Source organism: Phytomonospora endophytica, from assembly GCF_014202425.1.
Lineage (GTDB): Bacteria > Actinomycetota > Actinomycetes > Mycobacteriales > Micromonosporaceae > Phytomonospora > Phytomonospora endophytica.
The window spans coordinates 1-57,671 of sequence record NZ_JACHGT010000009.1 but is presented as its reverse complement, the minus strand read 5'-3'; the positions used below and the strand labels follow the sequence as shown (position 1 = coordinate 57,671).

Annotated in this window: 45 protein-coding genes and 2 pseudogenes (1 of these 47 running past the window's edge); 29 read left to right on the top strand and 18 right to left on the bottom strand. The window is 71.0% G+C overall.

The window, feature by feature from the left end:
* Positions 1-45, top strand: the end of a protein-coding gene (locus HNR73_RS20975; protein ID WP_184789267.1) for an ABC transporter substrate-binding protein. Its footprint begins 921 nt before the window's first position; only the last 45 of its 966 coding nucleotides appear in the window; the start codon falls outside the window, past its left edge; its stop codon occupies positions 43-45.
* A gap of 1,194 nt (positions 46-1,239) precedes the next feature.
* Entirely contained in the window at positions 1,240-1,377 is a 138-nt protein-coding gene (locus HNR73_RS20970; RefSeq protein ID WP_184789266.1) for a hypothetical protein, read from the top strand.
* 52 nt (positions 1,378-1,429) lie between these two features.
* On the opposite strand, the gene HNR73_RS20965 is transcribed toward HNR73_RS20970, so the two are convergent.
* The gene (locus HNR73_RS20965; RefSeq protein ID WP_184789265.1) at positions 1,430-2,587 is read right to left on the bottom strand and encodes a glycosyltransferase family 4 protein; all 1,158 of its coding nucleotides are present in this window, start codon (positions 2,585-2,587) and stop codon (positions 1,430-1,432) included.
* 91 nt (positions 2,588-2,678) lie between these two features.
* Here HNR73_RS20965 and HNR73_RS20960 point away from each other — a divergent pair, with 91 nt between their 5' ends.
* The 5 genes from HNR73_RS20960 (at position 2,679) to HNR73_RS20940 (ending at position 9,250) form a co-directional block, all read left to right on the top strand.
* Entirely contained in the window at positions 2,679-3,410 is a 732-nt protein-coding gene (locus HNR73_RS20960; protein ID WP_239122048.1) for a TIGR03089 family protein, read from the top strand.
* Positions 3,411-3,587: 177 nt separating this feature from the next.
* A complete protein-coding gene (locus HNR73_RS20955; protein WP_184789264.1) occupies positions 3,588-5,381 on the top strand; it encodes an ABC transporter ATP-binding protein in 1,794 nt (597 codons plus the stop codon).
* A 2-nt stretch (positions 5,382-5,383) separates the two neighbouring features.
* On the top strand, positions 5,384-7,264 hold the full coding sequence (locus tag HNR73_RS20950; RefSeq protein ID WP_239122051.1) for an ABC transporter ATP-binding protein: 1,881 nt from the start codon (positions 5,384-5,386) through the stop codon (positions 7,262-7,264).
* Positions 7,265-7,457: 193 nt separating this feature from the next.
* A complete protein-coding gene (locus HNR73_RS20945) occupies positions 7,458-8,678 on the top strand; it encodes a hypothetical protein (protein ID WP_184789262.1) in 1,221 nt (406 codons plus the stop codon).
* The gene (locus HNR73_RS20940; RefSeq protein WP_184789261.1) at positions 8,675-9,250 is read left to right on the top strand and encodes a hypothetical protein; all 576 of its coding nucleotides are present in this window, start codon (positions 8,675-8,677) and stop codon (positions 9,248-9,250) included. Before HNR73_RS20945 ends, HNR73_RS20940 begins: the two co-directional genes overlap by 4 nt.
* Positions 9,251-9,368: 118 nt before the next feature.
* On the opposite strand, the gene HNR73_RS20935 is transcribed toward HNR73_RS20940, so the two are convergent.
* Positions 9,369-10,040: a TetR/AcrR family transcriptional regulator gene (locus tag HNR73_RS20935; RefSeq protein ID WP_184789260.1), complete on the bottom strand. Its 672-nt coding sequence runs from the start codon at positions 10,038-10,040 to the stop codon at positions 9,369-9,371.
* A gap of 66 nt (positions 10,041-10,106) precedes the next feature.
* Here HNR73_RS20935 and HNR73_RS20930 point away from each other — a divergent pair, with 66 nt between their 5' ends.
* Complete coding sequence (locus HNR73_RS20930; RefSeq protein WP_239122047.1) at positions 10,107-11,639, top strand: MFS transporter; 1,533 nt, start codon at positions 10,107-10,109, stop codon at positions 11,637-11,639.
* Here the strand turns inward: HNR73_RS20930 and HNR73_RS20925 are convergent.
* The 4 genes from HNR73_RS20925 to cofD all read right to left on the bottom strand — a co-directional run bounded on the left by HNR73_RS20925 (position 11,636) and on the right by cofD (position 24,834).
* Positions 11,636-16,816, bottom strand: coding sequence for a pentapeptide repeat-containing protein (locus tag HNR73_RS20925; protein WP_184789259.1), 5,181 nt, complete (start codon positions 16,814-16,816; stop codon positions 11,636-11,638). The two genes, HNR73_RS20930 and HNR73_RS20925, sit on opposite strands and share 4 nt — an antisense overlap.
* Positions 16,817-16,836: 20 nt before the next feature.
* On the bottom strand, positions 16,837-22,548 hold the full coding sequence (locus HNR73_RS20920) for a pentapeptide repeat-containing protein (RefSeq protein WP_221331053.1): 5,712 nt from the start codon (positions 22,546-22,548) through the stop codon (positions 16,837-16,839).
* Between the two features lie 67 nt (positions 22,549-22,615).
* On the bottom strand, positions 22,616-23,917 hold the full coding sequence (locus HNR73_RS20915) for a coenzyme F420-0:L-glutamate ligase (protein WP_203686011.1): 1,302 nt from the start codon (positions 23,915-23,917) through the stop codon (positions 22,616-22,618).
* Complete coding sequence (gene cofD, locus HNR73_RS20910; RefSeq protein ID WP_184789257.1) at positions 23,914-24,834, bottom strand: 2-phospho-L-lactate transferase; 921 nt, start codon at positions 24,832-24,834, stop codon at positions 23,914-23,916. The genes HNR73_RS20915 and cofD overlap by 4 nt, the downstream gene beginning before the upstream one ends.
* Before the next feature lie 95 nt (positions 24,835-24,929).
* Here cofD and HNR73_RS20905 point away from each other — a divergent pair, with 95 nt between their 5' ends.
* Positions 24,930-25,940, top strand: coding sequence for a hypothetical protein (locus HNR73_RS20905; RefSeq protein WP_184789256.1), 1,011 nt, complete (start codon positions 24,930-24,932; stop codon positions 25,938-25,940).
* An 817-nt stretch (positions 25,941-26,757) separates the two neighbouring features.
* Positions 26,758-27,009 (top strand): annotated as a pseudogene (locus HNR73_RS20900) (WhiB family transcriptional regulator); the annotation flags it as partial.
* Between the two features lie 141 nt (positions 27,010-27,150).
* Here HNR73_RS20900 and HNR73_RS20895 read toward each other — a convergent pair.
* A complete protein-coding gene (locus HNR73_RS20895) occupies positions 27,151-27,627 on the bottom strand; it encodes a metallopeptidase family protein (protein WP_184789254.1) in 477 nt (158 codons plus the stop codon).
* A gap of 108 nt (positions 27,628-27,735) precedes the next feature.
* Between HNR73_RS20895 and HNR73_RS20890 the strand changes: the two genes are divergently transcribed.
* From HNR73_RS20890 to ahcY, 8 genes are all read left to right on the top strand, one after another.
* Positions 27,736-28,161 (top strand): DUF3499 domain-containing protein, encoded by a 426-nt coding sequence (locus tag HNR73_RS20890; RefSeq protein WP_184789253.1) that lies wholly within the window; start codon positions 27,736-27,738, stop codon positions 28,159-28,161.
* Positions 28,162-28,295: 134 nt separating this feature from the next.
* Entirely contained in the window at positions 28,296-29,657 is a 1,362-nt protein-coding gene (locus HNR73_RS20885; RefSeq protein WP_184789252.1) for a phosphomannomutase/phosphoglucomutase, read from the top strand.
* Positions 29,658-29,685: 28 nt separating this feature from the next.
* Entirely contained in the window at positions 29,686-29,880 is a 195-nt protein-coding gene (locus HNR73_RS20880; protein WP_184789251.1) for a Trm112 family protein, read from the top strand.
* Positions 29,881-29,888: 8 nt separating this feature from the next.
* Positions 29,889-31,088: an SIS domain-containing protein gene (locus HNR73_RS20875; RefSeq protein WP_184789525.1), complete on the top strand. Its 1,200-nt coding sequence runs from the start codon at positions 29,889-29,891 to the stop codon at positions 31,086-31,088.
* Complete coding sequence (locus HNR73_RS20870; protein WP_184789250.1) at positions 31,085-32,032, top strand: cation diffusion facilitator family transporter; 948 nt, start codon at positions 31,085-31,087, stop codon at positions 32,030-32,032. Before HNR73_RS20875 ends, HNR73_RS20870 begins: the two co-directional genes overlap by 4 nt.
* Positions 32,033-32,073: 41 nt before the next feature.
* Complete coding sequence (gene manA / locus HNR73_RS20865; RefSeq protein WP_184789249.1) at positions 32,074-33,264, top strand: mannose-6-phosphate isomerase, class I; 1,191 nt, start codon at positions 32,074-32,076, stop codon at positions 33,262-33,264.
* Positions 33,265-34,423: 1,159 nt separating this feature from the next.
* Complete coding sequence (locus HNR73_RS20860) at positions 34,424-35,032, top strand: lytic polysaccharide monooxygenase auxiliary activity family 9 protein (RefSeq protein WP_184789248.1); 609 nt, start codon at positions 34,424-34,426, stop codon at positions 35,030-35,032.
* A 155-nt stretch (positions 35,033-35,187) separates the two neighbouring features.
* Positions 35,188-36,660 (top strand): adenosylhomocysteinase, encoded by a 1,473-nt coding sequence (ahcY, locus tag HNR73_RS20855; protein ID WP_184789247.1) that lies wholly within the window; start codon positions 35,188-35,190, stop codon positions 36,658-36,660.
* Between the two features lie 54 nt (positions 36,661-36,714).
* Here ahcY and HNR73_RS20850 read toward each other — a convergent pair whose 3' ends face one another.
* Together HNR73_RS20850 and HNR73_RS20845 are read right to left on the bottom strand one after the other, a co-directional pair.
* Positions 36,715-37,002 (bottom strand): hypothetical protein, encoded by a 288-nt coding sequence (locus tag HNR73_RS20850; protein WP_184789246.1) that lies wholly within the window; start codon positions 37,000-37,002, stop codon positions 36,715-36,717.
* Positions 37,003-37,118: 116 nt separating this feature from the next.
* On the bottom strand, positions 37,119-37,790 hold the full coding sequence (locus tag HNR73_RS20845) for a hypothetical protein (protein WP_184789245.1): 672 nt from the start codon (positions 37,788-37,790) through the stop codon (positions 37,119-37,121).
* Positions 37,791-37,932: 142 nt separating this feature from the next.
* Here HNR73_RS20845 and ychF point away from each other — a divergent pair, with 142 nt between their 5' ends.
* Both ychF and HNR73_RS20835 read left to right on the top strand, forming a co-directional pair.
* Positions 37,933-39,015, top strand: coding sequence for a redox-regulated ATPase YchF (gene ychF / locus HNR73_RS20840; protein WP_184789244.1), 1,083 nt, complete (start codon positions 37,933-37,935; stop codon positions 39,013-39,015).
* Positions 39,016-39,130: 115 nt separating this feature from the next.
* The gene (locus tag HNR73_RS20835) at positions 39,131-40,360 is read left to right on the top strand and encodes a DUF6357 family protein (protein ID WP_184789243.1); all 1,230 of its coding nucleotides are present in this window, start codon (positions 39,131-39,133) and stop codon (positions 40,358-40,360) included.
* 58 nt (positions 40,361-40,418) lie between these two features.
* On the opposite strand, the gene HNR73_RS20830 is transcribed toward HNR73_RS20835, so the two are convergent.
* The 3 genes from HNR73_RS20830 to HNR73_RS20820 all read right to left on the bottom strand — a co-directional run bounded on the left by HNR73_RS20830 (position 40,419) and on the right by HNR73_RS20820 (position 41,542).
* Positions 40,419-40,586, bottom strand: coding sequence for a hypothetical protein (locus HNR73_RS20830; RefSeq protein WP_184789242.1), 168 nt, complete (start codon positions 40,584-40,586; stop codon positions 40,419-40,421).
* An 87-nt stretch (positions 40,587-40,673) separates the two neighbouring features.
* Positions 40,674-41,054 carry a hypothetical protein gene (locus HNR73_RS20825; RefSeq protein WP_184789241.1) on the bottom strand — a complete coding sequence of 127 codons (381 nt, stop codon included), beginning with the start codon at positions 41,052-41,054 and terminating at the stop codon, positions 40,674-40,676.
* An 89-nt stretch (positions 41,055-41,143) separates the two neighbouring features.
* A complete protein-coding gene (locus HNR73_RS20820) occupies positions 41,144-41,542 on the bottom strand; it encodes a DUF5997 family protein (protein WP_184789240.1) in 399 nt (132 codons plus the stop codon).
* Positions 41,543-41,574: 32 nt separating this feature from the next.
* On the opposite strand from HNR73_RS20820, the gene HNR73_RS20815 reads away from it, so the two are divergent.
* Positions 41,575-42,393 (top strand): LysR substrate-binding domain-containing protein, encoded by an 819-nt coding sequence (locus HNR73_RS20815; protein ID WP_184789239.1) that lies wholly within the window; start codon positions 41,575-41,577, stop codon positions 42,391-42,393.
* A gap of 5 nt (positions 42,394-42,398) precedes the next feature.
* Here HNR73_RS20815 and HNR73_RS40800 read toward each other — a convergent pair whose 3' ends face one another.
* On the bottom strand, positions 42,399-43,448 hold the full coding sequence (locus HNR73_RS40800) for a Shedu anti-phage system protein SduA domain-containing protein (protein ID WP_184789238.1): 1,050 nt from the start codon (positions 43,446-43,448) through the stop codon (positions 42,399-42,401).
* A 303-nt stretch (positions 43,449-43,751) separates the two neighbouring features.
* Between HNR73_RS40800 and HNR73_RS20805 the strand changes: the two genes are divergently transcribed.
* On the top strand, positions 43,752-44,333 hold the full coding sequence (locus HNR73_RS20805) for a hypothetical protein (RefSeq protein WP_184789237.1): 582 nt from the start codon (positions 43,752-43,754) through the stop codon (positions 44,331-44,333).
* A 73-nt stretch (positions 44,334-44,406) separates the two neighbouring features.
* Positions 44,407-45,006, top strand: a complete 600-nt coding sequence (locus HNR73_RS20800; RefSeq protein ID WP_184789236.1) for a DUF4082 domain-containing protein — start codon at positions 44,407-44,409, stop codon at positions 45,004-45,006.
* A 25-nt stretch (positions 45,007-45,031) separates the two neighbouring features.
* Here HNR73_RS20800 and HNR73_RS20795 read toward each other — a convergent pair whose 3' ends face one another.
* Positions 45,032-45,784 (bottom strand): TetR/AcrR family transcriptional regulator, encoded by a 753-nt coding sequence (locus tag HNR73_RS20795; RefSeq protein WP_184789235.1) that lies wholly within the window; start codon positions 45,782-45,784, stop codon positions 45,032-45,034.
* Positions 45,785-45,897: 113 nt separating this feature from the next.
* Here HNR73_RS20795 and HNR73_RS20790 point away from each other — a divergent pair, with 113 nt between their 5' ends.
* Positions 45,898-46,134 carry a hypothetical protein gene (locus tag HNR73_RS20790; RefSeq protein ID WP_184789234.1) on the top strand — a complete coding sequence of 79 codons (237 nt, stop codon included), beginning with the start codon at positions 45,898-45,900 and terminating at the stop codon, positions 46,132-46,134.
* On the opposite strand, the gene HNR73_RS20785 is transcribed toward HNR73_RS20790, so the two are convergent.
* Positions 46,131-46,994 (bottom strand): LysR family transcriptional regulator, encoded by an 864-nt coding sequence (locus HNR73_RS20785; protein WP_184789233.1) that lies wholly within the window; start codon positions 46,992-46,994, stop codon positions 46,131-46,133. The genes HNR73_RS20790 and HNR73_RS20785 overlap by 4 nt on opposite strands.
* 85 nt (positions 46,995-47,079) lie before the next feature.
* On the opposite strand from HNR73_RS20785, the gene HNR73_RS20780 reads away from it, so the two are divergent.
* Positions 47,080-48,288 carry an MFS transporter gene (locus HNR73_RS20780; RefSeq protein ID WP_184789232.1) on the top strand — a complete coding sequence of 403 codons (1,209 nt, stop codon included), beginning with the start codon at positions 47,080-47,082 and terminating at the stop codon, positions 48,286-48,288.
* Here the strand turns inward: HNR73_RS20780 and HNR73_RS20775 are convergent.
* Positions 48,197-49,189: an MASE1 domain-containing protein gene (locus HNR73_RS20775; RefSeq protein WP_184789231.1), complete on the bottom strand. Its 993-nt coding sequence runs from the start codon at positions 49,187-49,189 to the stop codon at positions 48,197-48,199. The genes HNR73_RS20780 and HNR73_RS20775 overlap by 92 nt on opposite strands.
* Positions 49,190-49,419: 230 nt before the next feature.
* A pseudogene (locus tag HNR73_RS41215) lies at positions 49,420-49,594 on the bottom strand (4a-hydroxytetrahydrobiopterin dehydratase); the annotation flags it as partial.
* A 279-nt stretch (positions 49,595-49,873) separates the two neighbouring features.
* Here HNR73_RS41215 and HNR73_RS20765 point away from each other — a divergent pair.
* Positions 49,874-50,266 (top strand): (deoxy)nucleoside triphosphate pyrophosphohydrolase, encoded by a 393-nt coding sequence (locus HNR73_RS20765; protein ID WP_239122045.1) that lies wholly within the window; start codon positions 49,874-49,876, stop codon positions 50,264-50,266.
* On the opposite strand, the gene HNR73_RS20760 is transcribed toward HNR73_RS20765, so the two are convergent.
* The gene (locus tag HNR73_RS20760) at positions 50,263-54,624 is read right to left on the bottom strand and encodes an SCO7613 C-terminal domain-containing membrane protein (RefSeq protein ID WP_373316594.1); all 4,362 of its coding nucleotides are present in this window, start codon (positions 54,622-54,624) and stop codon (positions 50,263-50,265) included. The genes HNR73_RS20765 and HNR73_RS20760 overlap by 4 nt on opposite strands.
* A gap of 168 nt (positions 54,625-54,792) precedes the next feature.
* On the opposite strand from HNR73_RS20760, the gene HNR73_RS20755 reads away from it, so the two are divergent.
* The 3 genes from HNR73_RS20755 (at position 54,793) to HNR73_RS20745 (ending at position 57,538) form a co-directional block, all read left to right on the top strand.
* Positions 54,793-55,323, top strand: coding sequence for a SigE family RNA polymerase sigma factor (locus HNR73_RS20755; protein WP_184789227.1), 531 nt, complete (start codon positions 54,793-54,795; stop codon positions 55,321-55,323).
* On the top strand, positions 55,320-56,375 hold the full coding sequence (locus HNR73_RS20750; RefSeq protein ID WP_184789226.1) for a hypothetical protein: 1,056 nt from the start codon (positions 55,320-55,322) through the stop codon (positions 56,373-56,375). Before HNR73_RS20755 ends, HNR73_RS20750 begins: the two co-directional genes overlap by 4 nt.
* A gap of 95 nt (positions 56,376-56,470) precedes the next feature.
* The gene (locus HNR73_RS20745) at positions 56,471-57,538 is read left to right on the top strand and encodes a TolB-like translocation protein (RefSeq protein ID WP_184789225.1); all 1,068 of its coding nucleotides are present in this window, start codon (positions 56,471-56,473) and stop codon (positions 57,536-57,538) included.
* The last annotated feature ends 133 nt before the right edge of the window (positions 57,539-57,671 follow it).

The window sequence follows — 57,671 nt, the reverse complement described above, 5'->3', positions numbered from 1 at the left end:
GGGGTGGAGAGGTTCGGGGAGTACCTGCGGGGGATGAAGGGGTGATCGTCGCTGTTTCGGGGAGGTGTGGTCGCGGGGGTGTGGTCGTCAGGGGGCGGCTGAGGGTCCGGCTGAGGGCGCCGCCGCGAAGCGGCAGCTCGTGAGCGGCCGCCGGTGTGGCTGTGTGCGGGCACGGCTGTGGAGCGGTGGCGTGAACGAAACGAACACTCCCCCGCATGCCCCAAAGGGGCCCCAAAAATCACGATACGGGCTGGATGTGACAGAAAGGTCGCGCGGTGAAACGTGCGCATGTTTCACGCGGGCCCCTGGTCGAACGTCTGGGGCCGGGAGGTCGTGCGCGACCTAGGTGGTTCCGGACGCGCTCGTCCCCGCGCGGCCTGGCTAGGAGGCGCCGCGAGCGCCAGTGTGGCGACGCTGGTGACGGCCGTGCGGACGCGCGCGGCCGCACGGCCGTCTCGGCCGCGGCGGTCGTCGGCGCGCGTTGCGGAGGGATTGCGCGAGAGGGCCCTCACGGCCGTGGCCGCGACGGCGATGGCCATCCGATTCACCGTTCGAGAACGGCGCCCCGGGCGGGCCGGTGCACCCGCGAGCCATCGTCGCTCCTCCCGAGCGCGGACCGGTCCGGCCCGAACCCCTTCGTGGCCAGGTGGGCAACGCCGGTGCCGGGCGGCCCGGGCGCTGTTCGTGGCGGGCCTGTCGCCGTGCCCCTGGCGCTGCTCACGGCGCCCCGGTCACCAGGCCCCTGTTGCTGCTCACGGCGCCCCCGGTCGCCGGGCCCGGACGCTGCCGGTGCTGTCCGGGCTTCACTGCCAGGTGCGCACGGCAGTGCGCGAACTCGCGCACGCGGCGGCCGTGGCGACGCGGGTCGTGCGGACCGGCCCGGCCCGAACCCCTTCGTGGGCAGGTGGGCAACGCCGGTGCTGGGCGTCTCGGGCGCTGTTCATGGCACGCCCGGTCACCGGGCCCCTGTCGCTGCCGGTGCTGTCCGGACCTCACTGCCAGGCGCGCATGGCGGTGCCCGGGCTCGCGCACGCGGCGGCCGTGACGACGCGGATCGTGCGGACCGGCCCGGCACGACCCCTTCGTGGGCAGGTGGGCAACGCCGGTGCCGGGCCCCTGGCGCTGCTCACGGCGCCCCGGTCACCGGGCCCCTGGCGCTGCTCACGGCGCCCCCGGTCGCCGGGCCCGGACGCTGCCGCTGCCGGTGCTGTCCGGACTCACCGCCAGGCGCGCACGGCAGTGCGCGAACTCGCGCACGCGGCGGCCGTGGCGACGCGGGTCGTGCGGACCGGCGGTCCGTCAACGTCGACGGCCTTGCGCGTCAACACGGCGATGAGCTTCGGAGCCTTCGTGGCCGCCGCCGCCGGTTTCGCCTAGCTCGGCCTGGCCCTCGCCGCTTCGTCGGCGTGCGCGTCGCTCGTGGCGCCGGTCAGGCGGCCCGCCCGGCCTTGACCCCTTCGACGACCTTCTGCCACGTCGCCAGGTGCGCCTGCGCGCTGCGCTCCCAGGTGAACTCCTTCGCGCGCTCCACACCGAGCTGGGCGAGCTTCTTGCGGCGCGGCTCGTCGTTGAGCAGCGCCTCCAGGTCGCGGGCGATCTCGTCGCTCTCCTCGCCGGTGTAGGCCACGGCGTCGCCGCCGACCTCGGGCAGCGACAGGCGCGGGGTGGTCAGCACCGGCGTCCCGCAGGCCATGGCCTCCAGGACCGGCAGGCCGAAGCCCTCGCCGTGCGAGGGATAGGCCGACACGAGGGCACCGCCCAGGTAGCCGGGCAGGTCGGCGTAGCGCAGGTACCCCGGCCGCACGACCCGCAGGTGGCTCGGCACTTCGGCGATGGCGGCGTCGATGGCGTCGTCATGACCGGAGCCGCCGGCCAGAACCAGCGCGGGCGGCGTCGGCGAGTTCTCCACCGCCGAGGCCCAGCCGCGGATCAGGTTCGGGACGTTCTTGCGGGGCTCCATGACGCCGAGGAAGGCGACGTAGGTCGTGTTGCCCAGTCCGAGCCTGGCGGCGACGCGGCTGCACTCGGCCTCGGAGGGCACGTGGAAGGCCTCGGGGTCGAGCCCGTGGTAGGCCACGTCGATGCGCGCCGGGTCGGCGTCGAGGAGCCGGATCAGCTCATCGCGGGTGGCCTTGCTGGGCACGACGACCCGCGCGGCCCTGCGCAGCGAGGTCTTGATGGCCGAGCGGAAGAAGGTGCCGCGAGGCTTGTCGTAATGGTCGCGCTCGGTGAAGAAGGTCGCGTCGTGGACGGTGACCGTCACCGGGCAGGACGCCCGCAGCGGGCAGGTGTAGAAGGGCGAGTGCAGCACGTCGGCGCCGACCTGCGTGGCGAGCAGCGGCAGCCCGGTCTGCTCCCAGGCGAGGCGGGCGGGCCGGTGGGCGACGGCGGCGGGGGCGGCGATGATCTCGGCGTGCGAGAGGAGCCGTCCGTAGCGCTCGGCGTCGGTGCGCTGGCACACCACGGCGAGGGAGAGCTGGTCGTCGACGAGGGCGCCGAGGAGTCCGTCGACGTACCTGCCAACCCCGCCGCGGTCGGCGGGTACACCTGTGGCGTCGACGAGGACACGCAGCCGGGACAACAACATCCACTCCTCATTGAGTCGTTTGTGACGTTCCTAACTTCCGAGCGTACGCCGCAAGTCGACCCGCCCGACAAAGCATGTACCCCCACCACGGATGATGGTGGGCGTGAATATCCCGGAAATGTTCGCCGCCGCTACGGGCCGTGACGCCGCGCGTCCGTTCATCACGTATTACGACGATGCCACCGGTGAGCGTGTCGAGTTGTCGTATCTGACTGTCGCGAACTGGACGAACAAGACCGCCAATCTGCTGGTCGACGGTTCGGGTCTGGGGCCGGGATCGACCGCCGCCGTGGCGATGCCCGCGCATTGGCTGGCGGCGGCGGTGCTGCTGGGGTGCTGGAGTTCGGGCGTGGCGGTCGCGCACGAGGAGTCCGACGTCGATGTCGCCTTCGTCGGCAGCGACCGTTTCGGCGACACGCCGAAGGCCCCCGAGGTCTATGGCGTTTCGCTGAAGCCGATGGCTTTTCGGCTTGATGACGCCCCCGCCGGGATTATCGACTTTCTGACAGAGGTCCGGAACTTCGGCGACCATTTCGCGGCGTCCAATGTGCTCGGCGACGACGAGCCCGCGCTGGTCGCGCTGCCCGGCGGTGGTTCGCGCACGCAGGGCGAGCTGGTCGCGGCGGGCCTGCGCCGGGCGGGTGAGCTCGGTGTCGCCGAGGGTGCCCGGATCCTCCTCGCGGGCGACCGTCTCCGCCCGCTGGACTGGCTGCTCACGCCCCTCGCGGTGGGTGGTTCGGTGGTCCTGTGCCGCAACTCCGACGGTGTCGACCTCGACGCCCGCGCGGCCAGCGAGAAGGCCGTCCGGGTAACGGTCGGGTAAGGACCGTCTCAGCCTTCGGGTGCTGACGCCGGAAAATTCTGGTGAGTTGGGTCACGGACGCGCGCGGCGAAAGCGGCGGTTACCTCCCTATCTTCGGTGGTCACATACCCGCTCGCGGCCCCGCGACCGGCGAAAACCAGAGGAAGCGAGTCAGACTCTGCGATTAACCTACGACGCATGCCCTCTTCTCACCCACCTGAACCTCAGCCGCGTCCGGCGCGGCACGCATTGTCCAATTTGTTGCGACTTCGCAGCTATTTGCGGCCCTACCTCCCACGCATGATCGCGATGCTCGCCCTCGCCGTCGTCGCGTCGGTCTTCAGCCTCGTGATCCCCCGCGTGATCCAGGCCGTCATCGACGGCCCGGTCGTCGAAGGCGACACGAGCGGACTCTGGCTGCTCACCGCCATCATCGGCGCCCTCGGCCTCGGTGAGGCCTTCCTGGTGTGGCTGCGCCGCTACATCCAGGCAAAGGTCGCCCTCGGCGTGGAGGCCGACCTCCGTCGCGACATCTACCGGCACGTACAGCGCCTGCACGCCGGTTTCCACGACCGCTTCCAGACCGGCCAGCTGCTCTCCCGCGCCACCGGCGACCTCGGCCGCATCCGCCGCTTCGCCGCCTGGGGCATGATCTTCCTGGTCATCAACATCTTCACCTACCTCGCGGTCATCGCGCAGCTGGTGCAGATCTACTGGCCCCTCGGCCTCGTCGTGGCCGCCAGTGCGGTACCGCTGTTCTTCCTGTCCCGCAACTTCGCGCGCGGCTACATCACCGCCTCGCGCGCCGAACAGGACCAGCAGGGCGAAGTCGCCAACCTCGCCGAAGAGACCGCCCAGGGCATCCGCGTCATCAAGGCCTTCGGCCGCGCCCGGCACGTCACCGAGAAGTTCGACGGCGGCTCGGCCAAGCTCTACGACATCTCCATCAACAAGGTGCGGATGCTCTCCCGCTCCTGGGCCATGTTCGACGCGATCCCGAACCTGGTACTGGCCGCGGTCCTCATCGGCGGAGCCCTCGCCGTCGCCAACGACAAGATGACCATCGGTGAACTCGTCGCCTTCGTGACGCTCCAGCTCATGCTCGTCTGGCCCATCGAGGCCCTCGGCTGGATCATCGCCAACGGCAACGAGGCCATGACCGCCGCCGACCGCGTCTACGACGTCCTCGACACCGAACCGGCGATCGTCGACCGGCCCGGTGCGCGGGATCTCCCTCGTGCGGAGGCGAAGGGGCACCTGCGCTTCGAAGGCGTCCGCTTCGCCTACGACGGCACCGACAAGACCGTCCTCGACGGCCTCGACCTCGACGTCCGCCCCGGCGAGACGCTCGCCGTCGCGGGTGTGACCGGCTGCGGGAAGACCACGATGCTGTCGCTGGCCCCCCGCCTGTACGACGTGACAGCCGGGAGGGTTCTGCTCGACGGTCACGACGTACGGGACCTCACCCTCGAAAGCCTGCGCCTCAACGTCGCCACCGCCTTCGAGGACCCGACGCTGTTCTCCATGAGCGTCCGCGAGAACCTCACCCTCGGCCGCCAGGAGGCCACCGAAGCCGACATCGAGGAGGCCCTCCGGGTCGCCCAGGCCGACTTCGTCTACGACCTCCCCTGGGGCCTCGACACGCGCATCGGCGAACAGGGCCTCTCCCTGTCCGGCGGACAGCGACAGCGACTCGCCCTCGCCCGCGCGGTCATCGTCAAACCCGCCGTGCTCATCCTCGACGACCCCCTGTCGGCGCTGGACGTGCACACCGAGGAACTCGTCGAACGCGCCCTCGCCAGCGTCCTGGCCGGCACGACCGCCCTCGTCGCCGTCCACCGGCCGTCCACGGTGGCCCTCGCCGACCGGGTCGCCCTCCTCGAAGACGGCCGGATCGTGGCCGTCGGAACACACTCCGAACTCCTGGAGTCGACGCCCGCCTACCGCGCGGTGCTCTCCGCCGAATCCGATTCCGTGGGAGCCGCCGCGTGAGCATCGACGTACAAGAGAAGAAGGCGTCCCCGGTCGACAAACCGGTCAAGGACTCCCACCGCTGGCGCGGCATCGCCGAATCCGAAGAAGCCGACCGCACCAGCGCCGAACAGGACGACGCCGCCTCCATCAAGGCCCTCCGGGCCCGTGGCCGCAACCTGCTCGCGTCCCTGCTGCGCCCCCACAAGCGCACACTCTTCTGGATCATCGTCCTGCTGCTCATCCAGAACGGCGCCGGCATGGCCGGACCGCTCCTGGTCAAGTTCGGCATCGACTCCGGCATCCCGCCGATCATCGACAACAAGAACTACACGATCCTCATCACCGTCGGCGTCACCTTCGGTGTCGCCATCCTCATCGAATACCTCACCAAACGCGCCTTCCTCGCCATGAGCGGCCGTGTCGGCCAGTCACTGCTGCTCGACCTGCGCGCCAGGGTGTTCCGTCAGTTCCAGCGGCTCTCCATCGCCTTCCACGAACGCTTCACCTCCGGCCGCGTCGTCGCCCGCATGACCAGCGACATCGACGCCATCCGCGAACTCGCCGACGGTGGCCTCAACGACCTCGTCCTGTCGGCGCTGAGCATCCTCACCATCACCGGAATCCTGCTGTGGATGGACCCGATGCTGGCGCTCGTCGCGCTGCTGTCGTTCCCCGTGATGGCCTGGCTGTCCAACTGGTTCCGGGTCAACTCCGCGATCGTCTACCGCAGCACGCGCGAAACGATCGCCCTGGTGATCGTGTACTTCGTGGAGTCCATGGGCGGCGTCCGCGCCGTCCAGGCCTACCGCCGGGAACGCCGCAACCAGACCATCTTCGACGACCTCAACGAGGACAACCGCGCCCGCAACGTCACCGGGCACCGCATGTCGGCGTTCTTCGCCGGCGGCGTCAAGGGAATCGGGAACGCCACGACGGCCCTCGTACTCGCCTACGGCGGATACCGGGTCCTGCACGGCCAGACCGACGTCGGTGTCCTCGCGGCCTTCGTGCTGTACCTGCGCCGGTTCTTCGACCCGATGCAGGAACTCTCGATGTTCTACAACACCCTCCAGTCGGCCAACGCCGCCTTCGAGAAACTCGCCGGGGTCCTCGACGAGAAGCCCGACGTGCCCGAACCCGTGGAGCCCAAGCCGCTGACGAACCCCCGCGGCGAACTCCGCTTCGACGACGTCGAGTTCTGGTACCACAAGGACAAGGTCGTCCTGCCGACCTTCAACCTCACCATCCCGGCCGGACAGACCGTCGCCCTCGTCGGAGCCACCGGCGCGGGCAAGACGACCATCGCCAAACTCGTCTCCCGCTTCTACGACCCCAGCGCGGGTCTCGTCACCCTCGACGGCGTCTCACTCCGCGACGTCGCCGAACCAGACCTCCGCCGCGCCGTGGCCATGGTGACCCAGGAGAACTTCCTCTTCGCCGGAACCATCGGCGAGAACATCGCCTTCGGCAAACCCGACGCCACCGTGCGGGAGATCGAAGAAGCCGCCAGGGCCATCGGCGCCCACGAGTTCATCACCGGCCTCCCCGAGGGATACGACACCGACGTGCGCAAACGCGGCGGACGCCTCTCGGCCGGCCAACGACAACTCGTCGCCTTCGCCCGCGCCTTCCTCGCCGACCCCAAGGTCCTCATCCTCGACGAGGCGACGTCCTCACTGGACATCCCCAGCGAGAGGCTCGTGCAGCGCGCGCTTCGGACGATCCTCGCCGACCGGACCGCCATCGTGATCGCCCACCGGCTGTCCACAGTGGAGATCGCTGACCGGGTCCTCGTCCTGGAGAAGGGGACCATCGTGGAAGACGGCCCGCCGTCGACGCTGATCGACGGAGGCGGAAGGTACGCGGATCTGCACGCGCAGTGGCAGGACTCGCTGGTCTAGCTCGCTCCGTTCACGACGCGGCCGGCGCCGCTGGGCACGGAGTCCGCCTCCGCCGCCTCGACCGGGTGGTCACTCACCTGGTCGAGGCGGCGGGGCGGCTTCGGCGGCCACCGCGCCAGAGTTGTCGGGGACCGGCCCGGCGCGCTGCTTTCGGGCCCGAATGCTGTCGCATGTGGACGATAGCCTCATCCGCATGTCCCGAACGGAACTCGACTGGTTCGCCGACCGGCCCGAGTGGTTGCGCGACCTTCATGACAGCCGCGCGCTCGACGAGCGCGGGGTCACCTGGCTCGACCAGAACGGCAGCGTCGAGGCAGCCGCCGAACTGCGCTCCGGGTATGCCGGCGAGGACTCCCTCACCGGCCCGCCCGACGACGAACGACTTCGGGCGTTCACCGTCGAGGCCGAAGGCAAGATCCCGGTCGCCGTCGGGCCCTCCGTCACCGACCTCCACGGGCTCCCCGCCATCGCCTACTGGCTCGCCGAGCCCGGACCCGCCGGGCGGCTCTGGCTCGCTCCCTCCCGGGACTTCCATCCCTTCAGCTGGATGCCCCTCGGCACAGGGGAATCCGCCATCGCCGCCGTCGAGCACCACTACCCCTCGCCCGGCCTCACGCGCGTCGACCTGACCCGCGAACTGCGCGTCTTCATCGGTTACCGCCACGAGATCGGCGACATGCGCGACCTCGAACGCGCGATGACCTTCAACCGCATGCTCGACTTCGGGGCCTGGTGCAGCGGACACCTCGACGATCCCTGGCCCAAAACACTTCCCGAAGGCACCGGGATGCTCGCCATGTCGGCCTTCCAGAGCGACACCGCCTCCATCCACGACCCCGGCCGGCCATGGTCGCAGTCCTGGCGCACCAAGCACTCCGGCTCTCACTTCACCCTCGAAGTCCACCAGCGCGACCTCTTCGTCCTGTCCGTCCGCTACCGTCCCAGCCCGCACCTGGAGGCCATGGAACGGTCCAACGCGCACAACGAGACCCGCCTTCCGCTCGACCTCCCGCCCGACGTCGCCTGCGCCATGGACGGCTTCGTGTGGGCCGACGTCCCCGACCTCGAAGCCGACCTCGCCGCCGCCGGGAACCCCGCCGAGATCGCCGGTCTCCTGCGCGTCCTCGCCGCGCTCTGGGACGGCGACTTCGACAAACTGACCGGCCTGCGCCGATGGGCCGCCCATCCGAGCCACGTCGTGCACGCCGCCCTGTGGGACGCCGCCCTCCAGTACAACCTCCAGTTCCTCTGCGACGAACTCCTGCTGACCGGCACCTCCGAACAACTCACCGACATGTGCGCACGCGTCCAGCGCATGGGCGGCTTCCCCGAACAGATGAGGCACAGAGACGCCTTCCCCGGCCAGACCGGGACCGAGCCCTATGACGAAGACGACGAGGAGGAGGACGAGTGACCATCGCGAGTTCCCATTGGCGGCGGGTCCTCCGCGCCGGCGCCCCCGCGACGCCACTCCACGACCTCGCCGCCGCCGAAGGCTGGCCGAGGATCGCCGACGAACCCCGCCGCCACCACGACTCCCGCCGGCTCAGCTGGTCGGCCGGAGCCGCCGTCCAGGTGCACCTGCTGGAGTTCTACCCGCACGCCCTGCGCACGGTCGTGATCACCGGTGAGGAGCCCGGCGGCCCGGTCGCCACGGCGCTGGACACCCTGCTCGACCACCGGACCGTCGACGAGATCTTCGCCGACGCCACCGCGGCCGAACCCCGCCGGATCCTGGCGGGCCTCTACGCCCTGACCGAACTCGGCGCCGCCACCGCGGGCGACCCGCGCCTCCCCACGACGCTCACCCGCGCCCTGGAACACCCCGAGTTCGTCGTACGGGCGGCGGCGCTGCGCACCGCCCCGGCGTTCCAGGCGTGGCCGGGGCTGCGCGACGCGATCGAGGCACGGCGTCCACTGGAGACGGAGCTCGCCGAGTTGATCGAGGAGATGTTGTCCTTTCTGGACGAGGAGGCCGAGGGGTAGGGCGGCTCAGGTTCCGCGCAAGGCCCGAAACGGCCTTCGTCGTTGGCCTTCCGTGAGACTCTCCAGGCAGCCGCACGGCCAAGTACACGATCTAGGCCTAGGCCGTGCGCGAGACCGCCTAGCCCTCCTCGTGCCCGTGCGGGACCTCGTGCCCCTCCGCTGCCATGGCGTGTGCCAGCAGTCCGTCGTAGTCGACCGCCGCGCCCCTCAGCAGTGCCTCGATCGCCTTCTCCGCCTCGGCGTCGGACATGTGGTCGTCGGCGAACAGCGAGCGGTAGTAGACCAGCGAGGCCACCAGGTCCAGCAGCAGTGAGGCGTCGGTGTCCGGACGCAGGTCACCGCGCGCGATGGCCTTCTCGATGGTGCGGCCCACCGCCCGGCGGGACGGTTCGATGACCGTGTCCAGGTAGCGCCCGCGCAGCTCGGGATCGGCGGCACAGTCGGCGTACAGCGAGCTGAGCACGTCCGGCCGGATGGTGCGGTAGGCGCTGAGAAAGACGTTGAAGCCCTCGGCGAGATCGCAGAGCGTGCAGCCCGCGTCGGGGGGCGCGGGCACGTTGAGGCGGGAGGCGATGGCCGCGAGCGCGAGGTGGGTGCGGCCGGGCCAGCGACGGTAGATCGCCGGGCGCGAGGTGCCCGCGCGCCGGGCGACCTCTTCCAGGCTGAGGCCGTGATAGCCCGCCTCGCTCAGGACGCTCAGGGCCGCGCTGAGGACGGCCTCGTCGATGTAGGGGTCGCGGGGCCTCCCGCCGCCGGAGCGCTCAGGAGCCGCCACACGTCGGCTGGACATCCTTCCATGTTAGACCTAGCATTACGTTACGACATGTAATGTAACTCGCCCGGAAGGACCCGGACCGTGAACCGCCCCGACGAGGACACGCGCGTCCGCCGCGCGACCCGCCGCGAATGGCTCGGCCTCACCCTGCTCGTCCTGCCCATGCTGATGCTCTCCACCGACCTGACCGTGCTGTTCTTCGCGATGCCGAGCATCAGCGCCGACCTCGATCCCACCGCGACGCAGGCCCTGTGGATCGTGCACGTCTACGGCTTCCTGATCGCCGGGTTCCTCATCACCATGGGCCGACTCGGCGACCGCGTCGGCCCCCGGCGCCTGCTGCTGATCGGCTCGGTCGCCTTCGCGCTGCTGTCGGCCGCGGCGGCCCTCGCGCCCGACGCGAGCACGCTCATCGCCGCCCGGGCCCTCATGGGCATCGCCGGCGCGACCCTCATGCCGTCGCTCTTCTCCCTGCTGCGCCTCATGTTCGACGACGAACGCCAGCGCCGGCTGGCCATCGCGACGATGATCAGCGCCTTCTCCGTCGGCGGTGCCGTCGGCCCGCTCATCGGCGGCGCGCTGCTGGAGAGTTTCTGGTGGGGCTCGGTCTTCCTGATCAACCTGCCGCCGATGGCGCTGCTCGTCCTCACCGGGCCCTTCCTGCTGCCCGATCGCCGCGGCACCGGGCGGATCCGGCTCGACGTCCCGAGCATCGCCCTGTCGGTCACCGGCGTGCTCGCCGTCGTCTACGGCGTGCAGGAGCTGGCCGCCGGGCACTCCGGCAACGTCGCGCTCGACCTGGCCGCCGTCGCCGTCGGACTGCTGATCCTCGCCGTCTTCGTCCGCCGCCAGCGGCGCCTGCCCGAGCCGCTGTTCGACCTGAAACTCCTGGCGAACCGCCCGACCGCGACCGCCCTGGCGCTCCTGATCGCCTGCGGCATCGGTGTCAGCGGCCTGTTCTACCTGTTCACGCAGTACACACAGTGGTCGGCGGGCCTGTCACCGCTGGCGGCCGGGCTGTGGACACTGCCGTTCATCGCGGTCAACATCGCCGGATCCATGCTCGCCCCGGTCCTCACCCGCCGACTGCGACCGTCCACTGTGGTCGCGGGTGGGCTCGCCGTCGCGGCGATCGGCGCGGCCGCCGTCGCCGTGGTGACGTCCGCGGGGGCACCGCTCGCGGTCATCATCGGTGCCCTGTCGATCACGGGCTTCGGGTTCGGGGCGGCGGTCGTGTTCATCAGCGACCTGATCATCTCCACCGCACCCGCCGAGCAGGCCGGTTCGGCCGCCGCCGCCCAGGAGGTCGGCGGCGAACTCGGCACGGCGATGGGAATCGCCGTGGGCGGGGCGGTCTCGGTGGTCGTCTACCGGACCGTGCTGGAGAACGCCATCCCGCCCGCCACGCCCCCGGAAGCCGCCGACGCGGCCCTCGACAGCGTCCACGACGGCGCCGCCGCGGCCGACACGGCGGAGCCGTGGGGACTTGCCCTGCTCGAAGCCGTGCGGGACGCGGTCGGCTCGGGATTCCAGCTGTACGCGGTCGTGGCGACGGTGGTCCTGGCGGTCGCGGCGGGGCTGGGGATGATGGGGCTCCGGGCGCGGAAGGGTTAGTCCCAGAGGGGTTCGTCCTCGCCCAGCCGCCGCAGATCGCCGTATCGGGCCAGATCGAGAGGATCGAGCGCGACCTGGCCCGACGCGTACCAGAACTCGCCGTTGAGGTCCCCGAGGAGTTTGAAGCCCTTGTCGGTGAACGCCGCCGAACCGCCGTCGTCCAGCGGAACCAGCGTCGTGACCGGCTCGCCGGTGACGCCTTCCCAGATGCGCAGGACGCCGTCGTCCCCGGCGCTGAGGAGGTGACGCCCGTCGGGGGAGTAGTCGAGTGCGGTGACGCGGCCTTCGTGCGCGGTCCACTCGTGCTGGAGGTGGTTGCCACGCCAGAGCTTGACCGTGCCGTCGTCGCCGCCAGTGGCGAGGAGGACACGGGTCGGGGAGTGGGAGAGGCTGCGGATCGGGCCGTTGTGGGCGTTCCAGCCCGCCGCCACCTCGCCGTCCTCAGGATTCAGCGCGAAGACCATCCCGTCGCTCGTGGCAGCGAGGACACGGGCGTCGTAGGGGCGACGTCGCAGGGCGGTGGGAACAGTGGCGAAGGTCGTATGCCACCTCGTTCCGCCGTCGACTGTCAGCCAGGAGACCTCATTGCGATTCGCGACGACCAGCGTGTTCTGGCTGATCCAGCAAAGATCGGCGACACGGCCACCGCGCCGCCAGCTCATGATCGGGGCCAGCGTTGAGGCGCTGTACAGCTCGACTCCGCCGTCCTTGCCGGTCGCGATGCTCTCGCCGTTCGGGGACGAGCGCACGGCGTAGAGCGACTCGCGACGGTCGAGCACCGCACTCGGTGCCGCGACATCCCGGGAGAGGCTGCGGAGACGTCCGTCCAGATCGACCGTGACCAGACGTTTCCCGTCGGGTGACCAGTCCAGGAGAACGCGGGAGGCCGCCCGTTCGCGGACCGTACCGGCCACACCGGTCCGCGGTTTCCAGACCAAGAGGCGGCCGTGCTCGTCGGCGGACGCGATTTCGGTGCCGTCAGGGGACCACGCGGCCGAGCGGATCGATTTCTGCTCGTGCCCGCCCCGAGTGTCCTCGAAACCGCGACTGGACGGGTGGCGGCCGTACTCGCCGGTCATCGAGGCGAGGTCCAGCTCGATCGTGTGATCGCCCGCCTGGATCACGATGGACGTCGAGTCCTGCGACCAGGTGAGGGACTGGAGAGGGGCGGCGACCTCACTGAAGGCGTGTCGCTTCAGCCTCGGGCCCGTGCCCAGCAACAGTGCCTCGCTGAAGACCGGGGCGACGGCGAGGGTCGAGCCGTCCGGCGACCAGGCGACGTCGGCGATCTCCATGGCGCGCAGCCGATACGGGTCCTGGACGACCTCCAGATCGCGGTCGATGACGTCGAGGCGTCCGTTGGCGCCCGTCGTGCAGGCGATCCGGCCGTCGGCCGAGTTCCAGGAGAGCCGGTGGACATCGCCGTAGTTGTCGCCCATCGTCCACGCGAGGGAGCCGTCCGGTTCCCAGCAGCTCAGCGGCCCGGCGCCACCGGTCAGGATGTGGGATCCGTCGGCGGACCACTCCAGCGCGCGGACTTCACCGGGTAGCGCTCGCCAGCCCCGGATCGGACGCAGCCCCGGTAGCGACCACAGATGGATCCAGCCGTGTTCGTTGCCGGTGGCCTGGACCGTCCCGGGCGGATTCGCCGCCGCGACCGCGCCGGGGGCGAAAGGCCGAACCTCTGCAACGGGCCGCACGCCCGGCAGCGCCGCTCCGAAGGTCTCCGCCCGCGCCAGCTGTCCGGGGGCGACCTTCGCGTTGGTCAGAGCCGCGTGGTTCAGCTTCGCGCCGCTCACATCGGCGCCCGCCAGGTCCGCGCCCACAAGCTTCGCGCCGGACAAGTCTCCTCTGAGGATCGCGCCGTGCAGGATCGCACCGGAGAAGTCGGCACCGTGCAGAACCGCGTCGGTGAAGTTGGCCCTGGTCAAGTCCTTCCCGCGGAAGTCCGCATTGACCAGCCGAGCCCCCTGAAAGCTCGTGCCCCTGACATCCACCCGGCTCGCGTCCCACCCGGTCAACTCGGCCTCGGTGTAGTCGAGGATCGGCGCGTCGGGCGTGCTCAGCCGAGGTGGCAGGTGGATGCTCACACTTCCCGCGTTGCTCTGGAAGACACCGACCCTCGGATCCTCCACCCCCCAACCCGCCGGTGCTCGCAACCCCACGTCCGGCCGCATCTCCGCCACGAACCTGGCCGCCTGATCCGACAACCGTTGCGCGGCCAGGGCGTCCGCCACGTCCTCGTCGTTGACGATCGCCTCGGCCAGGAACCACTCCTGAATCGAGCGGTGGATGAAACCGAGCCGGTCGTCCTCGTAGCGGATCAGCAGACTCCCCGAACTGATCTGGTGCACCTGCGCATCGGCATCCACATGGGACAGCAACTCGGCGGTGTCACCCAGTTCCTCGACCGTCAGACGTTCCCGTCCGCTCCGCCAGAGGTTCACCGCGAGCCGGCTCACCGCCGACCACAACTGCTCCCGATCCAGTGCGGGCAGCTCGTCGTCACGGCGCAGCCGCTCCTCCTCGCGGTCCTTCCACTGCTCGATCACCTGCCGATACAGCTCCGCCGAGGTGATCAGCCCGGCGACGCTGGCGTCCCGCGCGCGGACCAGCCGGTCGGCGTCGATCTCGGCGATGAACGACAGCATGCGCGGATTGCGCGCCACGTCGGGGATCGGGCCGAGACTCGACAGCAGGTCCATGCGCTCGCGAGCGGCCTCCGCGCTACCGAGCCGGTGCTTGAGGAAGCGCTCGATCTGGCTCTGCGAGAAGTCCTCGATCTTGAAGGCCCGGCGCCCGATCGACCCCGTGCCTTCCCGCAGCACCCGCTCGATCTCCCGATGCGACAGGAACTCCTCGTCGCGGGCCGTCACCACGATCATCGCCTTGCCGGTGACCTTCTGGCGGATCTCGGTGAGATGGCGGACCGCCCTGTCCCAGCCGCCCTGCACGGTCAGCTCGTCGAGACCGTCCAGCAGCAGCGCGATCCGCCCTTCGCGCAGGTAGTAGTTGAAGTGGTCGACCGGCAGGCGGTGTTCGCGGGCCTTCGCGAACTGCCTCGCGACCAGTTCGTCCAGCAGCGGCATCCGCTCCAGGTCCCGCAACTGGAGGTAGACCGGCGTCGGCGCGCCCTCGGTGGCCGACATCGCCCGCGCCAGGGTCCGCATGAAGAAGGTCTTGCCCGCGCCCGCGTTGCCCAGCACCACGATCAGGTGCGAGCGGTCCTCCCCGAACCAGTCCAGCAGCCGCTCGGTCAGGCCGACCCTCGGCCCATGCCGCACATCGCCGTGCCCGAACTCCGTGAACCGTTGCGGAATGTACAGATCGGCCGGATAGCGGCCGTCGGCGTCCAACTGCGCCAGCTGCCACGCCGTGAAATGCCGCGGATCCCATTTGAACTGGAACTCGTGGAAGCTCTGCGGCAAGATCTGGTGCAGCCGCCCGAAAGCCTGCGCCTCCTCGGAGGCCAGCCGTCCGAAGTAGACGAAGGGGTGCACCGACTTCACCCCCGGAACGCGGAACCCGTCCACCAGGCGGCTGAACTCCCCGATCCGCTCGACGGTCGCCTCACGAGGTTCCACGCCGACCAGCAGCTCGTAGCTCGGGATGAGCCGATCGCCGCTGCGGTAACGGTTGACGACCCGCACGAACGGAACCGGCAGGTGCGTGACCGGCCGCAACCAGGCGTCGGGGTACTCGAACTCCAGCGCGGTGATCACCCGTTCGATGAACGGGTCCTCGGTGACGCGCGCGGGCGCGGGGGCGATCTGCGCCTGCCGTCCGAGAACGAACGTGTCGCCGACCTCGGTGATGTTCTCACCGGCCTCCTTGACCAGCCGCAGGATCCGGAAATCGCCCACCGGAGCCACGACGCGGACCTCGCCGAGGTCCTCGGCCTCGGGTGCGGCGGTCAGCAGCAGGTCCAGTCTTCCGGCGAACAGCCGCGTGAACTCCGCCCGCTCCGACTCGGCGACGGTGTCGTGGGCGACCGCGATCCGTTTCCAGCCCGCGTATCGCGCGTCGGCGAGCTGCCCGGCGAACCAGGCGAACTGGCCCGGCCCGAACTCCGTGCGAGCGTCCTGCGGGAGATGTGACCGCGCCATGGTCGCGTTGAGTCCGGCGACGACGAGTTCCAGTTCGGGAATCGCCAGCAGCCGCCACGGTAGAGCCCGGTCGAGCGGCTCACCGTCCAGTTCGGACAGGAGCGCCGAGTACTGGTGCCACTTCTTCCAGTACGGCGGCACCGGTTCGGCCTCCATGGCAGCCTGCTCCATGAAGTGCGACTCACACATGGCCTTGTTGACATCACCGGGCCCGGGAACGGTCAGCACGCGGCCCTCGGGCAGCCCGAGAAGGCCGGTCAGTCTGACGACGAGCTCGGCGACACGGCGGTACTCCGCCAGCCTCGCGTTCGCCGTCAGATCGCCGCAGAACACGATCGCGTCGGGCGCGAGGTCGCTTCCGGCGCAGGTCGCCGCGACCTCCGCGCACAGGCTCTCGATCCGTTGCGCCGCCGTGTCCTCGTCCAGCCGAAGCGGGCCGATCTGCAGGACGTCGACGACGCCGGCGGGCTTCCGCGGCCGCAGGTTCTCCCGCACCCATCCCGGTTCCAGGCAGTCGACGTCGATGCCCTCGTCACCGCGAGCCGCCCGCATGACGCCGACGACATCGCCGTTTCCGGCCAGCCACACCGGTCCGCCGCTGAAGCCCGCGGACGCCTGGTGCGCACCGGAACGGGACTGGTCGATCTGCCGCAGCCCGCGTCCGGTGGCGCCGAGCAGCGTCCCGGCGACGTGCTTGACGCGGTCCTCGCCGTCGGGTCCGCACAGCTGTACCCGCGCGCTCGACTCCGGCATGGCGGCGGCCATGGTGAGACTCGGCAGGTCCGGAGGGGGTGCGCCGGTGAGTGCGAGGATCGCCAGGTCGACGTCCGGGGTCCAGCTTTCGCCGGGGCCCCAGGCCGTGACCGTCGCGGTCTGGTCTTCCGCAGGGGCGAAGGCGAACCGCAGCCGGACCGTCCCTTCCGGACGGTCCGTCTCCCGGCGACCCCTGCCGAGCGCGGTGTTCACCACGTGCGCGCACGTGACGAGCCGTCCGCCCGCGACCAGGAATCCCAGTCCCGCCGTTCTCCCGTCGGCGCGCAGGATCCTCGCCACCGCTCGCTCGGCCCCCATGCGTCCCCTTCCACGCCTGCCTACAGGATCGGGTGGTTCTCCGGCACCCGCACGAGGTCCGGCACGTACTCGTCGGCCTCGGTCGCCTCGAAGCGGACCTGCGCCCCGGCGTACCAGAATCGCCCGTCGGCGTTCCCGTTCAGCTTGTACGTCAAGCCGTCGCCGTACAAGACCGCCTCACGGCCGTTGGAGAGCGGCACCAGCGTCGCGACCGGTTCACCCGTGCCGGCGTGCCAGACCCGCAGGACGTTGTCGTCGCCGCTGGTGAGCAGGTGCCGCCCGTCCGGGGACAGTGACAGCGACGTGATCCAGCCCGCGTGGGCGAGCCACTCGCACAGCACGGCGTGGGTGTTCGGGTCCCAGATCCGCACCATGCCGTCGGTTCCGGCCGAGACGATCTGGTGCTCCCACGCGTTCCAGGCCACCGCCGTCACCGAACCGGCGTGGGCCTCCCACGCGGCGATCTCGGTGCCGCCGTCGGCGGAGTGCAGCCGCAGCATCCGCGCCGAATCGCCGGTGAGGACGAGGGTCTCGGTCACGCACAGCGCCCAGACCGTGTGGTCCATCGTGGACTTCCGCCACACCGTCCGGCCGCCCTCGACGTTCCAGCAGCCCATCGCCCCGGCCAGCCCGGCGGCGAACACGCGGTGCCCGTCGAGGGACCACACGACGTCGCGGACCCGGCCGCCCAAACGCCAGCGGTGCAACGGATCCCGGCGCGCGCGATCCCAGACGTGCACGTACTCGTCGTCGCTGCCGGTCGCCAGGAGGGCGCCGTCCGGCGACCAGCGGACCGCCCGGACCCAGGCTCCGCCGGCCCACGAGGGCTCCGGCTTGAGGGTGTTCTGCCACAACGCGATCACGCCGTCGTTGCCGCCGGTGGCGAGCTTCGTGCCGTCGCCGCCCCAGTCGGCGGCCAGGATCGCCTGCGGATACTGGCGGCGCTTGTGGGTCGTGCCGCCGCTGCGGAGATCCCAGATGCGCAGTTCACCGCGTTCGCTGCCGGAGACGATGTGGGTGCCGTCGGGCGACCAGGACGCGGTCCGGATCCAGTCCGGGCGCGCCGCCGTGGCGCCTTCGGCCTTGTCCCGGCGCTGCCACACATGGCGGTTCTGTTCGTCGAGATTCCACACGCGGATCCCGTCGGCGCCTCCGGAGGTGACCAGTCTCGTGCCGTCCGCGGACATCGACAGTGAGCGCACCGCCGACCGAATCGTCGGCGAACTGTGCTCGACGTGCCCGGCGTCGCGCAGCCGCCAGGTGTGCCACTTGTGGACCCAGCCGTCGTCGCCGCCGGAGAACAGGCCGGTGCCGTCCGGCGTCCATGCCAGCGCTCGCACGGCGGCGCGGTGGGCGTGGGCGGTGTCCTGACTGAGGAAGCGGGAGCCCGACCAGGTCTCGACGGTCCCGTCGCCGTGTCCGGAGGCGAGCAGGCGCCCGTCGGGGGACCAGGCGAGGACCTTGACGTCGCTGAGCGCCTCGCAGCGGGCGAGGGGTTCGGCGTCGCCGGGTTTGAGGACGACGATCGTGTTGTCGCCGCCGACGGCGAGGTGCGCGCCGTCGGGTGACCAGGTCATGGCGCGGACCCTCGGCAGGGGACGGACGACGTGAACGGCGTCGAGTGAGTCCGCGGAGCGGATCGACACCGTCCCCTGTGGACCGGCGGTGGCCAGGCGGTTCGGCTGCGGCGACCACGCCACGGCCGTCACGGGACCGCCGTCGTTCCAGCGGATCAGGACTTCGCCGACGAGCGCGTCGGAGACCGATGAGCCGTCTCCGCCCGCGAGGACGTGGTGCCCGTCGGGGGACCAGCTCAGCGCGCGGACCGGGCCGGTCAGGGCCTTCCACTGCCGGATGGGCGTGCCGATCTCCAGGTCCCACAGGTGCAGCCAGCCGTGCTTGTCGGCGGAGACCACGAGCCCGCCGCTCGGGTCGATCGCGGCGACCTCGCCCACCTTGGACGGCCGGAACTGCACCGACAGGGGCGTGTTCGGCGTCGCGGCCCCGGTCGTGTCGGCCTTGGCGAGCGCGGCCGGATCGACGGTGGCGCCGAGCAGCGAGGCCCGTCGCAGGATCGTCCGGTCGAGCAGGGTGCGGGACAGGTCGGCGCCGTTGAGGTTCGCGCCGGTCGCGTCGGCCTCGACGAGACTGGCGTCGGTGAGTTTGGCGCCGACGAACTGTGCCCCGGTGAGCCGGACCCGTGTGAAGCGCACGCCGGTCAGGTCGTTGCCGCACATGTCGGCGTTGTCCATGAGCGCGTCGGTGAAGTCCTGTCCGGTGAGCTGCTGGGCGCGCAGGTCGTAGAGGCGCAGGTCGGCGCCGAGGTAGCGGGTCGTCAGGTCGTGCGGGTCGGCGTCGGAGGGATCGCCGTCGGCGAGCTGGGGCCGGTTCATCGGCGGCCGTCGCCCGACGAAGCGTTGCAGGGCGAGGGCGTTGTCCTGGGCGATGGCGGTCGGGGTGGCGATGCCGGTGAGGCCGTCGATCCAGGCCCACACGGCGACGCGTCCGTTGATCTCGCAAAGGAAGTGGGCCGTCTGGCTGGTGACCCGGTGCAGCGACAGGGGAGCGGCCGGGCCGTGTTCGGGGAGCGGGGAGAGTGCCTTGGCGACGAGCCATTCGCGGATGGAGCGGTGGATGAAGCCGAGTTCGCCGTCCTCGTGGCGGACGAGGAGGCTGCCGGCGCCGAGCTGGTGGACGCGGACGTCGGCTTCGGGCCGTGGGCCGCCGCCGGTGTCGCCGTCCAATTGGGACAGTGCGGCCGCGGCGAGGCCGAGGTCGTCGATGGTGGCGTGTTCGCGGTCGGTGCGCCACAGGTGCAGTGCGAGGGTCCGCACGGCCTGCCAGAGTTCGGTCGCGTTGAGGGGCGGGACCTGGCTGCGCGTGGTGAGCCGGTTGACCTCGCCGGTGATCCACTGGTCGAGGACCTGCTGGTAGAGGTCGGCGCCGGTGAGGTGTCCCTCGCTGGCGCGTTTGGCCTGTAGGAGGCGTTCCTCGTCGATCTCGGCGATGAAGGACAGCATGCGCGGGTTGCGCGCCACCTCGGGCAGTTGACCAAGGCCGCCGAGTAGTTCGATGCGGCGGCGGGCGTCGGACGGCGTGCCGAGCAGGCGGGTGAGGAACTCCTCGATCTGGGCGCTGGAGAACTCCGCGATCCGCAGTGCCCGGCGTCCTTCGGTGACCGCGCTGGTGCCGCCGAGGGCGTCGAGGACCGCGGAGTTCGACAGGAACTCCACATCCCGTGCGGTGACGACGATCTTGGCGAGCCGTTCGGCTTTCGAGCCGATCTCGCGCAGGTGCCCGATGGCGCGCTCGTAGCTCGACTGGGCGGTGAGTTCGTCGAGTCCGTCGAGGAGCAGGGCGATGCGGCCTTCTTTGAGCAGGTAGTTGAAGCGGGTCGGGTTGAGCCGTTCTTCTCCGGCCCTGGTCAGGTAGGCGGCGACGACCTCGTCGATCTCGGGCAGCCGGTCCAGATCCCGTACCGGGAGGTAGATCGGCGTGACCGGCGAGTCCACATGGGACAGTTCGCGGGCGAGGGTCCGCAGGAAGAAGGTCTTACCCGACCCCGCCGCGCCCAGCACCACGATGAGGTGCCCGTAGGGCTCGCGCAGCCACCCGGCGACCCGTTCGGGAAGGCCCTGCCGGTCGGTGTCGCTGTCGCGGCCGAGCTCGTCGACGGGTATCCCGCGTGGTCCGAGTTCCTGGAAGCCCTGGGGGATGTAGAGCTGTGGTGGGTAGCGGCGGTCGCCGGCGAGGTCGACTTCCTGCCAGGCGACGAAGCGGCGGGGGTCCCAGCCGCGCTGGAAGCGCTGGAAGCTCTCGACGTGGATGCCGAGGCGTTGCGCGTAGGAGACGACGGTGGCCTCGGCGAGCTGCCCGAAGTAGACCAGGCGGGCCGGTGGGGGGTTGCCGGGGCTGCGGAACAGGTCGATGACCTCGGTGCGGAAGCGGTCGAGGTCGTCGCGGTCGGGTGGCGCGGACAGGACGCCGATCAGGTATTCCCCGGCCGGTTCGAGGCCGTCGCCGAAGTCGTGGCGCCGGATGGCGCGCAGGTAGGCGAAACCGTTGGCGTCGTCGGGTTCGTGGGACACGAACAGCGCGTCGGGGTCCCGCAGCTCGCTGGCCTCCAGGACCAGCCGAAGGTTCTCGGTCAGCCGCGACGGCGGCTTCGGGTCGCTCGTGGAAGGCGGTGGGGGTGGTGCCTGGGTGGCGGTGCGCCGGGTGAGCCGCAGGCGCCAGTCGTCGCCGTCGGGGTCGATCCCGGTGTCACCGACGAAGCGCTCACCGCCGTCGCGGCGGCGGGCGTAGACGTCGATGCCGTCGGGTTCGATGTGTATGAGGTGGTAGCGGTCGCGGCCGGTGACGGTCAGGACGGGCGTCGGTCCGCCGTGGTCTAAAGGCGGGACGCGGGCGTCGATCTCACCGGCGAGGATCAGGTCGGTGCCGGCCTGCAGGAGACGGGCCACCCGCTGGATCTCCGGGTCGCGCGACGGAGGCGCGGCCAGCAGCGCGTGATGGCTGACCACGATGTGCGGTGCCACGCGCGCTTCCTGGGACTGGGCGGTGATCCAGCGCAGCTGGGCCTCACCGTAGACGCCTTCGCAGGCGTTCGGGAGGTGGCTGAGACCGTAGGTCGAGTTCAGCGCGGTGACCGCGACGGACGGATGCGCCAGGGCGAGCGCCGACCACGGTTCGGCCCGTGACAGCGGACGGCCGGTGAGTTTCTCCAGGAGCGCCGAATAGGGCGCCCACTTCTCCCAGTACGGGGCTATCGGCTCCTCGTCGTACTCCTCACAGCGCGCGAAATAGGCCTCGCACAGTCGCGTGTTCACGTCGGTGCGACCCGGGACGAGGACGATCCGGTCGGGCGCCAGGTCGAGGGTCTCGGCGATGCGTGCGAGGAAGAGTTCGGCGACGCCGAACTCCGGGGGACGCCCGCCTTCGGTGAGGTCCCCGCCGACGACGAGCAGGTTCGGGCGCAGCCGGTGTTCGTGTTCGAGCCGCGCGAGGTCGGTCAGGATCGCCTCGGCCAGGAGGGACGCGGTGGTCCGGTCGTGCCGGGTGAACCGGGTCCCGCCGAGCTGGAGGATCGTGGGATGGCGGGCGCCCGGGGACGGCCGCTCCTGGACGTGGGAACGCCCGGCGCGCAGGCGATGCAGCACCGCGATGTCGATGCACTCGGCGGCCGAGGCGCCTTCTTCGAGGGTGGCGGCGCGCAGGACGCCGACGACCTCACCGGTCGACTGCCGCCACACCGGTCCGCCGCTGAACCCGGGCACGACCCGGTAGGCGCCGCCGCGGTTCTGGTCGATCTGGAGACGGCCGAGACCGGCCTGCCCGACGAGGAGACCGCGGACGTGCTGCAGACCATGCGTCGAGGGGCCGCACATCTGCACGTCTATTCCGCTGTCGGCCCGATCGGCCAGGGCGAGGGGATCCAGACCGTCGGTGACGCCCGGCGGGAGTGTCAGGATCGCCAGGTCGGCGTCACCGGGACCGTCGGAACGGAACCACGCGCCGACCGTGGCGGTCACGTCTCCTTTGCCCGCTGCGAAAGGGAAGCGCACCCGCAGTGGAGCGTCGGGCGGGGAACGGTCCGAACGCTTCCGCCCGATCGCGGTGTTGACCACGTGCGCGCAGGTCACCAGTTCCCTCGGCCCGATGAGGAACCCGAGCCCGGTCTGGCGACCGTCCACATTCAGCACGATGGCGACCGCATGTTCCGGTGGCCGCATCCGCACCCTCCCGCCACTGTCGGTGAGTGTCATTGATACCAAACGCTACGTGGAAACAGTACGGGTGTCACCTGTGGAGCAGGTAGTCCCCGGTGGGGCGTGACGGACGAGGCTTCGCGGCCTCGGCGGGGTACCCGACGGCGACGGCGCCCATCGGTTCCCAGTCGCCGGGGAGATCGAGGATCCCGCGCACCACGTCCGGACAGAACAATGTGGACGATACCCAGCACGAGCCCACGCCGTCGGCGGCCAGTGCGACCAGGAAGTTCTCGACACCGGCGCCCATCGCGACGTGGAACATGGTGCGTTCGGCGTCGGCGCGACGCTCGTCGAGGTAGTCGTGCGCGGCGTCGCGCACCAGGCAGGGGATCACCAGTTCCGTCGCCCGCCAGAGGATCCCGCCGCGGGCCACGCGCCGGGTGATGGACTCTTCAGTGAACCCGTCACCGCGCAGATCGGCGGTCCACGCCTCCCGCATCGCCGTCAGCAGCGACTCGCGAAGGTCCACCGAGGACACGTGCACGAAACGCCACGGCACGCTGTGATGGGGCGCGGGAGCGGTCAGCGCGGCGGCCACCGCCCGCTCGATCACGGCCGGATCGACCGCCTCACCGGTGAAGTCGCGCACCGACCGGCGCAGCGACACCGCCTCGCGGTGCCCTTCCCGGCGGGCCTCGTCGGCGCCCAGGCCGAACATGTCCTCGGCGGCCGGCCGCACCAGCGCGGCGGCTCCGGGACCGTCCTCCTCGGTCACCCACTCGCCGAGCCCGCGCACGATCGCGACGGGAACGCCGGAAGTCTTGCCCTTCACCAGATCCGCCGCCCCGGCCAGCTCGTCGGCGATGGCGGGCGCGGTCACGGTCAGCTTGTTGCCGTAGGGATCCAGCTCACCGCCGTAGGCGCGCATCGGCGCCAGGCCGGCGGCGCCGATCGCCACGTCGGTCTGCCCGAGCCGCCAGGCCCGCCCGAGCGTGTCGGTGACCAGAACGGCGACGGTGACGCCGAAACGCTCGCGCAGTTCGTGGCGAAGCTCGCGGGCGGAGACGTCCGGATCCACCGGGAGCAGCACGATCGTGCCGGGCTCCACATTGGACGCGTCGACGCCCGCGGCGGCCAGCACCAGACCGTGGCGGGTCCGCACGATCCGCGTCGGCCCGCGCCGGGCGACCAGCCCGGCCGACTCGGCGTCGATCGCGGCCTCCCGGTCGCCAACGGTGACCCGGCCCTCGGCCTTGCTGACGATCTTGCTGGTCACGGCGAGGACGTCGCCGTCGGCCAGATCCGGTGCCGCGGCGGCGATCAGCGCGGCCAGGTCGTCGCCCTCGCCGACCTCGCCGATCCCGTGCACCGGCAGGATTTCGAGCGTCACGACAGGCCCGCCAGGTCGACGGCGTCGCGCACGATCGCGGCGGTGGCCGCGGTGTCGGACATCCACAAGGGACGTGAACGGACCGGGACGCCCTCGACGGTCGTGTCGGCGTCGGTCTCGTCGACGAGCCAGCCGTCGAGCAGGTCCGATCCGTAGATCGCGCCGACCGCGCCGGCGCTCACCTCCACATCGATCGCGGCGAGGCACTTGTCGGCCATGCCCCGGACCGGTGCGCCGCCGATGATCGGCGAGACCCCCACGACCGGCGCCGAAGCCGCCACCATCGCCTCGCGAATGCCCGGCACGGCCAGGATCGGCGCGATCGACACGACCGGATTGCTCGGCGCCAGCAGGATCAGGTCGGCCGACGCGATCGCGTCGAGGACGCCCGCCCCCGGCCTCGCCTCGGCCGCGCCGGTGAACACGAAGCGCTCGGCCGGGATCTGCCCGCGATGCCGCACCCACCACTCCTGGAAGTGGATCGCCTGTCCGCCCGTCACGACGTGCGTCTCGACGCGGTCGTCGCTCATCGGCAGGAGCCGAACACCGGGTTTCCAGCGGTCGCAGAGCGCCGCGGTGACCGTCGAGAGCGGATTGCCCGCAGCGAGCATGCGCGTGCGGACCAGGTGCGTGGCGACGTCCTTGTCGCCGAGACCGAACCACGTCGGCTCCGCGCCGTAGGCGGCCAGTTCCTCTTTGACGACCCAGGATTCACCCGTGCGGCCCCAGCCGCGCTCGGCGTCGGCGCCACCGCCGAGGGTGTACATGACGCTGTCGAGATCCGGGCAGATCCGCAGGCCGTGCATGGTGACGTCGTCCCCGGTGTTGACCACCGCGGTCACCTCGACCCCGAGTTCGCGGACTCCCTGAAGGAACCTCGCGCCGCCGATTCCGCCCGCCAGCACCACAACATGCATGCGCATAGTCTCGCCGACCCCCGACCCGAAGGGGATACGGGGTTGGTGTGGACCGATAGGCTCAGCGCTACCACAGGTCTCGCCGAGGAGGAATCGTGACAACCCAGACAACCGATACCGCCGATAAGGACACGGCGGCGGTGTCTACGAAACCGTTGCGTCCGATAATCGCCATCGCACTGATCGCGGCCTCCGGTCTGTTCATCTTGCTCGACCTCATCAGGGTGTTCCTGGCCGACTCCTTCTCGTCGGGGGCCAGCGGCGCGCAGATCAGCGGCAGCACCGTCGTGCTCGTCGGTCCCGTGCTCGCCGTTCTCCTGCTGAGCCACGTGAAGCCGGTGCAGGCCGAGTCGAAGACGTTCGCTCTGGTCGCGCTGATCGAGTACGGACTGGTGCTGCTGCTCGACCTGATCTTCCTGGTCGTGCGGATCATCGAGACCGGTTCGTCGGCCGACGCCGGCGAACTGATCGTCGGTGTCCTCGGGCACCTGACCAGCATGGCCCTGATCGGTGTCGCGCTGTTCGTCGTGCTGAAGGTGTACCTGCACTTCCAGCCGCCGAAGCCGGTCGCGCCGCAGTACGGGTACGGGCAGCAGCCGTACGGACAGCAGCCCTACGGGCAGCAGCAGCCGTACGGACAGCAGCCGCAGCAGGGGCAGCCGCCGGCGTACGGCCAGCCGCAGCAGCCGCAGCAGGGTCAGCCCCAGCAGGGTCAGCCGCAGCAGCCGTACGGGCAGCCGCAGCCGCCGGCGTACGGGCAGCCCCAGCCGCCGCAGCAGCAGTACGGTGGTGGGGACGACCAGGCGACGCAGATGTTCCCGCAGCAGCCGCCTCAGGCGCCGCAGCAGCCGCAGCAGCCGCAGTACGGGGCTGAGGCGACGCAGATGATCGGGCAGCCGCAGCAGCCGCAGCAGAACCCCTACGGCCAGCCGCCGGTTTCCGGCCCGCCCGCGCCGACGTCGGGCGTCCCGGCACCGACGTCCGGTGCCCCCGCCGCCCCGCAGGGCAACCCCCAGCCGCCGCAGCCGCCGGCCTGGGGCCAGCCGGACGACGAGCACACGCAGGTCATCGGCAAGCCGAACCCGCCGCAGCAGCCGGGGGCGTAGCCGCCGGTCCGCGAGGGTTGGAGCTCGGGTTCAGGTACGAGAAACCCCGGTCGCTTGGCGGCCGGGGTTTTCTTTGTGGGTGGGGGGCTTGCCGCCGGCTGCTCGCTCTGGGACTCGGGTCCCGCGGCTCGTGTGGTGTCCCGGACTGTTGCCGGAGGCGCGCAGGGAGATGACCCGCCGGAACGCTCGTGCCGCCCCGCCGGGACCGAGCACCGTGATGTCGCCGCCCGGGCCACTGCGGGAGGCCGTGCGGGAAGGTGACGCCGGAACGCCCATGCCGCCCCGCCGGGACCGAGCACCGTGATGTCGCCGCCCGGGCCACTGCGGGAGGCCGTGCGGGAAGGTGACGCCGGAACGCTCGTGCCGCCCCGCCGGGACCGGAAGCCCCACCGTGTCGCCGCCCGACGTGCGGGTGGAGACGATGCGGCGGACGGCACCCAGGCCCGGTTCCAGCTCGTGCCCACGCCTGTTCGCCGAGCCGGGGGGCGTGAGCGGAGGCGGACGGCCGGTCGTCTGTCTCACTCCCGCCCCACCCACCCCACCAAACCCCCCGACACCCGAGTGCACTACTGTCCGTTATCGGTCGGTGCCAACACGTCGCAGCGTGCTTTGTGCTGAGCAAAATCTGCTAATTCGACTGCCCGAACGGGTCTATTACCAGGTTCTGCTTGACGAAGGACGGATGACACGCGTGTAATTCATCAAAGGGGTGTGACGGAAACCCGTCGCAGTGGACCGTCGTCACTCTCGGCGGTTCCGGCAACAGCGGGGGGTTGGCGCCAATTACCGCCGATAGGTGAGCGAGGAGGCGTACATAATGGACGGCCACGACATCCTGGCCGACCTGCTGGGAAGCGTCCCCGAGTGGCAGGAGCGCGCGTTGTGCGCGCAGACCGACCCGGAGGCGTTCTTCCCGGAGAAGGGGGGCTCGACACGTGAGGCCAAACGAATCTGCTCGCGCTGCGAGGTGACGACCGAATGCCTTGAGTACGCGATGCAGCACGATGAACGTTTCGGTATCTGGGGTGGCATGTCGGAACGGGAACGGCGAAAGATCAAAAGGCGCGCCAATGAGGTACGACTCGCCGCCGCGGCCGCTGCGGCGCAGTCCACCGCGCCGGTCATGCAGGTCGTGACCCCGGCACCGGTACTGGAAACCGAACAGACGCCCCAGGCGGCGTGACCGAGATCCACCGGGGTGGCTCGGCCGCTACTCCGGCGGGTCGAAGTCCGACGGGTCGATGCCCAGCAGATTGGCGACCTGCTCGGTGAGCACGTCCTTGATCAGGGCGGCCAGCTCGTCTCCGTCACCGCGCAGCTCAAGGGGCCTGCGGTACAGCACGATCCGCGGCAGCGCCCCCGCGGTTCCCGGCTGCGCAGGCAACAGACGCGCCAAGGGGACCTGCCCGTCCTCCAGCACGTCGGTGTCGTACACGTTGAACTCGCCGGGCACGTCCTCGACGGCGAACTCGACCTCGCGCAACCGCCGCGCGGCCTTGCGATGCTCATCGGTATCGCGGCCGACGAGGTGCCGCTCCAACTGATCGACCGCCGACAGCACCAACTCGTCGAAGGTCTCGGCTCGCGTGCGGGCCATGGGCACCGACGCGGGCACCAGGCGACCACGCAGCCCACGGCCGCGCCGGTCGCGGTGCCCGCGTCGCGCGGGTCGGGGTCCTCGGGTCATGTCGCAAGACTAGATCCGGCGCCTTCGGCGGCCTTACACGGCGCCCGCTCGGCGTGTCGGACCGATATCGGATGCGGCCGCGGAGCACGGGGCGATACCGTTCGGGCCGTGAGGTCACATCGGTTGTGTTCCCGGAACGGCTGCCGCGAAGCGGCGGTCGCCACCTTGACGTACATCTATGTGGACTCCACCGCGGTGGTCGGTCCGCTCGCCACCTCCGATGAGCCCCACTCCTATGACCTGTGCGAGGCGCACGCCACCCGGCTGACCGCCCCCCTGGGCTGGGATCTCGTCCGCCACGAAGGCGAGTACGCGACCCCCGAACCGAGCACCGACGACCTCGTCGCGCTCGCCGAGGCCGTCCGCGAAGCCGCCCGCCCGCGCGACGAGACGCCCCCGGAGCTCCCCTTCCCCGACGCGCCCGCGCGCGCGTCGGCCTCGGCGCCCCCACCGCCCCCTCCACCGCAGGCGCCGCCCTCCCGCGACGCCAACACCGGACGCCGGGGCCACCTGCGCATCGTCGACGACCGCTGACCCGCGCCCCCGACCTGCGCCGACGCTCGCTTCGGCCCGTGCCCGCCCGCCGGGCACCGGCACCCGCGCTCACCCCTCGCGGCCAGGCAAGGGAGGATGTCTGTGGTCATCCACGCGACACAGGAGGGGCACCAGTGCCGGATCTGGCCAGCATCGTCAAGGCTTACGACATCCGGGGCACCGTCCCCGGCCAGTTCGACGAGGCGGCGGCCGCCGCCCTCGGCACGGGCTTCGCGGACCTCGTCCGCGGCCACGGCGCCACCAAGGTCGCCGTCGCCCACGACATGCGCGACACCGGCCCGGGCCTCGCGCGGGCCTTCGCCGGTGCGATCACCCGCGCGGGCATCGACGTCGTCTTCGCCGGACTCTGCTCCACCGACGAGCTCTACTTCATCTCCGGGAGCCTCGACGTCCCCGGCGCGATGTTCACCGCGAGCCACAACCCCGCCGAGTACAACGGCATCAAGACCTGCCTGGCCGGCGCCCGGCCCGTCAGCCTCGACACCGGCGGCGCCGACATCCGCGACCGCGCCCAGGCGATCCTCGACGGCGCCGAGCCCACCACCGCCGACACCCCCGGCACCCTCACCGAACGCGACTTCCTCGCCGACTACGTCGCGCACCTGCGCACCCTCGTCGACCTGTCGGGCATCCGCCCCCTGACCGTCGCCGTCGACGCCGGCAACGGCATGGGCGGCCACACCGTCCCCACCGCCTTCGAGGACCTGCCCTTCACCGTCGTCCCGATGTACTTCGAACTCGACGGCACCTTCCCCAACCACGAGGCCAACCCCCTCGAACCCAAGAACCTCGTCGACCTGCAGAAGAAGGTCGTCGAAGTCGGCGCCGACATCGGCCTCGCCTTCGACGGCGACGCCGACCGCTGCTTCGTCATCGACGAGAACGGCGACCCCGTCTCGCCCTCGGCGATCACCGCACTCGTCGCCGTCCGCGAACTGGCCCGCGACCCCGGCGCCACGATCATCCACAACCTGATCACCTCGCGCGCGGTCCCCGAGATCGTCACCGAGAACGGCGGCGCCCCCGTCCGCACTCGCGTCGGCCACTCCTTCATCAAGGCCGAAATGGCCCGCACCAACGCCATCTTCGGCGGCGAGCACTCCGCGCACTACTACTTCCGCGACTTCTGGTTCGCCGACACCGGCCTGCTCGCCGCGATGCACACCCTCGCCGCCCTCGGCGGCAGCGACAAGCCCCTCTCGGAGCTCGCCGCCGACTACGAGCGCTACGTCGCCTCCGGCGAGATCAACTCCACGGTCGACGACCAGGCCGCGCGCCTCGCCGCCGTCGAGGAGGCCTTCGCCGGCGAGAAGATCGACCACCTCGACGGGCTCACCATCACCATGACCGACGGAGCCTGGGCCAACCTGCGCGCGTCGAACACCGAGCCACTGCTGCGTCTCAACGTCGAAGCGTCGACCCCCGAGCGCATGGAGCGTCTCCGCGACGCGGTGCTGGCCATCGTCCGCGGCTGAACACGAACCACAGGTTTAAGGAGCCATAGTGACACTCGACGCGAAACTTCTTGAGGTCCTCGCCTGCCCGGACGAGCACCACGCGCCACTGACCTATGACGCCGACGCGCAGACGCTGACCTGCACCGAGTGCGCACGGGTCTTCCCGATCCGCGACGGAATCCCCGTCCTGCTCCTCGACGAGGCCGTGGCCGGCCCGAAGAACCCCGGAGACGCCGCGTGAGCAAGCGCATGGACGACGGCACCGCCGGAGTCACCGGCCAGTGCCGGGTCGACGAGGACCGCCTCGGCTCGGCCGAGGCCATCGCCGCCGGCGACCCCGGCGACGCGCTGCGCGCGCTCGCCTCCGCCGGACCGCAGCTCCGGGAGGCCGCCTCCCTGGCGGCCGAGGCGAACCTGGTGTCGCTCGCCGACGAGGGCCGCCCCCGCGCGGTCGTCGTCGCCGGCGTCGGCACCGCCGCCCGCACCGGCGACATCCTCTCGACGGTCGCCGGACCCCGCGCGCCCGTCCCGGTCGTGGCCCACCGCAGCGCCGGCATCCCCGGCTGGGTCGGCGCCGCCGACGTGGTCATCGCCGTGTCGGCGTCCGGCCGCAGCCCCGAGGCGCTCGCCGCCGCCGAGGCCGCCGCCCGCCGCGGCGCCCGCCTCGTCGCGATCGGCGCGCCAGACACCGAACTGCAGGCCGTCGCCGAGCGCGCCCGCGCGCCCTACATCCCGGTCCCGCGCCGGGCACCGGCCCGCATGAGCCTGTGGGCGCTGACGATCCCGGTCCTGATGGCCGCGAAGTCCTTCGGGCTGATCCGCCTCAACGAGGCCGACATCGCCGAGACCGCCGCACGTCTCGACGCCGACGCCGAACGCTGCAAGCCCGGCGCCGAGCCCTTCGTCAACCCGGCCAAATCGCTCGCCCTCGACCTGGCCAACTCCATCCCGGTCGTGTGGGGTTCGTCTCCGCTCGCCGGTGTGGCCGCCCGCCGTTTCGGCGACATGCTCGCCGCCAACGCCCGCTACCCGGTGCTCGCCGGTGAGCTCGGCGAGGCCGGCCGCGGCCGGGTCGGCCTCCTCGACGGGGTGTTCGGCACCCTCGCCGAGCAGGACCGCGACATCTTCGCCGACCCCGAGGACGAGCCGGAGTCGACGCGGCTGCGGATCGTGCTGCTGCGCGACGACGGCCTCGACGGTGACGAGTCGGGCACGCCGAAGGACTCCAAGCGGGCCGACGCCGTGGTCGAACTGACCGGGCGCCGTGGCATACGATGCGACGTCATCAACGCCGAGGGAGCCTCGGCGCTGGAGCGGCTCGCGTCGCTGGTCGCCGTGCCCGACTTCGCGTCGGTGTACCTGGCGCTCGCGCACGGGCTGGACCCGATGTCGGTGCCCGCCGTGTCGGAGATGAAGGAACTGAGCAACGTCATGGAGGACAACACGTGAGCGCTGGCGGCGGCACCAAGGCCATCGTGGCCGCACTTGGTGCGAATGCTGGGATCGCGGTCACCAAGTTCGTCGCGTTCGCACTCACCGGCTCCTCGTCGATGCTGGCCGAGGGCATTCACTCGGTCGCCGACTCCGGTAACCAGGCGCTGCTGCTCGTCGGCGGCAAGCGCGCGACGCGCAAGGCGACGCCCCAACACCCCTTCGGCTTCGGTCGTGAACGCTACATCTACGCGTTCATCGTCTCGATCGTGCTGTTCAGCGTCGGTGGACTGTTCGCGGTCTACGAGGGCTATCACAAGATCACCGAGACGCTGGACGGTCACCCCAACGACCTCCTCGCGTCGAAGTGGTGGTGGGTGCCGCTGGTGGTGCTGACCATCGCGATCGCGCTGGAGACCTACTCGTTCCGGACCGCGATCGTGGAGTCCAACGCGGTGCGCGGCAAGTCCTCGTGGAAGTCCTTCGTGCGCAACGCGAAGGCGCCCGAGCTGCCGGTCGTGCTGCTGGAGGACCTGGCGGCGCTGGTCGGTCTGGTCCTGGCGCTGTTCGGTGTCGGGCTGACGCTGGTGACCGAGAACGGGATCTACGACGGCATCTTCACCGTTGCGATCGGTGTGCTGCTGGTCATCGTCGCGATCATCCTGGCGCTGGAGACGAAGAGTCTCCTGCTCGGCGAGTCGGCGACCGACGAGCACGTCAAGGCCATCGAGAACGCCCTGGTCGGCGAAGAGGTCGACCACATCATTCACATGAAGACCCTGCACCTCGGGCCCGAGGAACTCATGGTCGCCGCGAAGATCGCGGTACGCCATGACGAGACGGCCGCCGAGATCGCACGCGGGATCGACAAGGCGGAGGCGCGCGTGCGCGCCGCCGTGCCGATCGCGCGAGTCATCTACCTCGAACCGGACATCGATCGGGCGGACGCCGCCGCCAAGTAGTCCGTTCACCCCTTGGACGCTCGCCGGAGGACGAAAGAACCGTGGAACTGCTGCGCAATCCGATCCGCCCGTACGCCTGGGGCTCGCACACCGCCATCGCCGCGGTGCAGGGCCGCCGAATCCCGACCGAGGGTCCGGAGGCGGAACTGTGGATGGGGGCGCATCCCGGTGATCCGTCCACTGTGGAGGACGGCCGGACGCTCACCGACGTGATCGCCGAGGACCCCGAGCGGGTCCTCGGCGCCGCGAACGTCCGGCGCTTCGGGGCGCGGTTGCCCTTCCTGTTCAAGGTTCTGGCCGCCGAGGCCCCCCTGTCGATCCAGGCACACCCCGACGCCGCGCAGGCCCGCGCGGGCTTCGACGACGAGGAGTCGCAGGGCGTCCCCGCCGACGCGACCGTCCGCAACTACGTCGATCCCTTCCACAAGCCCGAACTGCTGTGCGCGGTCTCGGAATACGAGTGCCTGTGCGGTTTCCGCGACCCGGCCGAGTCGGCCGAACTGCTCTCGCGGCTGAACGTGCCGGCGCTGACGGGGACCATCGAACTGCTGCGTCAGGACGACCCGGCACAGGCGCTGCGCGAAGCGGTCGCGACGGTCATGACCGTCCCGGAGACGCTGCGTGGGGCACTGCTCGACCAGGTCGTCGCCGAATGCGCGCAGCTCGCCGGCGAAGGCCCCGGGGGAGCGACCTACGCGATGGCGGCGTCGCTGGGGAAGGCGTACCCGGGCGACATCGGAGTGCTGCTGGCGTTGCTGCTCAACCACGTCGTGCTCCAGCCCGGCGAGGCGATCTACATGCCCGCGGGTAACGCGCACGCCTACCTGCGCGGCGTCGGCGTCGAGATCATGGCGGCCAGCGACAACGTGCTGCGCGGCGGGCTGACCGCCAAACACGTCGACGTGCCCGAACTCCTGCGGGTCCTGCGCTACGAGGTCCTGCCCGAGCCACGCGTCGCCGCCGTCGAGGTCACGCCCGGAGTGCGCGAATGGCCGACGCCGATGCCCGAGTTCAGGCTCACCCACGGCGCCGTCGGCGGACTGCGCGAGTCGGTCACGCTGCTCAACGGCGGACCGAGGATCCTGCTGTGCTGGTCGGGACAAGTGCGCTTCGATGACGGCGTGCAGGCCCTGACGCTGCTCCCCGGACAGGCCGCCTTCGTGTCGGCCGACGCGACGGGACCCGTTGTCGCGACAGGGTTCGGCGAGTTCTTCCAAGCCTCGACGGCATAGGGCGGAGGCCGTCCTTTCGGGGCGGCACCGGGCCGGCCGATCGAGCTTTTGTGGTGATTTGCGTAGCATGCGTGCGCTCACTTGGTGGCGTTTTGCGATGAAATCGCACGAACGCAGAAACTTTCGATCTTTTCGGATTTCCCCTTGACGGACGATCGGCCGAGTGTAACTATCTAGGTACGCAGCGTCATCGCGACGAAAGTCCGAGCCACGCGCGGGGGAACCAAACCGGGGGGAGTACAGGGCGGTTGGAAAGTCCGAGCGGTCAGTCCGCCGGACGACCAACCGCCCTGTACGTATGGCTCGCTTCGCTCGCGATGCGGCTCGCCCGTTGGGCGGCCTCGCCTCCGGGCCTTCGGCCCGCTTGCCGCTGGGCGTGGTGGCACGCTCCGCCGCCTTGAGTGCGTGGGGACTGTCGTGGGCAAGGCGTCTGGTGGGTGGGGATTGAGGGGCGGCTCCGCGTGCCACCACGCCTTACGCGGCAGAGGTCACCCGTGGGGGGCGCGGCGGTGGGGGAGCTTCGGGGGGTGCTCGCGTCCGCGGTCTCTCGCCTTTCGTTTCGGACCTCGCCGCTTCCGCCGCAGAACTCGCCGCCCGTCAGCCCGACCCGCCGCCGCTACCTCGCCGCGTCACGCTTCGCCTGCCCGCCTGCCCGCCTGCCCGCCTGCCCGCCTGCCCGCCTGCCCGCCTGCCCGCCTGCCCGCCTGCCCGCCAGCCCGCCAGCCGCGTCACGCCCGCCAGCCCGCCAGCCCGCCTGCCCGCCAGCCCGCCTGCCCGCCAGCCGCGTCACGCCCGCCTGCCCGTTGGCTTGTCCGCGTGCCGCGTGGCTGTCCGCCGTACCCGCCTGCCTGCCAGTCCGTCGTTCGTCGTGCGCTCGCCCGTCGTGCGCTGAGCGTGCTTCCGGCGTGCGGTTGGGGGCGCGAACCCGGTTCCGTCGCTGAGTAGCCTTGCCGAGCCGTTCCCGGCCCGCCAGCCCTCCCGCCGCACGCTCGCGCCCAAGGCCGTGCACTGTCCGGTTCTGTGCACCTTTCTGGGTTTCGAGCATTTCGCCCGCTGTCGGTAGTCGTACGGTCACTTAACTGTATCTAGACCTAAAGTCCGCTTTTGCCCTACCCTAAGGAAGCTTTCCTTAACCAGCGGGTCACAGAAAGGAACCGCCATGTTAGGTCGAAGAACCGCGCGTGTAGCCATCGGCTTCGCCGCGACGATCGTCGCCTCGTTCATGCTCCTTCTCGTCGGTAGTACCGGCGCCTACGCACACGGCTACACCACGACTCCCACGAGCCGGGCCTACTTCTGCAAGCTCGGCCAGGCCACCAACTGCGGGCCGATCCAGTGGGAACCGCAGAGTGTCGAAGGCCCCAAGGGCTTCCCCAACGGCGGACCCGCCGACACGAAGCTGTGCAGTGCCGGCCTCGGCCAGTTCGCGCAGCTCGATGACCAGCGCGGCGGCGCGTGGCCCGTCAACAACGTCACGGCCGGCTCCAGCTACAACGTCAACTGGACGCTGACGGCGGCGCACGCCACGACCGACTTCAAGTACTACGTCACCAAACCCGGCTGGAACCAGACGGCGAAGCTGACCCGCTCGGCGCTCAATCTCACGCCGATCAAGTCCTTCCCGTACAACGGCGCGCGTCCCCCGAACAGCGTCTCCCACAACGTGACGCTGCCCAACCTGAGCGGACGGCACATGCTGTTCGCGGTGTGGACGATCGCGGACACGTCCAACGCGTTCTACCAGTGCTCGGACCTCAACTTCCGTTAGGCACCGGTCGATCCAGACCCGGCATGGCGCCGGGGGAGGCCCCCGCGTGGGGCCGCCCCCGGCGCCGCGCGGGTTTCGCTGCCGAATGTGACCCGCAGGGCACACGCGGTGCCGCGCGATGGCCCGGGCCGATCACCGGGCCGTATCATGCGGGCATGACGAGTACGTTGCCGCAGACCACGCCTTCCACGGATTCGGCCGCCGACTTCAAGGTCGCCGACCTCTCGCTGGCGGCTTTCGGCCGCAAGGAGATCACCCTCGCCGAGCACGAGATGCCCGGCCTGATGGCCGTCCGTCGCGAATTCGCCGCGTCGCAGCCCCTGGCCGGCGCGCGCATCACCGGCTCGCTGCACATGACCGTCCAGACGGCCGTCCTCATCGAGACGCTCGTCGCGCTCGGCGCGCGCGTCCGCTGGTGCAGCTGCAACATCTTCTCCACCCAGGACCACGCCGCCGCGGCCATCGCCGTCGGTCCCGAAGGCACCCCGGAGAAGCCCCAGGGCGTCCCGGTCTTCGCCTGGAAGGGCGAAACGCTCGAAGAGTACTGGTGGTGCACCGAGCGCGCGCTCGACTGGGGCACCGAGGAACCCAACATGATCCTCGACGACGGCGGCGACGCCACGCTCCTCGTCCACAAGGGAGCCGAGTTCGAGAAGGCCGGCGCCGCCCCGGACCCGTCGACCGCCGACAGCGAGGAGTTCCAGGTCATCCTGACCCTCCTCAACCGTTCCCTGACGGAGGACGGGCAGCGCTTCTCGCGCATGGCCGACTCCATTAAGGGCGTCACCGAGGAGACCACCACCGGCGTCCACCGCCTCTACGAGATGCAGCGCGACGGCGCCCTGCGCTTCCCGGCGATCAACGTCAACGACTCGGTCACCAAGAGCAAGTTCGACAACAAGTACGGCTGCCGCCACTCGCTCATCGACGGCATCAACCGCGCCACCGACGTCCTCATCGGCGGCAAGACCGCCGTTGTGTGCGGCTACGGCGACGTCGGCAAGGGCTGCGCGGAATCGCTTCGCGGACAGGGCGCGCGCGTCATCGTCACCGAGGTCGACCCGATCTGCGCGCTCCAGGCCGCCATGGACGGCTACCAGGTCACCACGCTGGACGACGTCGTCGAGACCGCCGACATCTTCGTCACCGCGACCGGCTGCAAGGACGTCATCACCCACGAGCACATGGCGCGCATGAAGCACCAGGCGATCGTGGGGAACATCGGCCACTTCGACAACGAGATCGACATGGCCGGGCTGCAGGCGCGCACCGACGTCACCAAGGACAACATCAAGCCGCAGGTCGACGTGTGGACCTTCGGCGACGGCCACAAGGTGATCATCCTGTCCGAGGGCCGCCTGCTCAACCTCGGCAACGCCACCGGCCACCCCAGCTTCGTGATGAGCAACAGTTTCGCCAACCAGGTGCTGGCGCAGATCGAGCTGTACGCGAAGACCGACGAGTACCCGATCGGCGTCTACACGCTGCCCAAGACCCTCGACGAGAAGGTCGCGCGGCTGCACCTCGACGCGCTCGGCGTCAAGCTGACCGAGCTGTCGGGCCAGCAGGCCTCGTACCTGGGCATCCCGGTCGAAGGCCCGTACAAGCCGGAGCACTACCGCTACTGACGCCGACGGCGTGAAAGGGCCCGGGACGACATGTCGTCCCGGGCCCTCCACGTCTTATGAGTCGTTCGCGGCCATGTCGGCGTCGTGGGCGTCGAGCGCGTCGCGGATCATGCCGGCCGCGTGCCACATGCCGATGCCGCTGAGGGCCTCGATGGAGGCGAGGCAGATCTCGCGGTCGAGTTCGGCCATGCGCTCACCGTTGCGGTCGCGTTCGGCGAGGCCGCCCGGATCGGTCGTGTAGCGGAGGCGCTCGGCCACCTCGGCGTGCACGTCGCGCTGAGCGGTCATGGCCAGGATCGGCCGGATCGCCGCGACGATCTCCTCGTCGGTCGATGCGCTCATCTGTCCCCCTCCTCGCCGGTACACGTCGATCATGTGACACGGGACCGCCCGGCGCACCGCGAACGCGAAAGCGCCCGGTTCCGCGCTCGCGGAACCGGGCGTCTCCTGCGTGGTCTTTACGCCCCGTAGGCCGGGGGCGGCGGCTTCTGCTGTCCCGCCGGGTTGTGCGGGAGCTGGGTGGTGGCGCCTTCGCCGTCGTCGACGTACATCGACGGCTGGGCGGGTGCCGCCGGGGCCGGTTCGTACGTCGGCGCGGTGGGCGCGAAGGGGTCGATCGGCTGCTGACCGTAGGTGTCGTTGAGCGCGGTGGAGCCGAGCGGCGCCTCCGCGGGGGTGTAGTCGGTCGTCTCGGCGACGGCCTTGGGGTTGCGCCAGCGCGAGATGCTCAGGGCGGCGGTCAGCAGGATGGTCCCGATGATGACCGGTGCGTACGTCGCCGACGGGAGTGCCAGCGCGGCCGGGTCGAGCTTGAGGCCCTCGGTGAGCGCCTTCAGCTCCAGCCAGTTCGCCTTGTACTCGTAGACGACCTGGCCGCCGATGAGGATGACACCGGCGAGGATCGGTCCGGCCGGCGAGAGCCGCAGGGTCGCGAGGAAGCCGAGGATCAACCCGGCGACGGCGAGGCCCGCGTATCCGATGAGCTTGGTCTTGGCCCACGCGCCGTCCGGAAGGGGCGCTCCGGCGGACTCCATGGCGTGGAACGCGAAGGCGTTGGCGCCGATCGCGGCGGCCACCCAGGCGGCCAAGGCGCCGAAGAGGCCGTAGATAAGACTGAGAACGTGCCGCATTGGGCCCTCCCATGCGGGGGATTAGGGGTCGGGGTGTGCTGTGGGTCTCTGTTGTGGCCCCTCATCCTGGCGCATAGATGCAACCGGGCACACCCTGACCCCGTGGTGGGCGTCATAGTGGGCTTCCGGGGACAATGGCCGGGTGAAACTCACCATCGGCATCGTGGGCCTGCCAAACGTCGGCAAGAGCACCCTCTTCAACGCCCTGACCCGCTCGGACATCCTGGCGGCGAACTACCCGTTCGCCACGATCGAGCCGAACACCGGCGTCGTCGGCGTGCCCGATCCGCGACTGGCGAAGCTCGCCGAGGTGTTCGGGTCGGCGCGTGTCCTGCCCGCGACGGTCACGTTCGTCGATATCGCCGGGCTGGTGCGCGGCGCGTCGGAAGGCCTCGGGAAGGGCAACCAGTTCCTCGCCCACATCCGTGAGGCCAACGCGATCTGCCAGGTGGTGCGGGTCTTCGCCGACGACAACGTGACGCACGTCGACGGCCGCGTGTCCCCGTCGGACGACATCGAGACGATCAACACCGAGCTGATCCTCGCCGACATCCAGACGATCGACAAGGCGCTGCCGAGGCTGGAGAAGGAAGCCCGCGTCAAGGGCAACGACAAGGAGCTCCAGGCGCGGCTGGCGGCGATCAAGGGCGCCCGGGAGATCCTCAACGAGGGCCGGACGGTGTTCTCCGCCGGCCTCGACCTCGAAGCCCTGCGCGAACTGCACCTGCTGACGGCGAAGCCCTTCCTGTACGTGTTCAACGTCGACGAGTCCCAGCTCGGCAACGAGACGCTGCTCGACGAGCTGCGCGCCCTCGTCGCGCCCGCCGACGCGGTGTTCCTGGACGCGAAGATCGAGTCGGAACTCATCGACCTCGACGCCGAAGAGGCCCTTGAGCTGCTCCAGTCGACCGGCCAGAGCGAACCGGGCCTCGACCAGCTCGCCCGCATCGGTTTCCACACCCTCGGACTCCAGACCTACCTGACGGCCGGGCCGAAGGAGACGCGCGCCTGGACGATCCGGCAGGGCGCCACCGCGCCCGAAGCGGCCGGGGAGATCCACACCGACTTCCAGCGCGGCTTCATCAAGGCCGAGATCGTGTCCTACGACGAGCTGATCGACGCCGGCTCGATGAGCGAGGCGAAGTCGCGCGGGAAGGTGCGGATCGAGGGCAAGGAGTACGTCATGCGGGACGGGGACGTGGTCGAGTTCCGGTTCAACGTGTAGGCGAGCCGCCCGCCCAGAAGGGGCCCGGCCGATCACGGCGGGCCCCTTCTTCGTGTCCGCCGACGACGCCCGCCGGTCGTGATCGGCTAGCTTGGCCGGGTCGGAGGAGGCGTCGATGAGCGGTGCGCTCGTGTTCAAGCGTGAGAACGGTTGGCTGCCGAAGGTGATTCGCGAGGCCGAGGGTCTGCGCCTTGAGGTCGTGGGCGGTGCCGATGCGCTGCACGATCCGCGGAGGTTCAGCGTCCCGATCAGGGAGGAGCACCTCGCCGTAATACGGGCGGACCTGGCGAGGCACCTGATCCTGTCGAGCGCGGTGGGTCCGCTGTGCCACGCGGCCGGTATCCGCGGCCCACTGGACGAGGCCGCCGCCGTCGCGCTGCTCGACCCGATCCTCCTCGCCCGTCCCGACGAGGTCGACGCGTTCCTTCGGCGCACGAAGTGGGAGCGGGCTCTGCTGGTCGCCCACGGTGCCGATATCGAGCTGCTCGAAGACGGCCGGGTGCTCGCCTCCTTGAGCGCGGCGACGGAGAGCTCGAACTGGCAGCGGGCGCAGACCTACGAAGCGGATCAGCGTCGCGCGCGGCGGGGCGTGACGCTCTCCCCACTCGACGCCGCGATCCTGAAGTTCACCGGCCAGTACCTGCACGGATCGACGATCCCCCGACGCGACCCCCGGGCCGTCGAACCCGCGCTGCTGCCAGTCGTGCTGCGTGTGGTCGCCACCGCGGAGCGGGCGTGCGCGGACATGAACATCGCCCGCGATCCCCGACGCGGGAAACTCGGCACCGACAAGCGGGACTGGAAGCGGATGGAAGCGGCGGCCGAAGCGGCCCTGCGAGGCGAGCATCCGGAACTCGCCGACGACGCGGTGCGGACGGTGACCTTCCTGATGTGCTCCGAGGCGGCCGCCCGCGCCCGAAAACAGCCGTTCGACGTCGAGGTCGTCCCGCCGGGTGAACGCGAGCTGACCTTCACCGACGACAAGGAGGTCGAGAGGAGGTGGCGCCCGGGCGACGAGCGCGGCGCCGTCGAGTCGTTCTGGGCGTTCGTGGCCGAACGGGCCGGCTCCCGCAACGAGGTGTTCACCCTTGAGGACGAGGATCCCGGCGAGGGGATCCAGCTCCACTTCTACGCCGATTCCATCGCCCGGATCGCGACGGTGCCGCAGGGGGACGGCTACCGGGTCGAGTACGGCCTCATCGACGACCTCGCCCACTACCGGGCGATGGTGCGCGCGTACGTCGCCGGTGGATTCGGCGCCCTGGACGAGCTCGCGGGGTGGATGTCGGACCACGCCGCGTTCGAAGACGCGCGACGCCGACGCGACGGTTCCCGCCGGGGCTGAAGGTCACGGCCCGCGGGCCCGCGATCGACTCGCGGGCCCGGGTTTCAGCGTGTGGTGGCTAGCACACGCACATGACAACGCAGCCCTTGGTCCGGCAGCACTGGTTGGTGCCGCCGCCGGGGCACGAGCCGGCGTTCCAGCACTTCGGTGCGCATTCGGCCTTCGCGTCCGCGCGCGGAACGACGCGCTCGGTGATCGCATCGGCGAGACGGCGGATGATCGTCATGACGACCCCTCTCGTGTGTCCTGGATGGAAACGTCAGGGTAGGGAAGCGTGACGGATCGTGCTGTCCCGTCGTGTATTTCGGACCTTTCAGGCCGCGACCGACCTCCGCCGGCCGGCCGTGACCGCGGCGATGCCGCTCGCGAACGCCACCGTCACGCCGGCCATCTGCACCCAGATGCCCGCGGTCACGAGCACGTCCTCGTCGCCGAGCAGGTAGCCGGCGGTGCCGCTGCCGAAGAGGCCGATCCAGTAGAAGGCGCCCAGGACCGGTCCGAGGAGCGTGATCCAGCGCCAGCGCACGAACGCGACGGCGAGGGCGCCCGCGGTGGCGATGAGCATGCCGGGCGGCGGGAAGAAGGGGAACTCGATCCCGGCCAGGTACAGCATCAGGATGCCGACCGCGCCGGCCGCGAGACCGGTCGCCGTGAGGGTCTTCGTCGTGGGGCGGGTCGTCGTCGTGTTCGTCATGAGGTAATCGTCGGCGCGTCGGCGGGTTTCGCCGTCGGCTCGGGGAAGGCCGTGTGCGTACGACGGTGGGCGTACGGGCGGGGTGCGCCCTACCCCTTCTTCTGCCGCGCCTCGTCGGCCTTCTTGGACTTCACGCGCGCGTCTTCGCGGCGCACCTCGGCCTGCGTGTCGCGCTCGGCGGTGAGCCACTCGGGGGCCTCGGCCTTGATCGCGTCGATCTCCTCGGTCGTGAGCGCCTCGGTGATCCCGGCGCGGGCGAGGCCGGCGATGGAGACGCCGAGCTTGGCGGCGACGACCGGTCGCGGGTGCGGGCCGTTCTTGCGCAGGTCGGCGAGCCACGGCGGGGGGTCGGCCTGGAGGGCGTTGAGCTCGTCGCGGGAGACGACGCCGTCCTGGAACTCCGCGGGCGTGGCCGGGAGGTACACGCCCAGCTTCTTCGCCGCGGTCGCGGGCTTCATGGTCTGGGCGGTCTTGCTCGACGACGTCATGCGCCAAGATTATCGGCAGGTAGCCTGGCCTGGTGACAGGCCCGCAGCAACCACCGTCGTTCCGCCTCGCGTACGTCCCGGGAGTGACGCCCACGAAGTGGGTGCGGACCTGGGAGGAGCGGCTGCCCGACGTGCCGCTCACGCTCGTCGCGACCACCGCCGCCGACGCCCCCGGACTGCTCCGCGACGGCGGCGCCGACGCGGGCCTGGTCCGCCTCCCGATGGACCGGACCGGCCTCCAGGCGATCCCGCTCTACACCGAGACGACGGTCGTCGTCGTCCCGAAGGACCACGTCGTCGCGGCCGTCGAGGAACTCGACCTGACCGAGGTCGCCGACGAGGTCGTGCTCCAGCCCCTCGACGACGTCCTCGACTGGGCGCGGCCGCCGGGCCGTGAGGCCGTCGAGCGGCCAGAGACGACGGCCGACGCGTTCGCGTGGGCGGCGGCGAGCGTCGGACTGCTGATCGTGCCGCAGTCCCTCGCGCGCCTCCACCACCGCAAGGATCTGACCTACCGGACGCTGCACGGCGCGCCGGAGTCGGGCGTCGCGCTGTCCTGGCCGGAGGGCGAGACGAGCGACCTGGTCGAGGAGTTCATCGGCATCGTGCGCGGCCGGACCGTGAACAGCTCACGGGGGCGGGGGGCGGGTGTGGCTGCGCCGGGGGCCGCGTCCACGTCCGCGTCCTCGCCGAAGCGGAAGGCGCCGGCGGCGCCGCGCAAGGCGGCGGGGAAGGGCGGCGCGGGAAAGACCGGCGCCGGGAAGGGCGGCGCCGGGAAGGCTGGCGCGGGCGGCAAGGGCGGTGCGCCGAAGGGCGGCGGCAAGCGGGGGAAGCCGCGGCGGAAGTCGTAGCGAGGCTAGGCCACGCCGAGCTTGAGCGCGTTCTCCGCGTCGTCAAGCAGATGCTTATAGGTCCGGACTTCCACGCGAGCGTGATGGGAGTTGTACAAGCGGAGCGTCTCGTCGACCTCGGCTTCGGTCGCGTCCGGCTGAGCGGCGGGGTGCCCGACGAGTACGACGGCGTTGGCGCGGCGGGAGTCGATTCCGTACTGGGCGAGGACTCGATCGCGAGCCTCGTCGAGGCCGCACAGATAGTTGACGGCTTGGGAAACGGCGTCTCCGACGTGACGGTTGGCCACCCAGCTGCCCCGGTGTCGCTTGACAACGGGGACTTGAGCTAGCTTCAGTTCGACGACGCACAATGTGTCGTCCGGCCGAAGCAAAGGGATGTCGAGTTCGTCGCCGCTTACGAGGCGACGGTGCTCGCTGATGCCGACGTACTGCCCGCCGAAGATCCAGGACTCTCGCTGGAGTGCGGGCTGGATCAAGGTCTCGGACGACGTGGCGTCGTCGATGACGGCGCGCAACTCGCCAAGCCCGGACTTGCGTCGCCGGAGTTCCATAGCTTGCAGAACGATCTCGCCGTCCGGATCGTCAGTGAGCAGCGCGAGGGCTTCGGGACTCGTGACGAGACGATGGATGGAATCATCGAGGTCTTCGACGTCAAGCCGATGGAGCAGGATGTCACGAAGCCAGGCAGCCGTTTCCGCTCGGCCACGGAGGATGCGGAAGCGTCCGGGACGGTCTTCTGCCGCATCGGCGAATCCAGTATCGTTTTTCAACCGCGTGAGTTGCATCAGCAGTTCAGATCCGGCGGCATCGGGTTGAGCGCTTACGAGATCTGCCAGTTGGGAGCATGCCCAATCGAGCGCTATGGCGCCGATGTTGCCGACGAACTTCGCGTCGAAAGGGTTCCTGCTGCGGTAGCCGGAAAGGTTGTACCTGTCTTCGATGTCCTTCTTGAATACACGGCCTTCCACATAGGCGATCGCGTCCGCGAGGGGGCGGACTGCGGCAGGGTCGTGCGCTGCTGAGTGCAGCCGCCTGAAGCAGCTCCACCAGCACACGGCCGCCGCGATAGGGAGCGCTGGCGCTGTCCATGTGCTTCAGCACCGCATCGACAGCCGACTTCGTCTCGTCCGACGTGGAAATGCTGAGCACGTGCTGTAGGAGGTACGCCAGCGTGGCATCTGATCGTGTGGCCATATTGTGATGGTCGCCTGACCATCCGACACTTTCCCGACCTCCGCCCCCGCCCCCGACTTGCCCCCCTCGCCCCCACCAAGTAGCTTGGCGCACGCCGAACGGTCGGCGATCGTCGGCGTCGTCGCCGGTCGCGGCCGGTGTCGCGTCGTCGACTGGAGGACCAGATGAGCCGCGCCGACCTGCGGTTTCTGCTGAAGGTCATCGCCCTTGTCCTGCTCGTGGTCGCGGGTGGGGTCATCGCGGGGTTCAAGATCTTCGCCGGTGGTCCCGATCCGGTCTCCCTGGACTGCGAGGATCTCGCCGCGGAGGCGTCGTCGGGGGTGACCTATCCGGTGGCGGAGCCGGTGCTGGAGCGGCAGACGTCGGACAGCGCGAGGTGGTGCGAGTTCGCGGGTGTGGGGCCGGACGGGACGCGAGACGTCGTCCGGGTGACGGTCGAGCGTTTCGAGGGCGCCGCTCCGTCCACGGTGGACGGTTGTGCGGCGGCGGTCGAGTTTCCCGTCCGGGACGGGCGGGGCTGCCTCACCAATGTCGACGGTGCCGGTACCCCGGGGGCGAACGGCGCCATCGCCACGATCGTCCTGGCGTCGGGCGACCTGCGAGTTCAGGTCGACGCGCGGATGAGCGCGGTGACGCTGACCAGGCTGGAAGGCCTCGCCGTGGGGGCCGGGCAGGGGCTCGAAGCCTTCGTCCTCGCCGACCTGGCCCGCTTCGCCGAAGCGGCGCGGGAACTCGCCGGGCAATAGCCCACAAAGGACGGACGGGCAACGGCCGAAGAGCCGCTTTCATCCACAGTGGACAGTTTGTAGCCTCGCCAGCATGGCCTTGATCCGGACCCGCAGGTCCCTCCTCACCGCCCTCGGCGCGGCCTTCGCGCTGCTCACCCTCGCCGCCACGCCCGCCGCCGCCGACCCCGTCTCCTACCAGTTCTGGGACGACGCGACCCCCGACCACTCCGTCGCCACCTTCGACACCGACGCGGTCAACCTGATCACCCGTTTCACCGTCGACGTGCCCGGCACGATCACGGCGGTCCGCTTCTACAAGGCCGACGGGAACGAACGCGCGTCCGGCGACCGCGTCGTGTCGGTCTTCCAGACCGCAACCCCGAGCCTCGGCGCCAACGAGTACCTCGCCGCCGAGGACGAGACCGACCACGGCTGGCAGACCGTCGCGCTCACCTACCCCATGCAGGTCCAGCCCGGCATGAGCTACTCCGTCTCCTACACCGCCTTCGGCGGCGTCTACGCCTACACCTACGACTACTTCGCCGACGGCCCCCTCACCGTCGGTCCGCTCACCGCGCAGAACAGCGCCTACCTCTACGTCTACCGCTACGACGAGAACGGTGACCAGCTCACCGGCACCTGGCGCGACAGCAGCTACTGGGTCGATCCGGTCTTCGTCCCGGCCGCGTAAGTCCGGGTGGCGCGAACGAAACCGGTCAGACCACGGCGGTCCCGGGCGCTTCGGCGCCCGGGACCTTTCCCGTCCCGCCCAGGCGATCCAGGTGATACGCGATCGTCGCGCGCACCTCGGCCAGCGTCCGCCTGCCGTGCACGACGTCCATGCCGAGTCCGGTGATCCCCGATACCAGTAGATCGGCCTCCCTGCGGGGATCGGGGATCCCGCCGAAGTCGGTGAGGACGGTCGCGACGAGCTCTTCGAGCGGCTGCCCGTCGTGCAGGAACACCGCCGCGAGCTCGGGATCGACGAGGCTGCGTGCGAAGTAGGCCGCGAAGACGCGCAGGGCCAGTAGCCGCTGCTCGTCGACGGGCAGGAACTCGTCGAGGATCGCGCGCAGCAGTTCGCGTGGATCGTCGACGTCGACGGTGGCCATGCGCGCCCTCGCCCGGCGTTCGTTGTCGGCGTTGAGCATCGCCAGGGCGGCCAGCAGCAGCTCGTGCTTGCCGTCGAAGTGGTACTGCACGACCCGCAGCGAGACGCGCGCCTCGGCGGCGATCTCGCGCATGCTCGCGGCGTCCAGCCCGCGCTCGGCGGCGATGCGCCACAGCGCCTCGGCGATCTGGCGGCGGCGGCCGGGACGGCGCGACGCGGCCGGAGTGGGCACCGGCGGGTTCTTGCGGCGACGGTAGGCCTTGGCCTGGCAGGCGCGCGAGCAGTAGGCCGGCGGGCGTCCGCGACCGGCCCGGGGCAGCGGCGAACGGCACACCCGGCACGCCTTTACGTCACGCATGCCTCCCAGGCTAGCTGATGGAATGTGTGACGTAACGGCACGCATGCACGTGCTGAAGCGATCTTTCCGCGTTAGGGATTGATACGTCCGTAACGTAGATGAGGGAGAGAATCGTGCACGAGGCGTGGTACCGGCTGGCGATGATCCTGGTCGTGACGGCCGGCTTCTGGGAGGGCGTCATGGCGGCCGTCTTCAAACTCTTCACCGACAAGGAACCCGGCGTCGCCACCGCGGTGAACCACCTCGACGAACCCTGGTGCTACGTGGGCGCGGCGGGCGTCGTCCTGCTCACCCTCGTGGTCCTCGGCTTCCTCGACCGCGCCCACAAGAAGGCCCTCGCGCGCGGTTAACCCCCGGCGGCGACCGCCTCCGCGAAGGCCCGCACCAGCGCGGTCTCGCCGTCGCGGCGCCACACCAGCCCCAGTGAGGACTCCGGCAGCCCCGCCAGCGGCACGATCGCGATGTCCCCGCGACGGTTGTACTCGGCGGTCGGCCGGCACATGATCATCGCGCCACGGCCGGCCGCCACCGCCGCCAGACCCTCCTGTAGCGTCCGCACCCGCGGGCCCGACCACGCGGTCTCGGCGGGCCACGGGAAGCGCGACCAGTACTCCGGCGCGGGGCCGGCGACGCCGATCGCGTCGCAGTCGGCCAGGTCGGCGCCCGACACGGTCTCCCGGCGGGCGAGGGGATGCCGCGCCGACACCAGCAGCCGCTGCGGCTCACGCGAGAAGACCGGCCCCAGCGTCAGGTCCGGCTCCCGCACCGGCAGCAGCACGACGGCCGCGTCGACCTCGCCCCGGCGCACCGGTCCGAAGGGATCGAACATCGGCACCTCGACCGGATCCACCTCGCTGTCGGGATGCCGCGCCTGAAAGCGCCCGATCGACGCCGACAGCCGCTCGCTGAGCCCGCCCAGGAACCCCAGCCGGAGCACCCCGTCGATCCCGCGCGCTCGGCTCCGCGCGTCGCACACGGCGTCGTTGAGCGCCTCGAAAGCCGGGCGCAGCGACTCCCGGAAGCGCTCACCCAGTGGCGTCAGCGCCACCCGGCGGCTCGTCCGCTCGACCAGCCGCGCCCCGATCCGGCTCTCCAGGGCGTTCAGCAGCTGCGACACGCGCCCCTGTGACACGTACAGCCGCTCCCCGGTCCGCCCGAAATGCAGCTCCTCCGACAGCACCAGGAAGCACTCCAGCTCACGCAGCTCCACCGTCGCCTCCGTCCATTAGCCTCGCTAATCCAACAATGAGCACTTCGCCGTTGATCGACAACCCCCGCGCCCTGAGGCTTGGGTCATGAGCACACCCCCGACCACGCGGAGAACGGGATGGCCCGCCGTCCTCGCCGTCGCGACCGCCACCTTCACCGTCGTCACCAGCGAGATGCTCCCTGTCGGCCTGCTGACGCCCCTCGCCTCCGCCCTCGACGTCAGCGAAGGCACCGCCGGGCTCACCATGACCGTCCCCGGACTCGTCGCGGCCGTCGCCGCACCGACCGTCGTCCGCGCCACCCGCCGCCTCGACCGCCGCCGCGTCCTCATCGTGCTCACGGCCCTCCTCGCGGGCGCCAACATCGTCTCCGCCCTCGCCTCCGACATCGGCGTCCTCCTCGCCGCCCGTGTGCTCGTCGGCGTCAGCATCGGCGGCGTGTGGGCCGTCGCGGTACCCGTCACCGCACGACTCGTCAGCGGCCCCTCGGCCGCCCGCGCCAACGCCACCGTGTTCAGCGGCATCGCCGTCGCCTCCGTCTTCGGCGTGCCCCTGGGCACCTGGATCGGCGGCCTCGCCGACTGGCGCGCGGCCTTCGCCGCCGGTGCGGTGCTGGCCGCCGTCGTCGCCGCGGCGCTCGCCGTGCTGCTTCCGCCGCTGCCGCCGGTGGACGCCTCCGGCGGCGCCCGCAAGGTGAGGAACGTGAGGCTCGCCCTGGCCGTCGTCGCGGCCCTGGTCGCCGGGCACTTCGCCGCCTACACCTACGTGCGGCCTCTGCTCGAACAGGTCGGGGGGCTCGGGGAGGGCGCGATCGGAGTGCTGCTGCTCGTCTACGGCGTCGCCGGGGTCGCCGGAAACTTCGTCGCCGGCACGTTGGCCGCGAAGTTCCCCAACCGGACGGTGACGGTGATCGCGGCGTTCCTGGGCACGGTCCTGCTGATCGCCCCGCTCCTGACGCGCGGCCTGTTCGGGTCGGCGGCCGTGCTCGTCGCCTGGGGCCTCGCCTACGGCGGCGTCTCCGTCGCCACGCAGGTCTGGCTGTTCTCGCGCGCCTCCGGCCCGCGAGAGAGCGTCTCGGCCCTGCTGTCGGCGGTGTTCAACACCGCCATCGCGGGCGGTGCCTTCGTCGGGGGAGTGGCCGCCGACGCGGTCTCGGTCCCGGGCGCGGTGTGGCTGGGCGCCGGACTCCTGGCGGTCGCGTTCCTCACTGCTGCGAGCGCAATGTCGCGACGACCGCCGTCAGCTGCGCACACGCCCGCCGCACTTCCCGATGAGCCTGATCGCGTTCGGCTGTGATGGCCGACAGCAGCAGCGCCGTCAGCGCGGCCGAGGCGTTGAAGATCTGCAGCACGACCATGTTGAAGAGCAGGTCGTGATCACCGAAGGGACCCGCCTGGGTCACGGCGGCATGGACCGCGATCACGGAGGCGGCCAGCGCGCACGGCGCCGAACCGACCTGCGGGAAGCGCAGTGCCGCCCAGATCAGAAAGGGGAAGACGGGGAAGAGGGCCGCCACCGGCGTGTGGACGGCGAGCAGCAGCGAGAGCACGGTGCCGGTGAGGGCCCCCGTCCACTCGACCCAGCGCCACGGCCCGACGCGGCCAAGGGACCGCAGGGCGGGCAGCACGAGCAGCACCGGCGCCACGACCAGTACGCCCATGGCATCGCCGACCCACCACACCGACCACGTCGACCAGAACGCCCCGGGCGACACGCCGCCCGCCGTGACGAGGGCCGCCGCACCGACCGTCGCGCTCACCGCCATGCCCGCCAGGGCGCCCAGGAAGACCAGCGCCAGGGCGTCGCGCAGGCGGGTCATCTCGGGCCGGTAGCCGACGTGCCGCAGGAGCAGGACCGCGCACACCGGCGCCAGGGTGTTTCCGGCCGCGATCAGGCACGCGGCCAGCGGCGTCGGACCGAGCGGGAGGTTGACGACCAGGGCGCCGATGGTCACCGCGGGCCACATCCGCACGCCGAAGCGCAGCAGGCAGACCAGCGCGACACCGGTCGGGGGCCACAGGGGCGTGACCTGTCCGCCGACGAGTTCGAGGCGCAGACCGAGCCGGGCCGACGCGTAGTAGCCCAGGGCGGTCAGGAGGAAGAAGAAGGCCGTGGCAGCGACACGCCGCCCGCTTAACGTGCCGGACGAGCGGAGCCGGCCGAGGTAAAGCTGCGGAGTGATCCGGTTTCTGCTCACATGGAATTGTGGGCCGACCGGACCATGAGTGTCGAGCGGACTTCAGCTAGTGGCGCTACGCCTTTTCTGCCACCACGCGGTCAGTCGCCAGGAGGCGCGCGCGGTGGCGTCCTCGGCGTCGGTGATGTGCGCGATCGTGCGATAGGCGTCCTCGACGCGCGCGGCGAAGGCGACGTCGTTGGCGTTCACGCCGTCGGGGTTGCGGACCGAGACCGTGGTGGTGCCGTCGTCGCGGCGGATGGACGGCCGTAGTTCGAGCGTGTCGGCGTAGACCTTGATGCGCTCGGTGAGGTCGGCGTGCTGGCTCTCATCGATCGGCAGGGTCCTGGTCAGGCCGGTCGTGTCCCCGGTCCATCCGGACAGTTGCTCCAGTGCGTCTTTCAGCAAGTTTTCACCTAGCGTCATGGGCACCTCCGCGGCGGGGCCTTCATCGGGTTGTGTCCGAACCGCCGTCGCGCCTTAACCATCGGTGCTTAGAGTCTTGCCGCACACCCTGTCCGGTGTCCACGCAGGCATTTCGGTCTTTTCCGGATGATCGTGATTGGCCGGTCGTCTCGTATCGCGGGATGTGGCGCCGAGCACCAACTACTGACCGGAAGTACGATGCTCGACCAACCGGGCGGTGGAGCGTTAGACGACATCGGACGGTGATCAACGGCCGATCTTGTGGCACTGTTGAGCGCCGTGACGACACAAAAGGTCATCGTCGGTGCGGCGATCATTTTGAACGGGCGAGTCCTCGCCGGGGAGCGTTCCGACCCGCCCGCCGCCGCCGGACGCTGGGAGTTCCCAGGTGGGAAGGTCGAGCCGGGCGAATCCGAACTCGACGCCCTCGTCCGCGAGTGCGATGAAGAGCTCGGCGTGACCATCGAGGTCGGCGAACGCATCGGCGGCGACGTGGTCATGGCCAACGGCCGCGCCACGCTGAAGGTCTGGACCGCCGCTCTGCGTGACGGCACCCCGCAGGCGCGCGAACACGCCGAACTGCGCTGGCTGGCCGCCGACGAGCTCGACTCCGTGCCCTGGCTCCCCGCCGACGCGCCCATCGTCGCGGCCCTGCGCCCGCTGCTGTCCTAGCGCATCCCCCCGACCGCGGCCTTCAAGCGGCGGAAGTCCTTCCGCCGCTGCTCGAAGGTCGCGCCCGTGACCAGCAGCAGCACCGCCGCCACCGCGATGGGCAGCCAGGCCGGCACCAGCGTCCACATCAGCACCAGTTCGTGCAGCGCGACCAGCACCAGCACGGTACCGCCGATCACGACCGGTGCCTGCCGGCGCTTCAGCGAACCGATGAGCAGCACCGCCAGGGCGGCCACGCCCAGCGCGAGCCTGCGCAGCGGGTCGCCGGTGCTGACCAGGACCGGCGCCAGCGTGGGCGCGAACAGCGCCAGCAGCCCGGGGCCGTAGGCGACCCAGCTGCGCAGGTTCGGGCGTTTGCGCAGTTCGAGGCCGCCGCCGACGATCGCGATCACCGCGACCGGCAGCGTGTAGGCCTCGACGGTGCCGATGTCGGCCGAGGCGAGCAGCAGCCAGTACGCGAGGAGCTCACCGGCGGCCGCGACCAGCGCGTAGACGCGCCGGACGGCGCCGGAGTCCATGCGCAGCGCGTACAGGCCGAGCATGGCGCCGTAGACGGCGAAGACGGTCGCCAGGGGCCTGACACCGTCCTCGGCGGCCGCGAAGGCCAGTGCCGGGACGAGGTTGAGGTGGGCCATGACCTCGGCGGCGTACGACTGCGGCGGACGGCCCCCGCGCAGCGCGAGCAGTGAGGCCGTGGCGAGCAGGACCAGCGCGACGCCGAGCACGCCCAGCGCGATCTGCCCGCCGGGGAGGCCCGCGGCCGATCCCGCCGCGATCGTCAGGCCCGACAGGGCGGCGCCGCCGAGGACGTGCCCGGCGGTGCGGCGCCCGACGTCGCCGCCGGCGAAGGCGACGACGTAGGCGGCGAGCGTGGCCGTGCCGAGCGCGGCGAGGGTGGTCGGACGGGTCGCGAGGGACCCCGCCAGCGCGGGTGCGCCGGTCACGGCGGCCAGGACGGCGCAGATCAGGCTCTGGCGGGTGTCGCGGCCGAGTCCGGCGGTGAGTCCGGCGACGACGGCGATGGCGAGGGCGGTGAACGGGCCGGTCGGCCAGGGCAGGTCGAGGGCGACGGGCGCGGCGAGCAGGACCGCGCCGAGGCCGCCGATCGCGACGGGGATCATCCAGCGCCGTTCGGCGAGGCCGAGGACGGCGAGCAGGACGGCGAGGGCGACGGCGGCGAGGACGGCCACGTCGGCGACGTCCCCGTCGACGCCGAAGGGCCGGGCGGACAGCCCGTCGACGGTCGAGGTCGGCACACGGCTCCAGACCGCGAGGATCCAGCTGTAGGGCAGCGCGAGGGGCGCGAGGACAACGGGGCTGACCGCGACGGCCGACACGAGCAGCGCGGGCGCCGACAGGGCGGCGCGGACGCGTGCGGCGTCGCGTGCGGGGAGCTGGAGGAGGGCCGCGGCGATGCCGATGAGCGCGGCGAGCGCGGTGTAGACGCGGGTGGGTTCGCCGGTCGGGAGGCTGGCGAGGGCCGCGATGGTGGCGGCGACGGGCACGGTGGCCGTCGCGTAGGGGAGGTTGCGGGAGCCGCCGACGCGCAGGAGGACGGTGACCAGCAGGCCGAGGCTCGCCGCGCCCATGGCGGCGAGCAGGCCGACGCGTTCGGGGAGCGGCCCGCCGGGGAGGTCGGGTTCGGTGACGGCGACGACCGCCGAGATCGCGATCGCGGGCAGGACGAGCAGTCCGGCGGCGGTGGCGACCCCGCCGACGAGGGCTTGGCGCCCGCCGGAGGCGAGGCCTGCGACGAGGAGGCAGGCCGCGGCGATCGCGCCGGTCGCGGCGAGGCTCGCCATGGGGGTGGCGAGGGAGGTGGCCAGGGCGTAGAGCGCGAAGAGGGTCCCGGCGCCGAGGCGGACGAGGGAGTGGCCGCCGAAGAGTTTCGGGAAGGCCGCGGCGGCGCCGAGGGCCACCGCGCCGGCCATCGCGAGGACCGGCGTGACCGGCCAGTCGAGGTGCCAGGCGACCGGTGCCGACAGCAGCGCGAAGCCCGCGCAGGCGAGCATCACGTGGTGGCGGAGGGCGCCGCGGAGCAGCACGGCGGCGGCGATCGCGCCGACGAGCAGCACGATCGGCGGTTGCCAGCCGAGCCACCGCACCTCGCCGAGGCGCTGCGACCACCGGCCGAGGTCCGCCGTCCAGATCGGCAGCGCGGCGGCGGCCGAGACGACCGCGCCGGCCATCGCGATGGCGGCGGCGACGGTCGCGGCGATGCCACCGGCGATGGCCGCGCCGATCGCCGGGCCGGAGCGGACGCGCTCGGGCAGGAGGACGACGCCGAGGCCGATGAGCGCGGCGAGCGCGACGGCGGTGAGGACCTCGAAGCCGGGCAGCAGCCGGTAGACGATGGTGGTGAGCGCGGCCAGCAGGACCAGGACGGCGCCGGCGGCGGCGACGCGCCTGGTCGTCTCCCGCTGCGCGGCGGGCTGGGTCGCCTCGACGGCCGCGGCGGAGAGCGCCAGGACGAGCGGCACGGCCCCGGCGGCGACGAAGCGTTCGGCTCCGGTGAGGGCGTTGCCGACGAAGACGGCGGTGGTGGCCAGCCCGGCGGCGGCGCCCGCGAAGGGGAGCGCGGTGAGCTTGCCCGGGGCCGGGCGCGCGACGGCCGCGGCCAGTCCGGCGAGCGCGGCGACGGCGAGCGCGATCCCGGCGGTGTACGCGGGCCGCAGCCCGGTCAGATCGATCCCCGAAGCGATCGCGCCCGGCAGTGCCCAGGCGGCCACGCCGAGCCCGAGTGCGCCGGGCAGAGCGTGCGCGGATCCCCTGCGCAGTAGATGCAGTGCGACCCCGACAAGGACCACTGTGGACAGTGCGGCGGTGATCGCGACCTGGTCGCGCACGGCCAGGCCCAGCGCGAAGACGTACACCACGGCCGAACCGCCCAGACGCGCACCGGACTCCGCGGGCGAACCGTGCCGGGCACCGAAGGCGCCCGCGGCGGCGGCCGCGATGAGCGCGGGAACCGAGACGCGCCAGTCGATCCCGAAGGCGCCCGGAGCGGTCACCAGCATCGCCGTCACGGCCGTGACGGCGACGGCGTGCCGCCGGGTGTGCGTGGGTGCGGTGAACTCGCCGACGGCGAGGAGCGCGAACAGGACCGGGACCTGCCACAGCTGCTCGGGCACATTGCGCGCGGCGTCCTCCGGCAGCCGGCCGGCGCCGAGGGCGACGGTGATCGCCACCAGGCCCTGCACGAAGGCGAGCAGGCAGACGAGACCCGTCGCGATCACGCCGACCAGCAGCGGGCCGAACCGGTAGGACTTCGGCAGTCGTCGCGCGACGGCGGTGACCGCGACGGCGGCCAGCGCGGGGATGAGCACGAACTCGGGGGCGTGATGGGCGGTCAGATACGTGACGGTGCCGAGGATCGCGGCCGCGGCGAGGCCGCCGGAGATGGTCGCGGCGATCCGGTCGCGACCGGCCACGGCGGCGGTCGTCGCCAGTAGCGCGACCGCGCACAGCAGGACGAGCCCGATCGTCGTGGTCTCCTGGCCGACCGCGACCAGCGCGGCGAGCAGCCCCAGCACCGGGACGGCGTAGAGCGGCACGAGCAGCGCGCTCAACCGGTGGTAGACCAGCCCGAACGCCGCCGCCGCGATCGCGGTGCCCGCGACGAACACGGCGGCGTCGACGTCGTCGACCAGGCCGAGGAGCCACAGCGCCACGCCGTCGAGGACGACCAGGAGCAGTCCGACCGCGCTGACCGTCTCGGCGGTCGCGGTGAGCCGGCGCTTCTTGAGCACGAAGGGAAGCAGCAGCGTGATGACGGTGATCGTGCCGAGGATCGCCGCCCGCCCGCCGGTCCCGAAGGTCACCCACGCGACGGTGGTGAAACTGATCGCGGCCGCGGCGGCCAGGATCGCGCCGAGGATCAGCAGCGTGTTCTGCACGGCCTTCCCCGAGGTCTCCGGGCGCGGCTTCGGGGCCGACGGAACCTGGGCGTAGACCGGCTGGGCCGGCGGCTGGTACGGAATCGGCGCGGACTGTTGGGGTACCGGCGGTCTGGGCGCCGAAGCGACCACGCCGGGCAGCTCCCACGACGGCGTCGCGACCGGCGCGACCGGCGGGGGAGGCGGCGGCGGTGCCGGTACCGGCGGTGTCGCGGGCCCGTTCCGCAGCTCCTGCGAACGCGCCGACAGACGCGCCAGGATCCGCGAACGCTTCGCCGTCAACAGGACCTGTGTCTCCTCCGTCGACCGCAACTGCTCCCGCAGCCGCGCGACGGACTGCGCGTTCTGTCGCAGGGTTGCGTCGACGCCGGACAATTCCGTCAGCAGCGGTTCGGCTCCACGCCCGCAGGAGGCGCACCGTTGCGGGCTCGACGGCGCACCGCACCTCGGGCAGGGATACATGCTCACCGATGCAGCATGACGCCCGCACGCCACGTCGACCGTCCCGCTCGGCCGAACGGCGGCGGACTTGGCCGCTTCGGGCGCTTTGTCCGGCCGGGCAACCGATTCCGGCCGGGCGGCGTCAGTGCAGGCAGACCACAGAAAGGCAGACCATGGAAAGGAAGCCGGATGGAGACCGATCTCCCCGCCGCCCAGTTCGAGGAGTTCGTTCGCGCGCGCACACCGGCGCTCATGCGCACCGCCTTCCTGCTGACCGGTGACCAGCACCTCGCCGAGGACCTCGTCCAGTCGGCGCTGGCCCGTGCCCACCGCGCGTGGTCGCGGATCCGGGAGGAACAGAACGCCGAGGCGTACACCCGCAAGATCATGTACCACCTGCAGGTCAGCTGGTGGCGCCGAAAACGGCTGAAGGAACAGCACGCCGACGTCCTGCCCGAACCGCCCGTGTCGGGCGACTCCGCCGAGGACTCCGTCCGGCGCATCGCCGTCTGGGAGGCCCTGGCGCGGCTGACCCCGCGCCAGCGCGCGGTCCTCGTCCTGCGCTTCTACGAAGACCGCAGCGTCGCCGAGACCGCCGAACTGCTCGGTTGCAGCGAGGGCGCCATCAAGAGCCAGACCTCGAAGGCGCTGAATCTCCTGCGCACCAAGGTTCCCGAGCTTCGAGACCACCGATTCTTCGCTGAGGGGAGCCTGGCGTGAGCAATCCACTGAAAGAGGACTTCGCCAGTTTCGCCGAGCACGCCGCGGCGCCCGACATGCACGCCGCCGTCCTCGCCCGCTCGAAGCGGCTGGGCGTGCGCCGGGCCGTCGCCGGTGCCGTGACCGCGCTGGTCGTGCTCTTCGGCGGGGTCACCGGCGCCTTCGCCATCGTGAACTCCTGGCCGGAGGAGCTGAGCGAGGCCGCCGCCGCCGTGCCCGGCACGTTCTACTACCTCGACCAGGGCGGCGAAGGCGGTGCCACGAGGGTCCTGTCCTGGAAGGCCGGGGACGACGAGCCGGCCGTGGTCCTCGAAGGCGACGACACCCTGCGCAGCACCGCCACGATCTCGCCCGACGGACGGAACATCGCGTGGCGGGAGACCACCGGCGACGGCGGTACCGCGAACCTGAAGGTGAAGGATCTGGCCACCGGAGTGGTGACGACCCTGATGGACGAGTTCCGCTACCTGCCCTGCGCCGAACCGGTGTGGTCGCCCGACAGTCGCAGCCTCCTGGTCGGGCGACAGCCGCTGGACGAGTCCGTGGGCGTTCACGCGTTCTACGTGAGCCTCGACGCGCCACAGGAGTTCGGCGACGACGTTGAGATTCCCGGCTGCCACCCGCGCTTCGTCGCCGAAGGCGAGTTCGCGGGGGACATCCTCTACTGGGGGAACGGGATCGAGGCGATGGCGCCGGACGGTTCGCCGTCCGGGTTGGACACCGCCGACGCCGTGTCGACCCTGTACGACACGCTGGGCCGGACCGCCTCCAGTCTCGTGGCCATCAGCCCCGACGGCCGCAAGGCCTGCCTCAGCACGGATCTGGAGACCGTCGACCGGGCGATCAGCTGCGACACCATCGTCGAACTGCCGGGTGGGCGGGTGTTCCAGTCTCCCGACCACTTCAGCGTGGCCTACGTCTTCGCGGGGCCGGTCGTCGTCGGCCGCTCGGAAGGGGAGCTGAAGGTCATGGAGTCGTCGGGGGCCGCGATCGGCACCCTCGGCGAGCCCGCGTCATTGGCCGAGGCCGAACTCTTCGCCTACGCCGGCTGATCCGTCCACTTTGGAGGAATTGTCCCTTGGGGCAACCTCGCTGGTGGAGGCGGCGTCATGGTCGGTGTCATCACCACCGCACATTGGGGGAACAAGTGAGTACGAACGAAAGCACGGCGAGCCGGTTCGCTCGCGTCCTGTGGTCGCTGCTGGCCGTCGCCGCGCTCGTCGCGGTCGGATCGGGGCTCGTCTATCTGAACCGCGGAGGGGCGACGGCGTCGGAGCCGCCGAGCTCCGGCACGGCGCAGCCGGGCACGGCCGACACCGGGGCCGACGCCGCTCCGGTCGGATCGGAGACCGCGCTGGCCGCGATCAGCGGGACCTTCTACTACATCAAGGCCGGCGAAGAGACCAGCGAACTGTGGTCCTGGAAGCCCGGCCAGGCGCCGAAGTCGGAATACAAGTCGAAGAACAGGCTCATCGCCACCGCCAGCGTCTCCCCGGACGGTCGTTACCTGGCCTTCCTGGTCCCCGCCGAGTATCCAAAGAACAACCTGGTCGTCCGCGATCTCAAGAACAAGACCGAACGCACCGTCGCCAAGGGCCTCGTCCAAGGCGGCGAAGTCTGCATGGACGCGGTGTGGGCGCCCGACGGCCGTCCGATGATCCTCACGCAGACGAGGATCGACAGCGCGGGCGGACGGATCCTGCGCTGGTTCGACATCGAGGCGAACACCAAGTCCCAGGAGATCCCGGTCGAGGGCTGCTTCGTGCGTCCGGTCCCGCGAGGCGATGACGGCTACGACCTCTACTACATGGGCTTCATCGACGAGGATTACACGCGCGACGTCGTCAAGCAGTTCGGCGGCACGGTCACCCCGACCGGGCTGGGCCCGGCGGTCGAGGAGGCCCTCGGCGAGCCGCTCCTCGGCCTCGGCTCGATGAGCGAGAGCGCCGGGCGGGCGTGCATCACCATCGGGCAGCCGAGCGGCCCGGACAGCCGGGTGTTGAGCTGCAAGGTCGTCATGGACGTGAAGACGAAGACGGTCGTCTACGCGCCCGACGGCGGTTTCAAGGGACCGGTGCTGTTCCTCAACGGCGGGCAGAGCCTGGGGCGCTTCAGCGGCTACGTGTCGCTGATGGCCGCCGACGGCACCCCACTGGCCCGCGCCGACGAGCCGACGTCGGTCAAGACCATGGCGATGCTCACCTACGTTCCGTAGCCCACGACGGAAGCGGGCCCCCCCCCGGGGGGGGGGGGGGGCGGGGGCGGGGGGGGGGGGCCGGGGGGGGGCGGGCCCAGGCGCGGGGTTTGCACCCCCCCGCGGGGCCCCCGGCGGGGGGGGGGCGGGTGGG

What these genes read in the sequence shown, in the direction of transcription:
- HNR73_RS20860 (WP_184789248.1), top strand. Translation starts at nt 34,424, where the DNA reads ATGTTAGGTCGAAGAACCGCGCGTGTAGCCATCGGCTTCGCCGCGACG.
- HNR73_RS20820 (WP_184789240.1), bottom strand. Translation starts at nt 41,542, where the DNA reads ATGACGTCGTCGAGCAAGACCGCCCAGACCATGAAGCCCGCGACCGCG.
- HNR73_RS20760 (WP_373316594.1), bottom strand. Translation starts at nt 54,624, where the DNA reads ATGTATCCCTGCCCGAGGTGCGGTGCGCCGTCGAGCCCGCAACGGTGC.
- HNR73_RS20805 (WP_184789237.1), top strand. Translation starts at nt 43,752, where the DNA reads ATGAGCCGCGCCGACCTGCGGTTTCTGCTGAAGGTCATCGCCCTTGTC.
- ahcY (WP_184789247.1), top strand. Translation starts at nt 35,188, where the DNA reads ATGACGAGTACGTTGCCGCAGACCACGCCTTCCACGGATTCGGCCGCC.
- HNR73_RS20780 (WP_184789232.1), top strand. Translation starts at nt 47,080, where the DNA reads ATGAGCACACCCCCGACCACGCGGAGAACGGGATGGCCCGCCGTCCTC.
- HNR73_RS20955 (WP_184789264.1), top strand. Translation starts at nt 3,588, where the DNA reads ATGCCCTCTTCTCACCCACCTGAACCTCAGCCGCGTCCGGCGCGGCAC.
- HNR73_RS20845 (WP_184789245.1), bottom strand. Translation starts at nt 37,790, where the DNA reads ATGCGGCACGTTCTCAGTCTTATCTACGGCCTCTTCGGCGCCTTGGCC.
- HNR73_RS20945 (WP_184789262.1), top strand. Translation starts at nt 7,458, where the DNA reads ATGTCCCGAACGGAACTCGACTGGTTCGCCGACCGGCCCGAGTGGTTG.
- HNR73_RS20895 (WP_184789254.1), bottom strand. Translation starts at nt 27,627, where the DNA reads ATGACCCGAGGACCCCGACCCGCGCGACGCGGGCACCGCGACCGGCGC.
- HNR73_RS20965 (WP_184789265.1), bottom strand. Translation starts at nt 2,587, where the DNA reads ATGTTGTTGTCCCGGCTGCGTGTCCTCGTCGACGCCACAGGTGTACCC.
- HNR73_RS20755 (WP_184789227.1), top strand. Translation starts at nt 54,793, where the DNA reads ATGGAGACCGATCTCCCCGCCGCCCAGTTCGAGGAGTTCGTTCGCGCG.
- HNR73_RS20850 (WP_184789246.1), bottom strand. Translation starts at nt 37,002, where the DNA reads ATGAGCGCATCGACCGACGAGGAGATCGTCGCGGCGATCCGGCCGATC.
- HNR73_RS20920 (WP_221331053.1), bottom strand. Translation starts at nt 22,548, where the DNA reads ATGCGGCCACCGGAACATGCGGTCGCCATCGTGCTGAATGTGGACGGT.
- cofD (WP_184789257.1), bottom strand. Translation starts at nt 24,834, where the DNA reads ATGCATGTTGTGGTGCTGGCGGGCGGAATCGGCGGCGCGAGGTTCCTT.
- HNR73_RS20795 (WP_184789235.1), bottom strand. Translation starts at nt 45,784, where the DNA reads ATGCGTGACGTAAAGGCGTGCCGGGTGTGCCGTTCGCCGCTGCCCCGG.
- HNR73_RS20925 (WP_184789259.1), bottom strand. Translation starts at nt 16,816, where the DNA reads ATGGGGGCCGAGCGAGCGGTGGCGAGGATCCTGCGCGCCGACGGGAGA.
- HNR73_RS20825 (WP_184789241.1), bottom strand. Translation starts at nt 41,054, where the DNA reads ATGACGAACACGACGACGACCCGCCCCACGACGAAGACCCTCACGGCG.
- HNR73_RS20875 (WP_184789525.1), top strand. Translation starts at nt 29,889, where the DNA reads ATGGACGACGGCACCGCCGGAGTCACCGGCCAGTGCCGGGTCGACGAG.
- HNR73_RS20960 (WP_239122048.1), top strand. Translation starts at nt 2,679, where the DNA reads ATGATGGTGGGCGTGAATATCCCGGAAATGTTCGCCGCCGCTACGGGC.
- HNR73_RS20830 (WP_184789242.1), bottom strand. Translation starts at nt 40,586, where the DNA reads ATGACGATCATCCGCCGTCTCGCCGATGCGATCACCGAGCGCGTCGTT.
- HNR73_RS20800 (WP_184789236.1), top strand. Translation starts at nt 44,407, where the DNA reads ATGGCCTTGATCCGGACCCGCAGGTCCCTCCTCACCGCCCTCGGCGCG.
- HNR73_RS20935 (WP_184789260.1), bottom strand. Translation starts at nt 10,040, where the DNA reads ATGTCCAGCCGACGTGTGGCGGCTCCTGAGCGCTCCGGCGGCGGGAGG.
- HNR73_RS20835 (WP_184789243.1), top strand. Translation starts at nt 39,131, where the DNA reads ATGAGCGGTGCGCTCGTGTTCAAGCGTGAGAACGGTTGGCTGCCGAAG.